48 protein-coding genes, 1 pseudogene and 1 riboswitch (1 of these 50 running past the window's edge) are annotated in these 57671 nt (G+C 70.6%); of the genes and pseudogenes, 26 read left to right on the top strand and 23 right to left on the bottom strand.

The annotated features are described in order from the left end of the window. Positions 1-372: 372 nt before the first annotated feature. The 9 genes from AL2_RS22660 to AL2_RS22700 all read right to left on the bottom strand — a co-directional run bounded on the left by AL2_RS22660 (position 373) and on the right by AL2_RS22700 (position 11996). Complete coding sequence (locus AL2_RS22660) at positions 373-1887, bottom strand: glutamate--tRNA ligase (protein ID WP_083946800.1); 1515 nt, start codon at positions 1885-1887, stop codon at positions 373-375. 48 nt (positions 1888-1935) lie between these two features. Continuing rightward, entirely contained in the window at positions 1936-3186 is a 1251-nt protein-coding gene (locus AL2_RS22665; protein ID WP_067636662.1) for a pyridoxal phosphate-dependent aminotransferase, read from the bottom strand. Further along, the gene (locus AL2_RS22670) at positions 3183-4085 is read right to left on the bottom strand and encodes a class I SAM-dependent methyltransferase (protein WP_067636664.1); all 903 of its coding nucleotides are present in this window, start codon (positions 4083-4085) and stop codon (positions 3183-3185) included. Before AL2_RS22670 ends, AL2_RS22665 begins: the two co-directional genes overlap by 4 nt. Positions 4086-4115: 30 nt before the next feature. Further along, on the bottom strand, positions 4116-5183 hold the full coding sequence (locus tag AL2_RS22675) for an adenine nucleotide alpha hydrolase family protein (protein WP_067636666.1): 1068 nt from the start codon (positions 5181-5183) through the stop codon (positions 4116-4118). After that, positions 5180-6235 (bottom strand): S66 peptidase family protein, encoded by a 1056-nt coding sequence (locus AL2_RS22680; protein ID WP_067636667.1) that lies wholly within the window; start codon positions 6233-6235, stop codon positions 5180-5182. The genes AL2_RS22675 and AL2_RS22680 overlap by 4 nt, the downstream gene beginning before the upstream one ends. Beyond that, on the bottom strand, positions 6232-7749 hold the full coding sequence (gene gltX / locus AL2_RS22685) for a glutamate--tRNA ligase (protein ID WP_067636669.1): 1518 nt from the start codon (positions 7747-7749) through the stop codon (positions 6232-6234). Before gltX ends, AL2_RS22680 begins: the two co-directional genes overlap by 4 nt. 20 nt (positions 7750-7769) lie before the next feature. Beyond that, the gene (locus AL2_RS22690) at positions 7770-9674 is read right to left on the bottom strand and encodes a radical SAM protein (protein ID WP_067636671.1); all 1905 of its coding nucleotides are present in this window, start codon (positions 9672-9674) and stop codon (positions 7770-7772) included. Between the two features lie 112 nt (positions 9675-9786). Beyond that, positions 9787-10995 (bottom strand): cytochrome P450, encoded by a 1209-nt coding sequence (locus AL2_RS22695; protein ID WP_067636673.1) that lies wholly within the window; start codon positions 10993-10995, stop codon positions 9787-9789. Continuing rightward, positions 10992-11996, bottom strand: coding sequence for an amino acid--tRNA ligase-related protein (locus AL2_RS22700; protein WP_083946801.1), 1005 nt, complete (start codon positions 11994-11996; stop codon positions 10992-10994). Before AL2_RS22700 ends, AL2_RS22695 begins: the two co-directional genes overlap by 4 nt. A 149-nt stretch (positions 11997-12145) precedes the next feature. On the opposite strand from AL2_RS22700, the gene AL2_RS22705 reads away from it, so the two are divergent. Beyond that, positions 12146-17095 carry a non-ribosomal peptide synthetase gene (locus AL2_RS22705; protein WP_067636675.1) on the top strand — a complete coding sequence of 1650 codons (4950 nt, stop codon included), beginning with the start codon at positions 12146-12148 and terminating at the stop codon, positions 17093-17095. After that, the gene (locus AL2_RS22710) at positions 17092-21198 is read left to right on the top strand and encodes a type I polyketide synthase (protein WP_083946802.1); all 4107 of its coding nucleotides are present in this window, start codon (positions 17092-17094) and stop codon (positions 21196-21198) included. The genes AL2_RS22705 and AL2_RS22710 overlap by 4 nt, the downstream gene beginning before the upstream one ends. A gap of 140 nt (positions 21199-21338) precedes the next feature. Here AL2_RS22710 and AL2_RS22715 read toward each other — a convergent pair whose 3' ends face one another. Genes AL2_RS22715 through AL2_RS22730 form a run of 4 tightly spaced genes read right to left on the bottom strand, consistent with a single transcriptional unit; the run spans position 21339 to position 22320 of the window. After that, the gene (locus AL2_RS22715; RefSeq protein ID WP_157438306.1) at positions 21339-21581 is read right to left on the bottom strand and encodes a hypothetical protein; all 243 of its coding nucleotides are present in this window, start codon (positions 21579-21581) and stop codon (positions 21339-21341) included. 30 nt (positions 21582-21611) lie between these two features. Then, complete coding sequence (locus AL2_RS22720; protein ID WP_067636681.1) at positions 21612-21839, bottom strand: hypothetical protein; 228 nt, start codon at positions 21837-21839, stop codon at positions 21612-21614. Further along, positions 21836-22045, bottom strand: a complete 210-nt coding sequence (locus AL2_RS22725) for a hypothetical protein (protein ID WP_067636682.1) — start codon at positions 22043-22045, stop codon at positions 21836-21838. Before AL2_RS22725 ends, AL2_RS22720 begins: the two co-directional genes overlap by 4 nt. Beyond that, positions 22042-22320 (bottom strand): hypothetical protein, encoded by a 279-nt coding sequence (locus tag AL2_RS22730; RefSeq protein ID WP_067636684.1) that lies wholly within the window; start codon positions 22318-22320, stop codon positions 22042-22044. The genes AL2_RS22725 and AL2_RS22730 overlap by 4 nt, the downstream gene beginning before the upstream one ends. Before the next feature lie 127 nt (positions 22321-22447). On the opposite strand from AL2_RS22730, the gene AL2_RS22735 reads away from it, so the two are divergent. The 3 genes from AL2_RS22735 to AL2_RS36650 all read left to right on the top strand — a co-directional run bounded on the left by AL2_RS22735 (position 22448) and on the right by AL2_RS36650 (position 25976). Next, on the top strand, positions 22448-23545 hold the full coding sequence (locus tag AL2_RS22735) for a hypothetical protein (RefSeq protein ID WP_157438307.1): 1098 nt from the start codon (positions 22448-22450) through the stop codon (positions 23543-23545). Beyond that, positions 23532-24695, top strand: coding sequence for a hypothetical protein (locus tag AL2_RS22740; protein WP_067636688.1), 1164 nt, complete (start codon positions 23532-23534; stop codon positions 24693-24695). The genes AL2_RS22735 and AL2_RS22740 overlap by 14 nt, the downstream gene beginning before the upstream one ends. 735 nt (positions 24696-25430) lie before the next feature. Beyond that, positions 25431-25976 (top strand): tetratricopeptide repeat protein, encoded by a 546-nt coding sequence (locus AL2_RS36650; protein ID WP_169806473.1) that lies wholly within the window; start codon positions 25431-25433, stop codon positions 25974-25976. A gap of 325 nt (positions 25977-26301) precedes the next feature. On the opposite strand, the gene AL2_RS22745 is transcribed toward AL2_RS36650, so the two are convergent. The 3 genes and pseudogenes from AL2_RS22745 to AL2_RS40270 form a co-directional block, all read right to left on the bottom strand. Beyond that, complete coding sequence (locus AL2_RS22745) at positions 26302-27033, bottom strand: DUF1889 family protein (RefSeq protein WP_067636690.1); 732 nt, start codon at positions 27031-27033, stop codon at positions 26302-26304. 412 nt (positions 27034-27445) lie between these two features. Further along, positions 27446-27718 carry a LuxR C-terminal-related transcriptional regulator gene (locus AL2_RS39815; protein ID WP_376741306.1) on the bottom strand — a complete coding sequence of 91 codons (273 nt, stop codon included), beginning with the start codon at positions 27716-27718 and terminating at the stop codon, positions 27446-27448. Positions 27719-28932: 1214 nt separating this feature from the next. Further along, positions 28933-29445, bottom strand: a pseudogene (locus tag AL2_RS40270) (tyrosine-type recombinase/integrase); the annotation flags it as partial. A 1397-nt stretch (positions 29446-30842) separates the two neighbouring features. Continuing rightward, positions 30843-31029, top strand: a riboswitch (cyclic di-AMP (ydaO/yuaA leader). A 5-nt stretch (positions 31030-31034) separates the two neighbouring features. On the opposite strand from AL2_RS40270, the gene AL2_RS22755 reads away from it, so the two are divergent. Beyond that, on the top strand, positions 31035-31703 hold the full coding sequence (locus AL2_RS22755; protein ID WP_067636696.1) for a M15 family metallopeptidase: 669 nt from the start codon (positions 31035-31037) through the stop codon (positions 31701-31703). Between the two features lie 97 nt (positions 31704-31800). On the opposite strand, the gene AL2_RS22760 is transcribed toward AL2_RS22755, so the two are convergent. The 4 genes from AL2_RS22760 to AL2_RS22775 form a co-directional block, all read right to left on the bottom strand. After that, positions 31801-32844, bottom strand: coding sequence for a C40 family peptidase (locus tag AL2_RS22760; protein ID WP_067636699.1), 1044 nt, complete (start codon positions 32842-32844; stop codon positions 31801-31803). 179 nt (positions 32845-33023) lie between these two features. Beyond that, on the bottom strand, positions 33024-33959 hold the full coding sequence (locus AL2_RS22765) for a M56 family metallopeptidase (RefSeq protein ID WP_067636700.1): 936 nt from the start codon (positions 33957-33959) through the stop codon (positions 33024-33026). 4 nt (positions 33960-33963) lie between these two features. Beyond that, positions 33964-34368: a BlaI/MecI/CopY family transcriptional regulator gene (locus AL2_RS22770; RefSeq protein ID WP_083946806.1), complete on the bottom strand. Its 405-nt coding sequence runs from the start codon at positions 34366-34368 to the stop codon at positions 33964-33966. Positions 34369-34551: 183 nt separating this feature from the next. Next, the gene (locus AL2_RS22775) at positions 34552-34935 is read right to left on the bottom strand and encodes an ArsR/SmtB family transcription factor (protein WP_067636702.1); all 384 of its coding nucleotides are present in this window, start codon (positions 34933-34935) and stop codon (positions 34552-34554) included. A gap of 74 nt (positions 34936-35009) precedes the next feature. Between AL2_RS22775 and AL2_RS22780 the strand changes: the two genes are divergently transcribed. The 17 genes from AL2_RS22780 to AL2_RS22860 all read left to right on the top strand — a co-directional run bounded on the left by AL2_RS22780 (position 35010) and on the right by AL2_RS22860 (position 51254). After that, positions 35010-35657 (top strand): HAD-IC family P-type ATPase, encoded by a 648-nt coding sequence (locus AL2_RS22780; protein ID WP_067636704.1) that lies wholly within the window; start codon positions 35010-35012, stop codon positions 35655-35657. A 405-nt stretch (positions 35658-36062) separates the two neighbouring features. Continuing rightward, the gene (locus AL2_RS22785; RefSeq protein ID WP_067637096.1) at positions 36063-36902 is read left to right on the top strand and encodes a sigma-70 family RNA polymerase sigma factor; all 840 of its coding nucleotides are present in this window, start codon (positions 36063-36065) and stop codon (positions 36900-36902) included. Position 36903: 1 nt separating this feature from the next. Beyond that, positions 36904-37254, top strand: coding sequence for a DoxX family protein (locus tag AL2_RS22790; RefSeq protein ID WP_067636706.1), 351 nt, complete (start codon positions 36904-36906; stop codon positions 37252-37254). Between the two features lie 309 nt (positions 37255-37563). Continuing rightward, a complete protein-coding gene (locus AL2_RS22795; RefSeq protein WP_168444561.1) occupies positions 37564-38319 on the top strand; it encodes a FadR/GntR family transcriptional regulator in 756 nt (251 codons plus the stop codon). A gap of 284 nt (positions 38320-38603) precedes the next feature. Further along, positions 38604-39164, top strand: a complete 561-nt coding sequence (locus tag AL2_RS22800; RefSeq protein ID WP_067636708.1) for a MaoC family dehydratase — start codon at positions 38604-38606, stop codon at positions 39162-39164. Beyond that, positions 39161-40195: an LLM class flavin-dependent oxidoreductase gene (locus AL2_RS22805; RefSeq protein ID WP_067636710.1), complete on the top strand. Its 1035-nt coding sequence runs from the start codon at positions 39161-39163 to the stop codon at positions 40193-40195. The genes AL2_RS22800 and AL2_RS22805 overlap by 4 nt, the downstream gene beginning before the upstream one ends. Beyond that, positions 40192-41454: a CaiB/BaiF CoA transferase family protein gene (locus tag AL2_RS22810; RefSeq protein WP_067636712.1), complete on the top strand. Its 1263-nt coding sequence runs from the start codon at positions 40192-40194 to the stop codon at positions 41452-41454. Before AL2_RS22805 ends, AL2_RS22810 begins: the two co-directional genes overlap by 4 nt. Next, on the top strand, positions 41451-42833 hold the full coding sequence (locus tag AL2_RS22815; protein ID WP_067636714.1) for an MmgE/PrpD family protein: 1383 nt from the start codon (positions 41451-41453) through the stop codon (positions 42831-42833). The genes AL2_RS22810 and AL2_RS22815 overlap by 4 nt, the downstream gene beginning before the upstream one ends. Further along, on the top strand, positions 42830-44062 hold the full coding sequence (locus AL2_RS22820; RefSeq protein WP_083946810.1) for a RidA family protein: 1233 nt from the start codon (positions 42830-42832) through the stop codon (positions 44060-44062). Before AL2_RS22815 ends, AL2_RS22820 begins: the two co-directional genes overlap by 4 nt. Then, a complete protein-coding gene (locus tag AL2_RS22825) occupies positions 44059-44559 on the top strand; it encodes an FAS1-like dehydratase domain-containing protein (protein WP_067636715.1) in 501 nt (166 codons plus the stop codon). Before AL2_RS22820 ends, AL2_RS22825 begins: the two co-directional genes overlap by 4 nt. Beyond that, positions 44556-45011: a MaoC family dehydratase gene (locus AL2_RS22830; protein WP_067636717.1), complete on the top strand. Its 456-nt coding sequence runs from the start codon at positions 44556-44558 to the stop codon at positions 45009-45011. The genes AL2_RS22825 and AL2_RS22830 overlap by 4 nt, the downstream gene beginning before the upstream one ends. After that, the gene (locus AL2_RS22835; RefSeq protein WP_067636719.1) at positions 45008-46156 is read left to right on the top strand and encodes an acetyl-CoA acetyltransferase; all 1149 of its coding nucleotides are present in this window, start codon (positions 45008-45010) and stop codon (positions 46154-46156) included. The genes AL2_RS22830 and AL2_RS22835 overlap by 4 nt, the downstream gene beginning before the upstream one ends. Next, the gene (locus AL2_RS22840; RefSeq protein WP_067636721.1) at positions 46153-46578 is read left to right on the top strand and encodes a Zn-ribbon domain-containing OB-fold protein; all 426 of its coding nucleotides are present in this window, start codon (positions 46153-46155) and stop codon (positions 46576-46578) included. Before AL2_RS22835 ends, AL2_RS22840 begins: the two co-directional genes overlap by 4 nt. Positions 46579-46594: 16 nt before the next feature. Continuing rightward, on the top strand, positions 46595-47755 hold the full coding sequence (locus tag AL2_RS22845) for an acyl-CoA dehydrogenase family protein (protein ID WP_067636723.1): 1161 nt from the start codon (positions 46595-46597) through the stop codon (positions 47753-47755). Next, a complete protein-coding gene (locus tag AL2_RS22850) occupies positions 47752-48636 on the top strand; it encodes an HpcH/HpaI aldolase/citrate lyase family protein (protein WP_067636725.1) in 885 nt (294 codons plus the stop codon). The genes AL2_RS22845 and AL2_RS22850 overlap by 4 nt, the downstream gene beginning before the upstream one ends. Positions 48637-48736: 100 nt before the next feature. Continuing rightward, positions 48737-50254, top strand: coding sequence for a class I adenylate-forming enzyme family protein (locus tag AL2_RS22855; RefSeq protein WP_245666854.1), 1518 nt, complete (start codon positions 48737-48739; stop codon positions 50252-50254). Between the two features lie 76 nt (positions 50255-50330). Next, positions 50331-51254, top strand: coding sequence for a Rieske (2Fe-2S) protein (locus AL2_RS22860; RefSeq protein ID WP_083946833.1), 924 nt, complete (start codon positions 50331-50333; stop codon positions 51252-51254). On the opposite strand, the gene AL2_RS22865 is transcribed toward AL2_RS22860, so the two are convergent. Then, positions 51255-51797, bottom strand: coding sequence for a YciI family protein (locus AL2_RS22865; protein WP_067636731.1), 543 nt, complete (start codon positions 51795-51797; stop codon positions 51255-51257). Between AL2_RS22865 and AL2_RS22870 the strand changes: the two genes are divergently transcribed. After that, the gene (locus tag AL2_RS22870) at positions 51796-52050 is read left to right on the top strand and encodes a tetratricopeptide repeat protein (RefSeq protein ID WP_067636733.1); all 255 of its coding nucleotides are present in this window, start codon (positions 51796-51798) and stop codon (positions 52048-52050) included. The genes AL2_RS22865 and AL2_RS22870 overlap by 2 nt on opposite strands. Before the next feature lie 26 nt (positions 52051-52076). Here AL2_RS22870 and AL2_RS22875 read toward each other — a convergent pair whose 3' ends face one another. Next, positions 52077-54785, bottom strand: coding sequence for a helix-turn-helix transcriptional regulator (locus AL2_RS22875; RefSeq protein ID WP_067636735.1), 2709 nt, complete (start codon positions 54783-54785; stop codon positions 52077-52079). Positions 54786-54909: 124 nt separating this feature from the next. On the opposite strand from AL2_RS22875, the gene AL2_RS22880 reads away from it, so the two are divergent. After that, positions 54910-56160, top strand: coding sequence for a M24 family metallopeptidase (locus AL2_RS22880; RefSeq protein WP_067636736.1), 1251 nt, complete (start codon positions 54910-54912; stop codon positions 56158-56160). Positions 56161-56240: 80 nt separating this feature from the next. On the opposite strand, the gene AL2_RS22885 is transcribed toward AL2_RS22880, so the two are convergent. Further along, positions 56241-56894: a TetR/AcrR family transcriptional regulator gene (locus AL2_RS22885; protein WP_168444562.1), complete on the bottom strand. Its 654-nt coding sequence runs from the start codon at positions 56892-56894 to the stop codon at positions 56241-56243. A 114-nt stretch (positions 56895-57008) separates the two neighbouring features. Between AL2_RS22885 and AL2_RS22890 the strand changes: the two genes are divergently transcribed. Beyond that, positions 57009-57671: the 5' end (the start) of a cytochrome P450 gene (locus AL2_RS22890; protein WP_067636739.1), read on the top strand. The gene runs 669 nt beyond the window's last position; 663 of the gene's 1332 nt are visible here — the first part of the coding sequence; its start codon is at positions 57009-57011; its stop codon lies off the right edge, out of view.

Below are 57671 nucleotides of genomic sequence, written 5' to 3' on the forward strand. Positions count from 1 at the left end.
CCCGCGGCGCCACCCTGCGCCGCCACCTGATCAGCGTTCCGGCCCGGCTCGCCCGGCACGGCCCGGCAGGACCAGCAGGGCACATCACCGTGCACCTGCCCGAGCACTGGCGCTGGCAGGCCGAGTGGATGAACACCTTCCGGGCCGTCCACGACCCACCACCAGCGACAGCGGCCTGACCCGCCCCGACCCTGTCACCGCTCCCGACGACCATCACAGTCACCGCGCCCGCCGGCGCATCCCACCCCCGATCCGCACCCCCGGACAGGCCACGGACCTGCGCGTGGCAGACCCCGCACGCCCCCGAAATGCCGCTCTGCCAAGCAGACCGGCTCTCATGACGAGATCGGAACCAACATGGATCACCGGAAATCACGCCGTGGATCCAGGCTCAGGTGCCGCCTTCAACTCCGCCCGCGTCCGGGCGAATCCATGCCGATGAGCGGCCTCACGAATCTGGTCGAACCACCGGTCGCCCTCCGGCAGGTGCTGGTACTCCTTGCAGAATTCCGTAACGAACGCCCGGATGACGGCAGGGTCGACTCCGCCGTAAGCATCGTTGGCGAGCCCGGTCACAGGCGTGAAGAACTGCGGGAAGAAGTAGCCGTACACGTCCCGGAAGTCCGACCACTTGCGCAGGTCCTTACGCGGGTTGGGAACTCCGTCGCGCTCGACCTTGAGCGCACGGACCGCGAGATCACGCTCCGCGGCCATCACTCCGGCCAGTTCCTCGTCGTGGCCGGACGCCCAGTCGTGCACCGCCGAGAAGATCGCCGCCGCCGGAAGGTCTGCGATGTGGTCGGCGCTGATGCTCTCCAGCTTCGCCATGTCCACCAACGCGCCCGAGACGTTGCACTCGGCGAGATCGATCCGCGCGCCTAGCGCCTGGTCCAGCGGAACTTCGGCCAGCCGGCCGTTGACCAGCCCGCGCAGGTAGTAGGCGACCGCCGCCGGCGGATAGCCGCGCTGCAGATAGAAGTCGACCGACGCCTCGGGATCCTTGCGCTTGGACAGCTTCCGCTTGCTGGAGCCTTCCTGCTTCAGCAGGGGCGCCACATGGGCGTAGTCGATCCGGTCCAGTCCCAGGGCGTCGAAGAGCTGGAGGTGCACCGGCGTGGAAGACAACCATTCGTCACCGCGAATCACCAGGCTGACCCGCATCAGATGGTCATCGACCACATGAGCGAAATGGTAGGTCGGCAGCGGTGGCTCGGCGTCGGACCTCTTGAGGATGACGACATCGTTCTGGTTGGCGGCGAACTCGAGGTCGCCGCGGATCCGGTCCGTGAACGAGATCCGGTCCTCCGGACCTGCCGTACTGCGGTAGCGGACCACGTAGGGCAGGCCACGGCCGAGCGCTTCCCTGACCGCCTCCACCGGCGCACCCCGCCACTTCGCCCACGTGCCGTAGTAGCCGGTCGGAATCTTCGCGCTGCGCTGCTGCCGCGCCATCTCGGACAGCTCCTCGGGAGTGGCGAAGCAGAGGTATGCCTTGTCTTGGCGGAGCAGTTCGCGGACATGGCTCAGATAGATCTGCGACCGCGCGGACTGGGTGTAGGGCCCGTACGGCCCGCCGGCCGGCTCCGTGGGGGCGACCCCGAAGTACTCGAAGGCGCGGTCGAACTGGTCCACGGCACCCGGCACCTCGCGCGCCTTGTCGGTGTCCTCAATCCGCACAAAATAAACACCTCCGGAGTTCTCCGCGATATCGCGGCCAATGATCGCCGTGTATATCCCGCCGATGTGCATCGGCCCGGTCGGGCTGGGACAGAATCGCGTCACGAAGGCGCCTTCCGGCAGGGCACGGCGCGGGTATCGGCTCTCCCAATGGTCCACCGCCGGAAGGTCCGCCGGGAAGAGTCCATCAATTTCCGTGCGCTCGAGCACCGATTCTCCTAAGGAATATCGCAATTCCGGTTCCAGGCCGGTAATATATCACGCCACAGATAGCAGTTCGGCGTTCTCCAGTCGATCGCATGCCTCGTTGAGTGCCGCCAATGGCGCACCCAAGTACATCCGGACATAACCGTTGTCGCCGGTAATGCCAGGCCGGGCCATCGGCCAGGCGTCGGCGAGCAGGACGCCTGCCTCGGTCGCGCACCGGCACAGGAATCCCCGAGTGCTTGCCGCCGCCCCGGTGCGCGGCACCGGGAACAGGAGGTAAGGGGCCGCCGGTCCCGCGATGAGCCGCCCGGCGGGCAGGCTCCCGCTCAGCCGCCGCGCCACCGCACGCCGATGCGACCCGATGCGTTCCTGCTCGGACCGCAGGTACGCGCGGACGGCGTTCCCGTCCTCCAGCCAGTCCGCCATGGCGTGCTGAAGGTTGGCGGAGTAGTTGTACGTGTGGCGGGTCCGTATCTCGTTCACGAAGAGTTCGAGGAAGCCCGGCTCCGCGACGACGGCCCCCAGCCCCCAGCCGTTGCAGCGGAACTGCTTTCCCAGGGAGCGGACCCCCAGCCAGGGAATCTGGTCCATCCGGTTGCCCAGCCGTTCCAGGAGGATCGCCAGGGCGGAGGTCGGCTCGGGACAAAGACCGAAGTAGGCGTCGTCCACGAGGACGGCCGCCCCTTGGTCCAGGGCCGCGTCCACGAGCGCACCGATCAGTTCGGAATCCCAGTTCGCGCCGGTCGGGTTGTGCTGCGCGTTGATCACGACCAGGCCGAGACCGGGCGCGGCGGCCGCGGCCCGCACCAGGTCCGGGTCCGGGACCAGCCCGGTCGCGGGCCCGGCCGTCACGTAGCGCATGCGGAACCCGAGTGGCTCCAGCATGCCCGCGTAGTCCCAGGACGGCGCCACGACGAGGGCGTCGGGTCCGCGGCCGGCCCAGCCGGCGCGAACGCGGTCGCAGAAGTCGAACATCGCGCTGCGCGTGCCGGTCCACCCGACGGCCACCTCCCATCCCGCCGGCGGCAGCGGCCCCTGTGTGGCGTCCACGTACTCGCGCAGTACCCGCCGCAGCCTCGGGTAGCCGTACATCGAGAGCTGGTACCCGTGCAGGGTGTCCGGCGCCCTCCGCAGGGCGGCGAGCAGCTCTGGCGGGGTCCCCGACCAGGTCTCGCCCAAACTCAGCATGAGCGGTTCGCCGGCGGGCGATCCTGCCGCCGTATAGGCGTTCAACCACTCCGTGTCCGGGAGGCGGTTGGGCCGGATCCGGCGCTCGATCAGCGGACCCGGGATGCGGCTCATCCCGCGCCTCCCGCCGCCGCGAGCCCCACCGTCACCGCGGCGGCCGGTCTGGTCCGGTGCAGGACGGGTTCCGGGTTCGGATGGCCCTTCCGGAAGACCATGATCGAGAAACCGGCGTAGGTGAGGTTCTCATCGAAGAGCTCGTAGAAGTAGCGGAGCTGTTCTCGCAACGCTCCGGCCTTCTCCTCGGGCAGACCGGCCAGATGCTCGGCGGAGACCACGCGGTCGACGTACGCGGAGATCCGGTCCCGGGTCTGGCGCTCGTACACGTACGGCTCATCGGCGATGAGAGTGGCCTCCGGCCGAGCGAAGACGTCCTCCCAGTACTCCCTCGTGGTCACCGGCAGCGGAGCACCGATCGCCTCCTCGACCGAGCGTCGCAGCGTCTCCGGCGGAGCGGTGCGGTAGTAGATCGGGACCACGACCAGGGCGCCGCGGTTCGCGAGGACGCGGTAGTACTCGTCCCGGGCCCGGCGGTGATCCGCCATGAACGACGTGACATTGCTGCAGAAGACCAGGTCGAACGACGCGTCGGGGAAGGGCAGCCGGAGACCGTCGCCGAGGACGAAGCTGACATTGTCCACCCCCGCCGCGGCGGCCTTCCGGCGCGCGAACTCGTTCGACACGGGGTTGATATCCACTCCCGTCACCGGGGCGTCCACCCAGCTCGCGAACTCGATGCTGCTGTAGCCGGTGTTGCTGCCGACCTCCAGGATCGGCCGTCCGGTCTTGGGCGCGGCCAGTTCGATCACGCGGCGCACCGTGGCGCCTCCGCCGGACGGCATGTTCGGCTCGTTCACGAGCGCGACAACGCGGGAGAAATCGAGGCCGCGGATCTCCACGGCGGTCAGCCGGGCGAGTTCGGCGGCGACGCTCGCCACCGGTTCTGTCAGGGCCACGCGGGACTCCTTGCGGTTGGCGTGAGGTGATCAGGCGGACGGGACCGGTGCGGGGACGTCCAGCTCGACGGCGACGGCGCCGACCGCCGCCGGCCGCACTCGCAGGCGGCTGAGCTTGTGCAGCGCCTCCTCGCGGGTGAGACCGCCGAGCCGCACATGGTGGGCGATCTCGTAGACGTAGGGGTGGTAGCCATGGCGCCGCAGGTGGTCCAGGATCAGCAGGCCGTTCAGTCGGCAGTTCGTGGAGCAGGAGTCGGTGTCCTCCGGGGCCCGCCAGCCGTGCCGCTCCAGTTCCGCCAGGACCTGCTCCTCCACGTACTCCTCTCCGTAGAGGGGATTCACCAGGCCGGACGGAGAGCCGGTCTCCGATGCCCGCCAGCCGTCCAGTCCCGTCTCGAGATCGGGCGAGGCCAGGGTGATCGGATCCAGGTTCCGCCGCGCGACGTCGCGCAGGAAGGGGGCGGGCACGAACGCGGAGGTCGTGAACTGGCCGGGCGTCCAGCCGCCGGCGAGCAGCGGGATCCCGTAGCCCTCGGCGGTCCGCAGGCCGGCCGAGAGGACGAGCCCGATGCAGGAACCGCAGGCCGCGGTCGAGTACTTGGTCGTCTCGGCGCCCAGGTCCGCCGACAGCGCCGTGCGGTAGACACCGTGCATCAGCTTCCGGCTCGGCCGCAGCATCACGTGGTCCGCGCCGGTGGCGTCGAGGACGCGCCTCATGTTCTCGCCCGTCCGGCCGGCGAGGAAACCGTTGTCCACGGTGAAGGCGAGCACGCGCAGCCCGTGCTCGCGCACGAGCCGGATGAGCGCGAGGGAACTGTCCTTGCCGCCACTGAAGAGCAGCAGGCAGTCGTGGGACCGCTCGGAGCGGCCGGGCGTGACCCACCGGTCGAAGGCGGCTTGAACCGCCTCGCGATCGTATTCCAAGGTCTCGTCCTCGTCCTCGCAGTAGGAGCACACGCCGTTCGCACCGAAGCCGATGCCGGGAAAGCTCTCGGGTAGGACGCACCGGGTACAGACGCGGTAGTCGTGCTCGATGACGACTAGGTCGTTTTCGGTCGTGAAGCGCAGACGTTCGGTCGCGGAGTTCTGACGGCTCATGAGGTTCTCCTGGACGGGACGGAGTCGTGGTGAGGGTCGGCGTGAAGCGTGATGAGCTGTGCGTCGGCGTCGATCACGGCCCGGCCCCCCACGGGAAGGGTGAGGCGCGGCTCGGTGTGGCCGAAGTCGACGTCGGCCAGGACGGGTATCGCGCGGCCGTCCAGCGCCTCAAGGATCACCGCGTCGAAATCGGTGCTCCCGGCCGCCGCGGGCACCGGTCTGTAGTGCCGCCCGATGACCAGCCCGGCGATCCGGTCGAGCACCCCCGCGGCCGCCCACTGTGCGAGGAGCCCTTTCAGCTGGTCCGGGCCCATTTCCAGCGTCTCCAGGCACAGGATCGCGCCGTCGCTCGCCGGCATGTAGGGGGTGCCGAAAAGCCGGGCGGCGGTCGGCGCGCACCCGGGCAGCAGCCATCCCTCCGCCCTGCCGGGGACGAGCGTCCGCCAACGGGCCGGCCGGGATCGCCGCGGCCGGTCGTCCTCCTTGTCCCACCACAGCAGTTCGTCGGTCCAGGCGGGCGGCGGCCGCAGCGCGACGTCCGCGGACCGCGCCCGTTTCCCGAGGGCCTGCCGGAAGTGGTGCAGCGTATAGGGCCAGGGACCGCCGTGCTCGCCCCACTCCGAGACGACCATCGGGCCGTGGAACGTGACGAGCCTCGCCCGCGCCAGCGCGCCCCACAGCAGTGAGGTGATGTCGCTGTACCCGACGACCGGTTTGGCCGCGGTCCGCAGCAGGGCCCAGTCGACGTACTCCAGGACGGGCAACATCGTGAAGCCGCCGCTGGTACAGACCACCGCGTCGACCCTCGGGTCGTCCAGGAGCAGGTGCAGGTCATCGGCGAGAGCGCGGGGGGCGGCGGCGGCCGTGCCGTCGCTGCGCCGGCAGGTGCCGCTGAGGACGCAGCCGTATCCGCTGCGGCGCAGCGCCTTCAGGGCGCGCTCGAATCGTGCGGGGAACAGCGCGGGCGCCGGAGACGACGGGGTCCACAGGCCCAGTGTCGCCTCCGCGGGCAGCGGCCTCGGCAGAACGAGCGGAGGGGCTCCGGTGGTCATGGCGCGGCCGTCACTTCCCGCAGGGCCCTCAGCAGCCGGGCGCGGGTCTCCTCAACACCGAGCACCGCGGCCAGGTCGTCGGGGCTCAGCCTGCTCGGCCCACCGGCCAGGATGCCGACGACCGGCCTGATGGCCTCGCCCCGGTCCAGCCCATGCCGCTCCGCGGCGCGCGCGAGGACCGGGCCCAGCCCGGTGCCGTCGGCCACTGCGGCGGCGCAGTCGAGCAGCGCCGTCCGCAGCGCCGCCGTCTGCACGCCGGTCAGTCCCCCGGGCAGGGCGGGACCGTCCGGGGGCGTGAACGCGAACCCCAGCAGTGCCGCGGCGTCGTCGGCGCAGGCCATCCGGACGCGGATGACGTCGAGTGAACGCTCGACGACGGGCCGGGCCTGCGCCGGGGAGGCCAGCCCCGCGCGCACGACGGCGTCCGTGCAGACGGCCACGGTGTCCACCCGGGAGGCGTGGCGCTGCAGGTACTGCCTGTTCACCCACCCCAGCTTCTGCGTCGACTGCTCCACAACGGCCTTGCGGCTGATCCGCCGGTAGTCGAAGGCGTCGACGAGTTCGTCCCGGCTTTGGATCTCCGTTCTCCCGCGGTATCCGTAGCCCAGGTGGGCGTAGTAGTTGACGATCGCTTCAGGGAACCATCCGGCGGCACGCAGGTCGTCGATGTAGAGGGCCTGCCCGGACGGCAGGAAGCGGTCTCCGAGGCGGAAGTCCTCGATGCGCACCAGCGGAAAGTGGAGATAGAGCGGCTCGGGCAGACCGAGGGCCTTGTGCACGACGGCCTGCGGGGCGATGTTGGCCAGTCCCTCCGAGCCCCGGATGACGTGGCTGATCCGCATCAGGCTGTCGTCGACCACGACGGTCAGGTGATAGGTGGGCCAGCCGTCCGGACGGCAGATCACGAAGTCCGACAGCTCGTCCGCCGGCGTGCCGACCTCGCCGCGCAGCAGGTCGGCCGAGCGGATCATCCCGGTGTCGGGGACGCGCAGCCGCACGGCCGGGACGATCCCCGCCGCGCGGGCGGCACGCCGGCGCGCCGCGGTGAGGTCGCGGCACCGGCCGTCGTAGGCGCGTGCACGGCCCTGGCGGGACCGGGCCGACAGTTCCGCCAGGCGTTCCCGGTCGCAGTAGCACTGATAGGCCTTCCCCTCCGCGAGCAGCCGCTCGATCGCGTCCCGGTACAGGTCCAGTCGCCCGGATTGGCTGTAGGGACCGTAGTCGCCGCCCACCTCCGGCCCTTCGTCCCAGTCGAGCCCGAGCCATCGCATGCCGCGCGGATAGCTCTGAAGCGCTCCGGGGATCTGCCGGTCCAGGTCGGTGTCGTCGAAGCGGAGGATGAAGGCGCCACTGTAGCGGCGGGCGAACAGCCAGCTGTAGAGGATCGTCCGGGTGAAGAAGGCCGCGTAGGCGATCTCGCCGTTGGGCGCGAAACGTACCCGAACGTCGGACAGACCCGGAGGCATCGGCAGGTCGCCGCTGCGCTGCTCGGACGCGGTGTCGACAGTGCTCATGGCTCGGTCCTCACCATCCCTCAGGCCACAGCCACGGCCGGTTGAAGCGACCGGGGCACATGAACGCTGCCGTGGTAGACGGCGAGCAGCAGCGCGTCCGCCGGCATCCGCGCGGTCTCCGCACCGTCCAGGTCGACGTGGGCCGTACCGTTCGCGACGGTGACCGGCCGAACCTGTCCCGCTTCCACCAGCACCTCGTGCAGGCCGGCCGGCAGCGCCACCCGCCCTGTCGCGGCAACGCCGCGTACCGACGCCGCCAGCACCGCGGCGATCGCCTGCTGGTACTCGACGACGGTCCGGTACTCGTCCGCCGGCGGGCGCGTCTCGGGCCGCAGGGCGTTCCACAGGTACGCGGCGGCGGCGGCCACGAACTCCCCGGTCCCCTCGCTCGCGGCCAGATGCCGGATGATCGACTGGTAGTGCGGATGTTCGGGAATGCAGTCCGCCGGCAGGTAGCGGCCGAGCAGGCCGGTGTCCAGCGCTTCCGGATCGAGCAGGGACTCGAAGTGGTCGGCGGCCAGCCGCCGCACGACGGGCTCGGGGCAGCCGTCGCCGAGGAAGCCCACCAGCAGATCCAGCATGTCGACGACGCGGACTCCCATCCGGGCGTGCAGGTAGCGGAGCAGGCTTCGCAGCAGGCACCCGTGGAACACCGCCAGCGCGAGACGGATCGCCATGCCCCGCCGCCAGTCCGCGAGTGGCATCGCCCGGTGCTGGACGACGAACTCGGCCTCCATCTCGGGATTGCTCACCTGATAGGGCAGGACCCTGGTGACCAGTTCCTGCTCGTCGCGGACGCTCGCGGTCGTGTACTCGGTGTTGTTGAGGAGCAGCAGCGGATAGACGACGGGGTGGCCGCCGGAGGTGATGGCCTCTTCGACGCTGCCGAGGTGGGTGGCCAGCGTCTCCCCCGGCAGTCCCCAGATGAGCTCGGTGTACGTCGGCACGCCCATCGCTTGGAAGTCGCTCTGCAACTGCCGGTAGTAGGACGTGCGGATGTTGGAGCGGCGGGCGATCTGCAGGACCTCGGGCGTGAACGACTGGGCGGACAGGGTCACCGCGGAGATCAACTGGTTGGAGTAGAGGATGCGTGCCGCCTCCAGCACCCGCTTGTTGGTGTTCTTCGCCCAGTTCGTGAAGAGGAACATCCGCTTGCCCTGCCGTTTCAGCTCGGTGACGAGCCATTCGGCGATCTCCGGGTCGCGCGGCAGGATCCCGAAGTTGGCGTCGGCCAGGAAGATCGTGGCGTGCGGCGGGGCATGGGTGACGATGTGGGTGATCTCCTGCTTCACCCGCGCGAGGGGGAAGGGCCGGACCTTGGACTTGGTGGCCCCGCCCCAGTAGCAGAACGAGCAGGAGTAGGGGCAGCCGCGGTTGGTCTCCAGGATGATGGTGCGCGAGGCGGCGATGTCCTCATCGGAGTAGACGCCGCTGAGCAGCGGTGAGGGCAGGCAGGACAGGTCGGTGATGCGTTCGGCGGCCGCCGTGGTCACCACGCGGCCGGACCGCCGGTAGCTGATCCCGGGGATCTCGTCCAGCGCGCCGGTCGCCGGCCCCGAGGCGAGCAGCCTCCGGAACGTGATCTCCCCTTCGCCGTGGACGAGCACGTCGACGGCCTCCTCGGCGAAGACCCGCTCCGTCTGGTGGCTCACGTCGTTGCCGCCCAGGACCACCGTGCAGTCCGGCCATCGCCGTTTCACCTCACGCGCGATGAGCATGACCGGTGCGCGGTTCCAGAAGTAGACCGGCAGGGCGACCACGTCTGGGCGTTCCAGCCCGGCGACCCAGTCCGGCAGGCGCGCCATGAGACCGGGATCCTGGAAGATCATGTGCTTGTGGAACCGGTAGGTCCCGGCAACCACGGGATCGTCCTGGGCCGACGCCTGGAGAGAGCCGAGGATCACGCTGTACCGCACATCGGGCATCGCCGTCACCTCGATGAGGTGGCACGTCCTGCGTCCGGTAGGAGTCCCTTCGGAGCGTGGCTGCTCTGTCTTCACTCTCTTCGCTCCCATCGGGCGGACTGGAGGGGCGGGCTCAGATGAAGGCCGGGGCCGAGCGCAGCACCGTGGCGCCGAACGCGGGCGCCCGGACCGCGGGGGCGGCGGGTCTCAGCCGCGGCAGGCGCTCGTGCAGGCACTGCAGGAGCGTTCGTATCTCGGCACGGGCGAGTGCGGCGCCGGCGCAGTAGTGCCCGCCCCGGCCGAACGCGAGGTGCCCGCCGGCGCCGCGGACCGGATCGAACGTCTGCGGTGCGGCGAAGCGACGCTCGTCCCGGTTCGCGGACGCCAGGACGAGGGCGACACGTTGCCCGTGGCGCAGCGGACGGCCGCGGAAGGTGAAACCCTCCAGCACGCGGCGCGGCGCGAAGTGGAACGGCGAGTCGTAGCGGAGCGCCTCCTCCACCACCGCCGCCCAGGGGATCTCTCCCGACCGGACGAGCGAGAGCGTCCGCGGCTCGGCGTGCAGCGTCAGCACGCACACGGCGATGGCCACGCTCACCGGTTCCACGCCGCCGGTCAGCAGCTGGGTGAAGGTCGCGGCCGCCTCCTCCACCGTCATCGCACGCCGCCGGACCGCTCCGGCGAGGCGCCCGCCCACCGGTCCCTCGGCGCGGGGCAGGACCGTGTCCGCGACGTAGCGGACCAGCGCGTCGACGGCCGCGGCGGCGCGCTCGGCCACGGCTGCGTCCGCCCTTGACGACAGGTAGTCCATGACGGCCCGCGCCTGGACGTCGAGGTCGCCGAGTTCCGTGGACGTCGCGCCGAGCACATCGCCGATGACGGCGAGCGCGTACGGCTTGCTCAGGTCGGCGATCAGGTCGCCGCCGTCCGGGAACCGGCCGGCGGCCGCCAGCGCCCGCTCGCGGAGCGGCCGATCCAGCCCGGCCACCGCGGCAGGGCCGAAGGCCGGCGCGATGACTTCTCGTACCCGCGCCTGGTAGGGGGCGTCAGAGAAGACCATCCATTTGCCCAGAAACCGTTCGACGGCTTCGGCACGCGCCCGCGCCCGCGGCGGCAGCGACGCCACGGAACCGCCGGTGGCGCGTGCGCCCAAGCGGCGATCGACGAGCAGCTCGTGCACGTCCGCGTAGCGGGTGATGAACCAGGCCTGGACCGCCTCATCCCAGTACACCGGTTCCGCGTCCCGCAGTCTCGCGTACATCGGGTACGGGTCCAGGGCGGTGGCGGGATCCTGGAACCCGAGCGGGCAGGTGGTGTCCGCAACCGGGGACGTCTCGCTCAAGGCTCGATCCGCGTTCCGTGATGCCGCTCCACCAGCTGCATGGCACGGATGTCGGGATTGCTCAGCACCCACATGAAGAAGCGCTCCACCCCCATGCCGAAGCCACCGGTGCGCATGGGACGGGCGTCCTTTAGCGTGCTGTACCAGGCGTAGTCGGCTTCCGGGACCTCGTGCGCGGCCAGGGCCTTGCGGACGTCCTCACCCGTGGTGTGGCGCTCCCCGCAGCCGATCAGCTCGCCCGGGCCCAGCAGCAGGTCCGCGCACAGCGCCCGCTCTCCGGACTCATCGTAGGCCTGGTAGAAGGGGACCGAGAGGTGATCGAAGTGCGTGACCCAGACCCCGGGTCCGGCCTGCGCCATCAGGCGCCGTTCGCCCTCCCGGGTGAGGGTCCGCCACCCGTCGTGGACGTGGACGGAGGCGGGGTCGCCGTCGAGGGCCTCGACGGCCTCGTCGAAGTCCATCCGGGTCGTGCCGCCATCGAGGAACGCCTCGATGTGACTCAGGTCGATCCTCAGCGACTCCAGCGACGAGCGCAGGTTCCCGAGCACGGCGCCGGCCAGATGCCGGACATAGGAGTCGGCGACTGTGATCACGTCGTCGAGGCCGCCGGGAATCTCCGCCTCACTGTGGAAGAACTCGTTGAGATGCATGGAGTCGGCCTGCTCCGCGCGGAAGCTCGGCATCACGTAGTAACAGCCCCCGGCCGACAGCCTGCAGCCGTACTCCAGCATGAACTGCATCGAGTCGGCCAGGTACGTGGGCACGCCGGCGAGCTCCACCTGGACCGGCAGTGAGTCGCTGCCGAGGCCCATCGGGGACGACACCGAAGCCGTGGTTATCGGCAGATACACGCACCGGACGTTCCGTTCCCGCCAGAAGACGGCGGTCTCGTGGCCGACCAGGTCCTGAAGCTCGACGACCCGGGCATAGAGCGGATCGTCCAGGACCCGTAGAAAACGAGGCTTCACCTCACCGCCGGGCAGCTCGTCGAGCAACGCCATCTCGCCTCCTACGGACCGCTCGCGGACGGGACCAAAATGTGACCCCTGTTTGGGAATTTCCATTACTGTCCAGAAAATCCGGGAGGAATGTCATGTCCCGAAAATCCGGGACATGAAGAACATGCCGACCGCCTGCTTCAATCGCCGGCATGGCGCCGCAGTTCACGCACGCACGGTTCGAAGGGATCGCCGCCCTTCACCGTGATCGCACCGCCCTCACGTGTATTCAGGGCGAGCTGAGCTATGCGCAGCTGAATGCAGCGGCCAATCGCCTCGCCCACGCGCTGGTCCGGTTCGATTGCGGCACCGGATCGCCCGTTGCCGTCCTGGTGGACGAGGAGCGGGCGGACTGGGTGATCGCGGTCCTGGGCATCTGGAAGGCGGGCGCGTGCTATCTGCCGGTCGACCCCGCGCTGCCGGAACGGCGGATCCGGCGGATGCTCTCGGCGGCCGGCGTACGGATCCTGGTCGGTGCGGCCGCGACCGCCCGGCCGTTCGCGGACGTGGTCGAGACGACGCTCGCGCCGCCCGACTGCGCCGGCGAGCCCGCCACCGATCCCGGCGTCCCTGTCCCACCGGACGGCATCGCCTACATCGTGCACACGTCGGGGTCGACGGGAGAGCCCAAGCCCGTCGCGGTCGGCCATCGGGCACTGATGACGGTCTTCCAGGGCTGGTCGGAACTCTACGAGCTCGCGGCGGCGCCCCGGGTCGTCCTCCAAGCGGCCGGCCCTGCCTACGACGTGCACGTCGGAGACCTCGTCAGGGCGCTGTGGTCCGGTGGGCGACTGGTCCTCTGCCCGCGGCGCGTCCTGCTCGACCCGGCCGAACTCAGTCGGCTGATCATCGCCGAGTCCGTCGACACCGTCGAGCTCACCCCCGCGGTCCTGGACGTGTGGACGTCCTGGCTCACGGTCGGCGGCGGCCGCCCCTCCTGCCTGCGCCTGGTCGTCTCCGGCGGGGAGGGCTGGACCACGGCCGGCTGCCGCGCCCTGCGTGAGGTCCTCGGCCCGGGCACGCGCATCGCCAACACCTACGGTGTGGCGGAGGCCGCCATCGACAGCACCTGGTGCGAAGTGGACGACGAGCTGCTGGGACGGCTGGGCCCCGCCGACGGACTCCCGATCGGCACACCGCTCCCCGGCGTCCAGCTCCTCGTCCGCGACGCGGCGGGCGCAGACGTCCCCGACGGCCGGGCCGGTGAGCTGTGGATCGCCGGCCCGACGGTCGCCGCCGGTTACCACCGACAGCCGGACGCGACCGCACGCAGGTTCGGGCGGCTCGACGACGCCGGGACACCGCTGTATCGGACCGGTGATCTGGTGCGCCGGGCCGGCGGCCTGCTCTTCCACCTCGGGCGGATCGATGACGAGGTCAAGATCCGGGGGGTGCGGGTCCGGCTCGACGCGGTGGAGGCGACGCTCCGGCGGCACCCCGACGTGCTGAACGCCGCAGTCGTCAGGCACCGGCGGGACGGCGACGCCGTCCTGGTGGCCCATGTCGAGGCGAGGAGCGCCGAGGGACTCGCCGAGCAGCTTCGCCGGCACGTGGCCGCGGAGCTTCCCGCGGCGATGGTCCCCGCGCAGGTCGTCGTCCATGACCGCCTGCCGCTCAGCGGGTCGGGCAAGGTCGACCGGTCGCGGCTGGCCGGGCCAGCGGCGCCGGAACCGGCCGCTCCGCGGGGCCGCACCGCAGCCGAGGAGCGCATCGTCGCACACTGGATCGAGCTGCTCGGACGTCCCCCCGCCGACCTCGGCGAGAACCTGTTCGCCGCCGGCGGCTCCTCGCTCACCGCGGCGTTGCTCTCGGTGTTCCTGCGCCGGGAGTTCGGTGCCGAGGTGTCGGTTGCGGAGATCTTCGCTGAGCCGACGGTCGCCGGGCTGGCGCGCCTGGCCGGCTCCCCCGCGCCCGCGGACGCGTCCATCCCGGCGACGGAGCACGACAGCGGCCCCCTCGCACCGAACCAGCGCCGGTTGTGGTTCCTGCACAGGCTCGCCCCGGACGACCCGTCCTACAACCTGCCCGCCGTGCTGATGCTGCGCGGTCCCGTCCGGCAGGACGTCCTGCGCTGTTCGCTGGACCGCCTGGTTCAGCGACACGAGGCGCTGCGCACGAGCTTCGAGGTGGGTCCCGACGGCCCGGTCGCGCGGGTCAGGACGCGGGCGCGCATCCCCTGGGAGCTGATCGACGCGCCCTTGGACGGCCATCAGACCGCCATCGACGAGTTCGCGCGGCGGCCGTTCATGCTGGGCACGGGGCGCCCGATCAGGGCCGCTCTCGTCCGCGACGGCACCGGTCGGCACGCGCTCGTCGTGGTCGTGCACCACATCGTCTTCGACGGGTGGTCCGAGCGCGTGTTCTTCGCCGAGCTCGGCGTCATCTACAACGCGCTCGCCGCTGGCGCCGAACCCGTCCTGCCCCCGCTGCCGGTCCGCCCCCTCGACCTTGCACGCTGGGAATCGGAACGGCCGGCGGTCGACCTGGAGCGGCAGCGCGCGCACTGGCGGGCGCGCTTCGCGGACCCGGTGCGCGAGCTGCCGCTGCCGGAGGGCCGCCGGCGCCCCCCGGCCGGACGGACGACACCGCCGGGAGTGGTCCGCCGCGCTCTTCCGCCGGCGACGGCGCAGGCCGTCAGGGCCACCGCCACCCGCCACCAGACCACGCCCTATCTCGTGCTGCTGGCTTCGTTCGCGGCTCTCCTCGGCCGCTGGTCGGGACAGCACGATCTGGTGGTGGGCGTGCCGTTCGGCGCACGCTGGATGCCGGAGACGCAGGCCCTCATCGGGTTCGGGGTCGCGACGCTGCCGCTGCGGCTCACCGTCGGCCGGGACGCTGACTTCCGTTCCGTGCTGGCGGGAGCGCACCGAGAGTTCGCCGCGGCGACGGCCGCCGCGCAGGTGCCCTACGACGAGATCGTGGCGGCCGCGCGATCGGCGGGCGGGGCGGACGGCCCCCTGTTCCGCACCTGGTTCAACTGGCTCGGCGAGGACACGCAGGCTCCCGCCATGGACGGTCTGGAGACCGAGATGGCTTCCGCCCCGGTCCCGGGGGCCCTCTTCGACCTGAGCGTCTACGTGACCGATACGGGCTCCGGTTACGGGCTGAGCCTCGTCCACGACGCCGATCTCTTCAGCGGCGCCCTGATGGAGCACTTCGCAGATCAGTTCGCGACTCTCACGGCGTACCTGTGCGCCGAACCGGACGCGCCCGTGGCGGCGCACCGGCTCGGGCCCGCCGATCGGGGCTGGCCGGACCTTTCCGCGGAGAGCCCGGCCGTCCTGCCCACGATCGCCGATGTGCTGGCACGGTCACCCGGCGAGCCGCTGATCCGCGGGCCAGAGACGGACATGACCCGCGGCCGGGTCCGTGCCGCGGCCGCATCGATGACCGCCGCGCTGCTCGACGCCGGCCTGGCCGCCGGCGACACCGTGGGAATCCTCGCCCGGCGCACCCCCGGCCTGGTGCCGGCGCTCCTCGGCGTCCTCGGCGCGGGCGGCAGGTTCGTCGTGCTCGACGCGGACTACCCGCCCGCCCGCCTGGCGGCCCAGCTGGCCGGGGCCGGGGCCGGCCTGGCGGTCTCGCTGGACGCCGAGGTCCCCGGGGAGCTGCGCGACGGGCGGGTCTGGGTCGAACCCACCGGCGAGGGTGCGGACGCGTGGCCGCTCGCCGACCCCGGCGACGACGCCCCCGCCTACGTCGCGGTCACCTCGGGCACCACCGGGGAGCCGAAGGCGATCGTTGGCGCGCTGCGGCCGATCGGCCGGTTCCTCGACTGGTACTGCTCGCGGCACCGGATCGGCGCGGCCGACCGGGTCGCCATGCTGTCCGGTCTGTCCCACGACCCGCTGCTCCGGGACATCTTCGTACCGCTCTGGACGGGGGCACGGCTCTGCGTTCCGCCGGCCGCCTACATCCGGGCCCCGCGCGAGTTGCGTTCCTGGCTCGCCGCGGAGGGTGTGACGATCCTGCACCTCACGCCCGCGCTGGCAAGGCTGATCGGGCTCGCGCGAGGCGCGGCACCGCTCACCGCGGCGCGGCTGGTGGTCTGCTCGGGGGATGCCGTCTCGGCCGCTGAACTGGCGGCGATCGGCGCGTGGGCGCCGAACGCGGAGGTCGTGCACGGCTACGGGACCACCGAGACGCCGCAGCTGGCCAGTGCCCGGTCGCTGTCGCCCGCACGGCTCCCGTCCGCGGGCGCGGAGGCGATCAGCGCTCTGTCGCCAGGCGCCGAAGTCGTGGTGCTCGACGACCGCGGACGGCGGGCCGCGATCGGCGAGCTCGGCGCCGTCGTGGTCCGCGGCCCCAACCTGGCGCTCGAAGTCAAGGGCGGGAACGGGTTCGAGCCCGACCCCGTCGCGGGCCACCGCAGGTACCGGACCGGCGACCTCGGTAGGTACTGGACCGATGAGCTGATACTGCTCGCCGGCCGCTCGGACGACCAGGTGAAGGTCGCGGGAGTGCGGATCGAGCCGGCGGAGATCGACCAGCGGTTGCGGGCGCACCCCGGAGTCCAGGACGCGGCCGCCTCCGCCCGGCCCGGAGCGGACGGACGGGATCAGATCGTCGCCTGCGTCGTGCCGCGCGAAGGCGCCGAGCCGCCCTCCCTGGACGCGCTGCGCGGATTCCTCGGCACCGCGCTGCCGAGGTTCATGCTGCCGACCGGCATGGCCGTCCTGGACTCGATTCCGCTCACCGCCAACGGCAAGGTCAACCGCGGCGCGCTGCCGGCGCCCCCGGCCGCGGACCCGCCCCGGACGCCGCGCGACGCGCCGGCCGGCGACCTCGAACAGCTCGTCGCCGACGTGTGGGCCGGGGAACTGGGCGTCGGCCGCCCGCCGCGGGACCGGAACTTCTTCGACCTGGGCGCCAATTCGATGCGCATTGTCCGGGTGCACCATGCGATCGAGGACGCGCTGGGCCAGAGAATTCCGATCACCGCCTTCTTCGAACACCCGAACATCAGGGATCTCGCACGGTACCTCCACCGCGGTGCCCAGGAGCCCGCTTCGGTCCCCAGAACCGCGTCCAACGTCCACGATCTGCGAGCGCGGCGGTTCGCTGCGCGGGAAACAGCGATGCAAGGGGAGATGAATACATGAGCTCCTATCCTTCGGAGAGCATTGCCATTATCGGCATGGCGGCGAGGTTTCCGGGCGCCCAGGACCTCGATGAGTTCTGGAGCAATCTGCGGAAGGGCAAGGAGTGCATCGTCTTCCCCTCCGACGCCGAACTGCTCGCCGCCGGAGTGCCGCCCGAGTTGCTCGCCGACTCCTCCTACGTGAAGGCCCACGCCGAGACGCCGGACATCGAATCGTTCGACGCGGAGTTCTTTGGCTTCACCCCGCGCGACGCGGCGATCCTGGACCCGCAGATCAGGATGTTCATGGAGGTGTGCCACGACGCCGTCGAGCAGGCCGGCTATGACCCCGCGAAGATCGGTGACGGGGTCGGCGTCTTCGGCGCGACCGGTGTCAACAACTACCTCGATCTGCACATCCGGTCCGGCTCGGGCTACCAGATGCTATCCGCGACGGGGGTCGCCGCCAGCGCCCTGAGCTACCCGGACTACGTCGCGACCCACGTCGCCTACCGGTTCGGGTTCCGCGGCCCGGCGCTGACGGTGTCCACGGCCTGCTCCAGCTCCGCCGTCGCAGTCCATCTGGCCTGCCAGGCGCTGCGGCTGGGCGAGTGCGACCACGCGATCGCGGGCGGCTCGGAGGTCGAGATGCCCGCCCGGCAGGGCTACCAGTGGGACGCGGGTGGGCCGCTGTCCGCCGACGGCCACTGCCGCCCCTTCGACAGGCTCGCCGGCGGCACCGTCTTCAGCAGCGGCGCGGGGGCGGTCCTCCTCAAGCGCCTTGAGGACGCCATCGCCGACGGCGACCACGTCTGGGCGGTGATCCGGTCCTCGGCGGTCAACAACGACGGCGCGACCAAGGCCGGCTTCGCCGCGCCCGGAATCCCCGGGCAGGCCGCGGCGGTCACCGAGGCGATCTCGCTGGCCGGCCTCACGGCGCGCGACCTCGATTTCGTCGAGGCGCACGGCACCGGGACCGCGCTCGGAGACCCGGTCGAGGTGGCGGCGCTGGCCACGGCGTTCCGCAACTGCGGTGGCGGCGAACGTCCGGGATCGGCCGGGCTCTCCTCGGTCAAGGGCAACATCGGTCATCTGGGCCATGCCTCCGGCATCGCCTCGATCGTGAAGACGGCACTCTGCCTGCGGCACGAGGAGAGGGTGCCGACGGTCAACTTCGTCGAGCCCAACCCGCGCCTGGAGATCGGCAAGACGCCGTTCCGCGTCGACGCGGCGACCATCGCGTGGCCGAGATCCGACCGGCCGCGCATCGCGGGCGTGAACTCTCTCGGTTTCGGCGGCACCAACGCGCATCTCATTCTCGCCGAGGGGCCGGTCGACCACCGGACTCCCGGCAGCGGTCGTCCCGAGGTCGTCATCTGGTCCGCGCGTGCGGAACGGGCGGCCGCCGATTACCGGCAGGCGCTGACGGAGCACCTGTCCGAGGCCGATGACGACGCCTTCTGCGACATCGTGGGCGTCCTCCAGGAAGGACGCACCGAGCACCCCGTCCGCCGAGCCATCGTGGCGGGCGACGCCGCCGAGGCGGTCGAATGCCTGAAGGCGGGCGAGATCTTGGCGCACGACGCCGACGGCGGCACCGGTGAGACACCGCGCCAGATCGTCTTCGCCTTCCCGGGGCAGGGCTCGCAGCACTCCCGGATGGCGTCCGGGCTGTACGGGCGGGAACCGGTCTTCACGAAGGTCTTCGACGAGTGTCTGGAAGGTTTCGAGCGGGCGGGAACGGCGGCGGAGCCGCTGCGCGACACCTGGCTCGGCGGGGACGAGACAGCCGTGAATTCGACGCTGACCGCGCAACCCCTGCTGTTCGCCGTCGAGATGGCGCTGACCGCCATGTGGTCGTCCTGGGGCATCGAGCCGGACGTCGTCGTCGGGCACAGCCTGGGAGAGATCACGGCCGGTGCCGTCGCAGGGGTGTTCACCCTGGACGAGGCGATCAGGCTGGTGCATGCGCGGGCCCGGGCGATGGCCGCGCTGCCCGGCGGCGCCATGGCCGCCGTCACCGCGCCCCCGGACCGCGTCGCGGACGTCCTCGGCGGAACGCCGGCCATCGCCGTCGTGAACGCGCCGGACCAGACGGTGATCGCCGGCACGGCGGAGGAGATCGACGCCGCGCTCACGGCGTTGTCCGCTGCAAACCTGCGGGGGCGCCGGATCGCGACCTCGCACGCCTTCCACTCCCCGTCGATGTCCCCGGCCGTCGCGGAATTCGCGGCGGCGTTCGCGGAGGTGGACCCGCGACCACCGGCCATCCCGATAATCTCCGCGTCGACCGGTGCCGCGGTCGGGGACGAGGCACGGGATCCGATGTTCTGGGCCGCCCAGATCGCCGAACCGGTCCGCTTCGACCTGGCGCTGGCGGCCCTTCCCGATCAGCACGGCACGCTGGTGCTGGAGGCCGGCCCGGGACAGGTGCTCACGGCGCTCGTGCGGGCGGGGCTCCGGGAGGCCGCCACCGTGCCCACGCTGCCCCACCGGGACGGGCCGGAGACGGACCTGCGGTCAGCGCTGTCCGCCGTCGCCACGGTCTGGGTCAATGGACACCGCGTCGACTGGGCGAACGTGCGGCTGGGCAGGCCCGTCCGGCGGGTACCGGTGCCCGGGTACAGATACCAGCGCAAGCGGCACTGGATCGAGCCGTCGCCCCGGACGTCGGGGCCGGGCGCCGAGGCCGGTTCGTCCGCGTCGGCATCGGCCCTGCGGGCAGGCACCGCGCCCGGCTCCGGCTCCGCGGAGGTCGGCGACGACCGGCCGTTCAGCGTGCTGACCTGGACCGCCGACCCGAATCCGGGCTCGCGGCGGACAGTCGGCGACCGCGGGCTCGCCCTCGTCCTGCTGCCCGCGGACGAGGCTGCCGGCATGACGGCCGTGCTCGCGCTTCAGCGGGCGGGCCACCGCATCGCGGTCGTACGCCCGGGTGCCCGTTTCGAGGAGACGGACGGTGAGTTCCGTGTCCGGCTGGACGACGCCGCCGACATCGACCGGGTCTTCCGGCGACTGGCCGATCGCGGGCAGCCCGTGAGCACGCTGGTGCACGCGCTGGCGCTGACCGACTGGCCCCGGCCCACCCCGGACAACATCGACGAACTGCTGACCCTCGGCCACCACGGTCTGAGCCTTCTCGTCCAGCGGGGTGCACGCCACATCACCGCCCCCGAAGTCCTCGTCCTCGCGGACAGCTCCGCCGACATCACCGGAGCCGAACCCGCCCACCCGGTCAAGGCGGCCCTGCACGGTGCCGTGCGCAGCCTCGCCCAGGAGGCGCCGGAGATGCGCTGCCGCCTGCTGGACCTGGCGGCGGTCACCGCGGAGGGCCTCGCCGCGGAGCTCGCCGCGGCCGGCGGGCCGACCGTCATCGCGCTGCGCGGTCCGCGCCGCTGGATCCGCACCGAACGGTCCTACCTTCCCGGCGAGCCGGACCGGCCAGCGATCCGGCACCGCGGCGTCTACCTCATCACCGGCGGGTTCGGGGGGCTCGGCACGGAGGTGGCACGGAGCATCGCGGCCACCGGAATGGCGCCGCGTCTGATCCTCGTCGGGCGCTCCCTGCCACCGGACCGGCGGCTGGCGGAACTGACCCGCTGCATCGAGCGGCTCGGCGGCACCGTGCAGGCCGAGGCATGTAACGTCGGAGACCAGCGGGCCATGCGGAGGATCTTCGATACCGCGCGCGCACGACACGGCGCCGTCCACGGAGTGCTGCACCTCGCCGGCGTGCCCGGCGACACTATGCTGCTGCGCCGCGAACGGCAGGACGCCGCGGCCGTCCTGTGGCCCAAGGTGCGGGGCGCCCTGGTGCTGGAGAAGGTCCTCCAGAAGCAGCCGCCGCTCGACTTCCTGGTCATGTTCTCCAGCCGCGCGGCCGTCTCCGGCCTCGTCGGCGGCGCCGACTACGCGGCCGCGAACTGCTTCGGCGAGGGCCGCCCCGGCGTCCATCAGGACCCGTCCTCAAGCTCCAGTTGCCGCTTACGTCCCCGTCGCCCCAACTCCACACCCCTTCACATACCAGGAGTGTTGCGACAAGTACTGGAACCCGCCCGTCTCGCCTGGGGGTCAGTATTCACGCGTCGTCGACAGCAGTGCCCGCGCGAGCCGGTTGAGCAGTAGCCGGGCGGTGAGTGGCCGAGGCGGCGCGGTTAGTGCATCCGGGGGGATAAGCACCCGCCGCGCCGCCTCAGCCTCCCCCGAGGCCACCCCACCCAGCGCGGGGACGGCCCCATCCGGTGATGGCGGGGTCCAAGCCACCATCACCAGGCCCTTTTCATTACCGGACGCCCCGCGCGCTGCCGCTCCTGCGTCAGCGCCTCACGCAGCGTCGCCGAGTCCGACCGGATCACCGTCGCGTCGACGCCGGCGGCCGGGTCGTGCAGGGTCGCGACCCAGTCGCCGGGAGCCCCGTCCCAGCGCCGAGCCCGCCAGATGCGGTGTCCGGTGAACTCTTCCCGGAGCTGGCGGAGCGCCGGGTCTTCGGTCTGCGTACGTGTTTCCATCGCGGGGTTCCTCACTCGGAGTCCTTCATCTCAGGCCGCCCCGCTCTCACGGGCCGGACAGGTCGATTCCGCCCCGTGAACCCGAGCCGTGATCTGCCGCGTCCGAGCGTGGAGTTCATCGAGTTCCGCAGTGATCTCGGCGAGTTCCGCGAGCAGGAGCTGACGCTCTTCCTCGGTCAGTCCGACCGCCTTCTTCCTGGTCATCGATTGCCGTGCGGGGGAGATGCGGACGACGGCCGTCCGCCGGTCGCCGGTCATCGCGCGTCCCCCGATCCGGTGAACCGGTCGAGCCGGTTGCGCAGTTCGCTTGCGCTCTGCCCGTACAAGGCGCCCCACCCCGGCCGCTTGGCGACCCACCGGCCCGAGCACTCACGCGCGATCAGCCAGCCGGGAAAGTCGGCTTGCAAACTGTTCTCCAGCCGCTTGATCAGCGCCGACGTCCCGCTACCGGTGAGGCCGTTCACGACGTCACCGCCTCAGCGCCGCCCGGACGAACCTGCTCGGCGATCCGGCGAGCCGCCCCTGCAATGTCGTTGACCGGGTGCTGACGCCCGTCCTGGTCCCAGGAGAAGTACCGCCCGGAGTAGCCGACGAAGACCCAGACGAACACGCCGCGCATGTCGGTGAAGACGGCCAGGCCGGCGACGTTCTCACGGACCTCGGATCGCACCTCGTATTCGGTCAACTCGGCCCGCAGCTCCGTCAGCAACTCGATCTCAGGAGTGGTGTCGGTGTTCACGCTTCTAAGGTGGCCGGGAGACACGTCACGTCGCATTACCGCCTGTATCGCATCCAGGACGGATCGTTCTCGTCTTGTCTCGTCTGATACTCGTCTGTGTTACGTTCCTGCCGTCGAGAGGTTGGTGATGGCGAATCCCCCCGTACGGCTGAAGGTGCTACTTCGAGAGAAGCACTGGCAGACGCACCAGGCATTTTGTGGCGAATACGACAAAGCGGCAAAGGGCATTGACCCTGGACTTGTCGGCACCTGGCCAAGCCGGGCGCAGTTCCACCGCTGGCTCAGTGGCGAACTCAAAGGGCTCCCGTACCCGCATCACTGCCGCGTGCTGGAGAGGATGCTCCCCGGCTGGACGGCGGAACAGCTCTTCGAGCCGTGCCCGCCGAAGGAGTCCAACCAGCCGCAGAGCGACCCTGACGAGCCCATGGCCCCCGATGTTGCCGAGCTGCTCACGACCCTTGAACACCACATCGACACCCCCGAGACCGGCGAGATCAGTTGGGGTGCCACTGCCCGAACCATCCCCGCCGCCAAGGCCCGACTCGCAGGCACCAGAACAGCCACCAGCGACCACGCCCAGGACCTCGGCCGCAGACTCCTCCAACTCCAGCGCGAACGCCGCCTGAACGACGCCGACATCACCGAACTGGCCGGCCTCACCGGCCACGTCGTCGAACTGGCGAAGACCATCGACCTGGAGATTGCCGCCGACGGTGCCGCGCGACTGGAATACCGCTTCGACCTGCTGAACCTCAGCGACAAGCCACAGGCCCGCATGTCCCGCGAAGTGTGGTTCGAGCACACCACCGGTCCCCTGGTCATCAAGCCCGTCCCCGACATTGACCGGCGTATCGCCATCCAGCGCATCCACGACACGACCAACCTCGCCAAATTCGCCTTTCAGATCTCACCCCCGCTACGGCCAGGGGAGTGGGCGCGCGTCGGCTACGTCTGCGAGGGCGGAAAGTTCGACCTGAACCACTACTGGCGCGAGGCGATGCCCCGCTACTGCCGCCGCTACGAGATCAATGTCCGCCAACGCCGCGTGGACCTCGGCGGATGCACCGCGAGCGAGGAACACCCGGACGGTTCGGAGAACTCCGCCACAGATAGCCTCGTTTGGGATATCGACGGCCAGGACGCCGTCATGTCATTGACCCGTGACCACCTACGCCCGAACCAGTTCGTGACGCTGCGCTGGGAGCCGATCCGTGAACCTGCGTGACGAGATCGAATCGACCCTACGAGCCTGGCACGCCTACGAGACCGGCCGCGGATCAGTCGCCGTCATCGACTTCGATTGCGCCCCCACCACCACACCCCCAGAACCGGCCACCAGCCGCCTAGCCGTCTACCAGCGGCTCGCCGATCTCCACACCCGCGCCACCGAGACCGGAGCCACCCGCCTCACCGCCCGCCTCACCGCCGACCTGGCATACCTAGGCGCCCTACTCGGCGAACACCCACCCCTCAGCGCCTACGTCCAGGCGACCCAGGGATGCCCGGCCGCCGGATGGCAGGACGGCTACATCACCCACCGAGGCGACCAGGCCCGCCAAGCACTCGCCGCCCTGGGCATCCAGTGGGGACCCGACACCGCACGCGACCTCAACGCCATCGAAGGCCCCATAGAGACCGATGAGGCCCCCGACGCGATCCGCCAGGCCGCCGCCGACTACGAGCAGGCCGTCCGCCAGGCCACCGGCAGCCAGGCCCCGTTCAACCTCACCATCGAGACCACCGAGGTAGACGCCTACTGGGCATATTGGCTCGACGGCGCCGGCGACAAGGTTCGCCTACGCCTCAACCTGCCCCGCGCCAGCTTCACCAAGGTCGCCGCCCGCCAGTTCGCCCTACACGAAGTCCTAGGCCATGGCCTACAAGGCGCGAGCTGGTCAGCGCGAGCCGCTGCCGAAGACGTTCCGTGGGTACGCCTGATGTCGGTACACGCACCGCAACAAGTCCTCCTCGAAGGACTCGCTCAGGCCCTACCCCTCTTCATCGCCCCGGACGACGAGCTACTCGTCACCCGCACCAAGTTCGACCACTACAACCAACTTGTACGCGCCGAGCTGCACATAGCTCTCAACCAGGGTGCCAGCATCGCCGAACTGGCCGACCATGCCCGCTTTCGCATGCCGTGGACGAGTGACGCCGCAATCGCCGACGCCCTCACCGACAGGGGAGCCAACCCTCAACTCCGCTCCTACCTCTGGGCCTACCCGGCCGGACTCGACTGGTTCGCCAACCTCGCCGAAGCCGACAAGCCCACAAGGACCACCGTCCTACAGGCTGCCTACCGCGACCCGCTAGCCCCAAGCGACCTAGAGTCCCTCTGGCCAGCAGGCCCGACCATCGGCGGCCAAGGCACCTAGAACCTAGGATCACCAGGCAGCCCGCCCGCCGGATGAGACCTTTCTTTACGTTTTCAAGGGCGCCCGCTCTGCGGCCGCCGCCGGGCGGTCCGGGCCGGGCATGCGGCCTCTCCGGGCCGACCCGCCCCGGCCGCCCGGCCACCTCCATCACCGGGATAAATGAACGTTTCGGTTCCTGGACATATCCGACCTGGAGACGACCGACAAGCTAAGATACGTTGCTGGCGTGGAGGTGTTCGTGAGCGAGCATAGTAGTGATTCACCCGATCCTCCCGAAACAGGCATTGGGTCCCACGGCAGCCCGGTAATGGAAAGACTGAATCTTTGGCTTTGGTTTGGCCTAGTATTTGGAGTCCTCCCGGTCATAATCGATTTTATTCGTGCAGCAATGTCGGCAAAAGGGGTAAGTGTTGACGGCATTCTAGGTGACGGGGAGATTCTAATATCCGGGGCAGCTATTTCGGGGGCAGCCACCGGGGAGCTCTTGTTTGCTCAGAGTGAAAGCTCCGGAAGAATTAGAAGACTCAATATAGGTTCGGCTACTCTGCTGATCTGTCTATGCAATTCTGCGGCCTATACGCAAGTCGATCCCTCGCGGCCGGAAGTAACTGTCATCACCAGCCTTATATTGTTTCCCCTGACAGTGATTACGAGTGCTTTCTGTGTAGGAATGGCGGCCCGCTCATGAGTTGGGTGAACATAGCTACCATAGTCATTGCTTTTAGTGCGACTGGCGTGGCCGCATGGCAGGCGGCCAAGACCTTCCTGCTCAGGAGGAAGACCGGAAACGTCGATGTATCGATCACATCTGGCGATATGCGCTTCAATATGTCTGGGAACATGGACTCAGAAGAGGTTCGGCGCATCGTCGAGCTTCTCCTAGCGCGTGACCAATCTACTGCCGTTGCCAGAGAAGAGGGTATTCTCACTGCTTTTAAAGGCGCAAAGGGGGAAGATCATCCCGACACTTTGGCGAGCGCCTCGAAACTCGCTAGCGCGTACCAAGATGCGGGCCGCATACAAGAGGCGATCAACCTTTATGAAAGCACGCTCGACAGTATGCGACGGGTCCTAGGCGAGGATCATGCCGACACTTTGGCGAGCGCCTCGAAACTCGCTAGCGCGTACCAAGATGCGGGCCGCATACAAGAGGCGATCAACCTTTATGAAAGCACGCTCGACAGTATGCGACGGGTCCTAGGCGAGGATCATGCCGACACTTTGGCGAGCGCATCGAAACTCGCTAGCGCGTACAGAGACATGGAAAGTAGAGATAACTGATCACAGATCCTCGATATCCCTCCACTGATGGGGTGCTACCGCCAAACCTGGGGCAACAGACCCAGTGGTTTGCATGGGGGTGGTATCACGTGGCCAGGTTCTCGTCGGCTGGGCGAGCGCGAAGCGGGGGTCTCGCGACCCCCACCCCCCGGCGGGCCGGAGGGTACGCCCGCGCGAAGCTGTCTGTCACACCGTCTCGCCGTTCGCGCGGGCGCACCCTCCGGGACGGATGCGGGTGCCGACGAGCCTGATAGTTGCAGGTCGGATGATCTTGGTGCGGCAACTTCAACAGGCAAATGGCTTTCGCTGCGGGCACTGAAAGGGATCACTCACCGCTCTGGTCGCTGACGACCTGGCGCCGCAAATCCTGGATGTAAGTCGCCCGAAGTACACGCCTAGCGCGCGGGCGCTGGCCAGCATTGATCTTCTCAACATACTTCGCCAGATGCTGCGGGTTCTTCCCCGACCATCCGTTGGCGAGCGCCCAGCCCTGCATGGCCGGGCCGTCCAACCGGATACGGGCGTCGTGGAGTGCGAGCAGGCTGCTCACGACCATGTCCTTCTCGAAGCCAGCCGTGATGGTGTTGTTGTGGTTAATCGTCTGTGTTAGGCCCTTCATCGCCTCGGCAACGATCGGGTCAAGTTCGGGAGTGGGGTTGTTCCAGGCAGAGCCATCTCCAAGGATCGTCGGTTGTACCGCTGTCACCCAGGGCCTGATTCGGTCTTCGGCCCACGTGATGATGCACAAAGCTCGAATCTTGTTGCTGCCGTACTGCACCAGCGTGCCGATGTCGTCCATGTCAGCCCATGCCATCAGCACCGGGCCGCGAGCGCGTACGACACCGCCACCCCTGCCTGTGACGTGCTCGACGTTGGAGTGCCGCTTGACGAATTGCTCCAGTTCCGAGCAGTTAGACAGGTTGGACTTCTGGCTTGTCCACACCGTCAGAGTGTCCCCGTCTTCCATATGCTCACGACACCAGTCGATGGCGGTACGCACACCCTCGTCGTCATAGCTTGCGACAGCCTTCGGATAGTCCGCGTTGCGATCGAACATGGCTGCTCCCCCCTGCTCTCGGCCTTACTGGACACACTACGTGGAAGTGTTGACGCCACGGCCGTGCTGTAGAGATCTCTAATGTTATGTCGACGAGAGTGGCGTATGGGGCCTGTGTGACCTTCTGTCTTATTCGTTTCGATGTGGGCGTGTCCACGTGATATGCCGGCGCACCATCCGGGACGGGGCAGGTGCTAACGCACGTGCTAACAACGTGGTCGGATGACCTTGGACGGGTGTGGACGGGCGGGAGGCTGCCGCGCTGGTGAGGAGACGTGTGCGGACATGCCTGGACGTCCTGGATCTTCCTACGGATCAGACGGTCAAACCAGCTTACTCCGAAATACTCGGCATCAAGTCACCAACTCTTGTTGCGGTGGACGCAGTCAATGGGCTCGCTATTGGTAGCAACTCATATAAGGTTTTGTCGAGCTGCCCATGTGACCGCCTCGATAGGAGTGTTTACTTCTAATTGGTCGCAGACATTGCGCAGGCGTCGGCGAAGCGTCCGCGCACTCAAATCAAGGCGATGTGCAACCTGATCTGCGGTGCGTCCCGTAGCGATCTCGCGCAATAGGGTCACATCCGCTTCGCTAAGGCGAGGCTCCTGATGACTCCGGCTTTCAGGTGGGGGCGATGCATCGGCATCCTCGTTGCGAACACTATTCTTGGCATGGTTGATAATCTGTTCGGCTCGCAGTTCTGCTTCCCAGATGATTTCACTGGCACGCCGTTCTGCGATGCTTATGATTTCTCGATCTGGACTAGCGGCTGGAGTCGCGGGTGTTCGCATGCTCTCGAAGTGAGCGGTCAACTGACCATTCATCTCCGACTCGGCTGCTCTTTCCCAGGCGCGGCGCCAAGGCGGTATGCGGTCAACGCGGACGCCACAGGATTGCACAAAGGCGAGACATACGGCTCTACGAGGAAACCGTTTGCCGGCAAGCATGTCAGACACTGTTGAGCGGTAGAGCACTTGCTTGCTGTGCTTCGATGCTAGTTCGAGTTCACGCAGAGAAGGGCGATCCGCTCGCGCGTACAAGCGGCGCAGGTAACTGGCCAACTCCAATCGCGTGGTCACTGTCTCCAGTTCGAAGTCGTCTGTGGTGGGTTCCTCGTCCATGTGCGCCTCTCAGAGTGTCCGAGCATGTCCGATGCTGTCCGTGAGTGTACGCGAATCGGCTCCTTGCTGGAGCGGGTTTGGCCGCGACCGAGCGGATTCACTTCCCATGATTGGCCGGATACGGTCTCCTGGGCTTGTCCGTATCCGGCCATCTCCTCGAAGGAAGCCACCATGTGGGAACAGGCGATCCCGATGCTCGCGAACCTCCTGGAGGCGATCGCGTCCGGAGTGGTACTTGCAGGCGCGGTCACGGAAGTGGTGCGTCACCGGCGTCGGCGCCGGCGCCGGTCGGAATCGACCTCGGACAACGCGGATACATGACTCGGGGAGCCAATATCGAGTGGTGCCGAGCCCAGGCGAGAGCACGGGGGTGCTGCTGTACAGCACGGAAGTACAGCAACGGCCCCTCACAACTGCTTACGTGAGCTTACGGCGGCACACGCCACGACCTGGGTGACGCGGTGACGGGCCAGGGGTGCCGGTGGTTCGCATCGAGAGGGTGTCGCACGATCGCTGGGAGCCCACCGGTTCGGTGCAGGTCAGCGGGGGCACGAGGCGTGCAATTAGCGTGCAATTAGGCAGGGTGATCAAGGGGCAGTCACGGTCACTGGCGGTGTGAGCGGAGGCCAGGTCAGAAGCCGTGACGGCCGGGATCGGTTTGATTCCCAAGCTGACAGCGCGGGTTCGATTCCCGTCACCCGCTCCCAAGCCGAAGGCCCAGGCCAGTGACTTATCACTGACTCTGGGCCTCTTCGGTTCATCGGCCACCGTGCCCGCTACGTGCCCGATCCCTTGGGCTTGCGCCGCTTCTTGCCCTTCTTGAGTTCCCGCGTGGCCATCTTGCCGAGCGACGAGGCGATCTCCCGGTCCCGCTCTTTCCGCGCGTGCAGGTAGACCTGTGCGGCTCGGGTGGACGAGTGCCCCATCCGGTTCATCAGCTCGGCCAGCGATGCCCCCGACTCGGCCGCGTAGGTGTTGCCCGTGTGGCGGAGGTCATGGACGTGGATCGCACCGACCTCCAGCTCTGCCTTCTCCAGCGCCCGAGCCCAGACCTTGGAGAAGTTGCTCCGCCGGAGCTGCCCACCGCGGACGCCGACGCACATGAACCCCTCGGGGCCGGGTTGGGCGTACTCGTCCAGGTGCTTGCGCAGGTCAAGAATGATCAGGTCGGGGAGGACGACCGTGCGCCGGCTGGCCTCCGACTTGGGCGTTCCCTTCACCAGCGGCCCCAGCTCATAGACGGTTTCGTCCACCCGGACCGTCCCGGCGTCGAGGTCAAGGGGTGGCCGCGCATCGGTGCCCGGCCGCGCTTGTCCGCTGGCTACCCGTCCGCTCTGGGGCGCGCCGCCGCCTGGACGAGGCATGGTTGTAGGCCGCAGGGCACTCGTCAACGAGCACCAGGCCGTGGGCGCGGTTGGCGTCTGTGCAGCTCGTGACGGCCGGCACGGAGCAAGTTCGGTTGATCGAGCTCGAACAAGGGGGCTTCGCAGCCCCCTTGGCCCTCGCGAGCCGGGGCGCCCGTTCGCGCGAAACCGTCTGTCACACCTTGCGCGCCGTTCGCGCGAACGAGCACCCCGGAGCGTCATGCACCGGTGCGGCGGGGTGGAAGCGGCGGGCGAGGTGATTCCCGTTTACCAGCTCACCTCGACTTGCGGCCTCGAACCCGGTTGAGCCAAGCGGAGAAGGCGCGGGAGATCCTGAGCGCGAGGGAAGGGTCCCCACCGCCGGACAGCGATTGTGTGCCGATGAACTCTGCGTTGGGGTTCTGGCGGTGCTCGTACTCCGCATTGCTCTGACCAGGAAGACGTTTCTCGGGCGCGGCCATCGCTGCTCCAACGGTCGTTGAGGATCTTGCCTCACTCTAGAGGTCTCGGCTGAGTGTGGCGATGCCCAGGCGTCCCCGTAGCTCGCTCCTCGGGCACCCGCGACCAACCTCTGGCTCTGACCTGCTGCTCTGAAGAGCAGCCGCCCCCCTCACGGATCCCGAGGGGAGCGGCGGCGGTGGTCGGGAGGCTCGGTATTGCGTTGCTCGCGGATGGAGGCGGGCTTGCCGAGCCAGTCGGCGTAACCGGATCGGGAACCGTCCAACACTCGGCAGGCCATGTCGTTCTCGGCGAACTCAGCTTGCGGAGCAAGCTCGCCGAGACGCGTGCGCCCTCACTCGCGCAGAATCCCTTCGCGGGTGACTACGGCCTCGAACAACGCCTCAAGGCGAGCGCCGCCGGATGTCTCGTGGGCTCCATAGGCACGTGCCCCGTTGCGGCGGCGGCCTGGCCTACGTCGACCACACGGTGTTCGCCATCGCCGTGGCGGTCGCCGACGGCCGTCCCTCTGGCTGGTTCCGCCGGGCAAGCCGCAGGTGACGGGCGTCCCACACGCCCCATTAGCGCCTGCCGCGCGCCGGGACGTCCGGCCGGGACGGGTTTGCCGCGAGCCCCTGCGCTTCTCGTGGGTGGCGACATCCCTGAGTGGGGAAGGGCCCAGCTGCTTTCACCCGGATGACGATCACGCCGGTGAGCTGGTCGTCCTGTTTGCGTGGTGTTTGCGTTACTTTGCACCTTTGGTATGGTCCGTCCCTATTCGGTGCTTGCCAGGCGCCGAAACCACATGTCAGCGTCCGCTTCACCGCTGAGCCGAACGGCGGCTCAAGGTCCGGCTCGTCAATCATGCGACCCGGTGCTCAGGTGAGGCGGCGACGCCGAGTCCGCTTCTGTGCGGAGCCGGGGAACCAGCGCGAGGACGATCCAGGCCAACGGAGCTTGGCGCCTCGCAGGGGTGAATCGGCCTCTCCTCGCCATGATCGAGGGAGGTCGTAGGGCGACTTCCATGCCCGAATCCGTCAGCTAACCCGGTAGGCGGTATGGAAGGAGAGAATGCCGTGAGACCTCGGCATGCCAAGAAGACGAACAAGTTCGCCGCTCCGGTGTCCGGGATGGTTCTGGCCGGCGTGTTCGCCGGTTCCCTCGGCCTGATGCCCGGTGGCGACTCCGAGAACCCCGCGCCCCGTACGACGCGGCCCGCGATCCTCGCCGCCGACCGAGGGGAAGGACCGCCTGAGCAGGGGGCAGCGCACCAGGCCGACAAGAGCAAGGCCGAGCCGGCCAAGCCGCCGGCCACCTGTAAGCCTTCGGAGGCCAAGAAGCGAGAGTACGCGAACGGACGGATCCCGACTCGAGAGCTCTGTCCGCTGCCCCAGCGGGGAGAGTTCCTGCGAGCGGACGCGGCCGTGGCCTTCTACAAGCTCAACGCGGCCTACAAGAAGCGCTTCGGCAAGGACGTGTGCCTGAGGAGTTCCTACCGCACCCTGGCGAAGCAGAAGGAACTCTACGAGCGCATGCCGGCGGGTATGGCCGCACGGCCCGGCCGCAGCAAGCATGGAGACGCCATCGCCGCCGACTTCTGCGGTGGCGTGCAGAACGATGAGTCGCCGCAGTTCAAGTGGATGCTCGCCAATTCGAAGAGGTTCGACTGGGTGCACCCGGAATGGGCCTTCGGCAGCCCGTTCGAACCGTGGCACTGGGAGTTCGACATCGGTCAGGAGGCATAGCGCGGCCCGGCCTGCGTGACTGATCGCGCAGCAGTGCGGGCGGGCCCGGGGCCCGCCCGCACCCTCCGCATTTCGAGAGTGATCGGCGCGGCGGTGATCAGGCCACGCGGACGCCGCCGGCGAACGGGCGGCCGGAGATCGAGCTGATCTTGACGACGTCACCGGTCTGCGGGGCGTGGACCATCTTGCCGCCGCCGATGTACAAGCCCATGTGGTGCAGGTCGCTGTAGAAGAAGACCAGGTCACCGGGCTTCAGCTGGCTCTGTGAGACGCGGGTGCCCGCGTTGTACTGGGCGCCGGTGTAGTGGGGGAGGCTGATGCCGACCTGGGCGTAGGCGTACAGCGTCAGTCCCGAGCAGTCGAATCCCTTGATGTTGGCGCCCTGGGCGGTGCCGTAAGACGGGCCGTACGCGTTGCCGCCGCCCCACGAGTACGGAACGCCGCGCTGGCTCAGGGCCGCGTTGACCGCTTGCATGGCCTTGGCCGAGGCACCCCCGGGATCCACGTTCGGGGCGGGGCCCGCGTTGGCGCGGGCCCCCGGCCCGACGCCGAGTTTGGCTTCGACCTTCTTCAGCTTGGTCTGGAGTTCCTTGCGCTTCTTCTTCGCCTCGTCGGTGAGCTCGCGAACCTGCTTCGCGCGCGCTTCGGCCGATTTGCGGGCGCGCTCGGCCCCCTGCATCGTCTGCAGCAGGTGGGCGACGCGGCTGCTGTCCTGGCGGGCGAAATAGTGGAGCGTGGCCGACTTGTCCAGCACGGCTTGAGGGTCGTCCGCTGACGCGAAGGCGACCGCGGGGTCTGCCGGACCGTTCTTGTAGCTGTCGGCGGCGAGCTTGACGATCCGGTCCCGGGCCTCGTCCAGCGCCTTCTTCTGGCGGACGGCGTTGCCCTCGGCGACCTTGGCGGCGCGCTGCGCCTGCTGCAGGCGCACGCGCAACCCGTTGTACTGCTCGCTGAGCTTCTCCGCCTCGTTGGCGAGCTTCTTCTGCTGGGAGGTCAGCTCTTTGCGGGTCGGTCCGGGCTCTGCCCAGGCGGTTGGGGGAGACACGAGCGTCGCGGAAAGGGCGAGCGATGCCGTCCACACCGTGCTCGTGACGAGCCGGCGGTGGACCGGCCTTCCTTCTCCGGCAGCTCGTCGCCGCATGCGCCGTCCTCTCCAGTACGCCTACCGGGTAGCTGCCGGGCTCGGGCCGGCCCGCGGGAATCGGCGTGGCCGTCGCCGTCCCCGGTGGGGACACCGCACGATGGCTCCTACGGAGCGTAGGAGATAGCGGTCGCATTCGCCACCCAAGTGGCCGAATGCGACAAACCGCCTCTGTGGTCTCAGCAGATCCCGGACAGTTGCACGATGGTCGCGGCGGCGACCAGGAGGGGCGTGGCGACGGCGATGGCGACGAAGGTGGAGGCGGCCGCCCGGACGGCCCGGCGGGGCTGCGCCGCCTCGGTGGACTCCAGCCGCAGCACGCGTTCCGTCAGCGCCCCCGGAGAGGGACCCGCGGCACCGAGGGCGCCCGTCACACCGGGCGTCGCCGCGAGCCGGCACAGCGCGTCCGCGAGCGTCCGCTTCCCGTACTCCCGGGCCGCGGCGTCGTCCGCGGCCATCTCCAGCAGCAGCGGGACGGTCGTCTTCGCCCGGCGGACGGTGGGCAACCACGGCAGGAGCGCGTAGGCGAAGTCCAGCAGGAGCAGCATGGCGTGGTGCCGCTGGCGCAGGTGCGTCCGTTCGTGGGCCAGGACCGCGCCGAACTCCTGGGGAGTCAAGGTCTCCTGCGTGCCGGTGCTGACCACTATCGCGCGGTCCCGAGCGGGCAGCGAGTACGCCACGGGGACGGGGTGGTCGAGGACGAGTACGTCGTCGTACCGTCCATGCTCCTTGGCGACGAGCCGGAGCATCTCCCGGTGCCGGCGCCGGTGCCGCACGGCTCGGCCGAGCCGGGGCAGGCCGCGGGCGAGTCGGGAACCGCAGGCCGTCAGCAGCACCAGGCTCGCGGCGGCCGCCATGATGATCGCCTCGTCGCCGTGGTGCGGCAGGCAGTTGCGCAGCCACTCCAGCAGACCGTGGCCGGGTGCCGGCGGCGACAGCAGCGCCACCGCGACGATCCCGACGTCGGCGATGAAGGTACCGGCCAGGACCGCGAACCAGCAGGCGATGGCGACCCCCGGCTGCACGGCGGGGCTGCGCAGCCGATCGAGGACGGGTCCCGCCAGGCATCCCAGCAGGACCGCCGTGGACACCAGGCCGACCACGAGGTAGATCACGCCGTCATGCCCCTTGGCCGCCGGACGTCCGCCGGCGCAGGGCGTCCAGCAGGTGGCGGGCGTCCTCGGGCGGGACGGCTTCGGCGAACCTCGCCAGGATGCTCCCGTGATCGCCGGACTCGGTGAGCGCGTCGAGCATCAACTCGACCGCGTACTCCTCCCGCGCACGGGTGGGGGCGTAGCGGAAGGCCGTCCCGTCCGGGGTGCGCCGCAGCAGCCCCTTCTGCGCCAGCCTCTCGGCCACGGTCTGGACGGTGTTGTAGGCCAGGGCCTTGTCGGCGTCCTCGTTCAGCTTCGCGAGCAGTTCACGCACCCGCAGCGGGCCGGGCGCGTTCCAGAGCACGTCCATGATGGAACGTTCGAGTGCTCCACCCAATCCGGCCACGCGCCACCTCCGTTCTGCGCACATTGTGCCGGAGATCCTGGCCCGTGCTCGAACGTGGAGCGGCTAGGTATGCCGCGCTCGTGACTGACGCAGGTGTATGGCGCGGTACAGCGCCATCCTCCGCGTCGCCGCTCTGGTCTCAATATCGCGAGCCGACCTGGCCGCGATGACCGCCTGACTTGGGGCGGCCCGTGTCCGGGCGAGGGATCAGCCTGCGGCGCCGGTGCCGCGATCCTGGCCCGGAGCCGGGTCGCGGACCCCCAGGCGCAGATGCTCGCTGTGGTAGACGGCCTCGTCCAGCAGCATGGCGACGTGGTCGTCGTGCAGCCGGTAGACGATGCGCTGGCCGGACCGCTCACCCACGACCAAGCCGAGGTTGCGCAGCAGCCGGAGCTGGTGGGAGACGGCCGACTGCTCCATGTTCACCGCCTCCGCCAGTTCGGTGACCGAGCTGGGGGCGTGGCGGAGCCGCCCGAGGATCAGCAGGCGGGACGGGGCGGCCAGTGCCTGCAACGTGGCGGCCACACGGAGGGCGGTGCCGGCGTCCAGCGTCGCCGGCGGGGTGTCGCGTCCCTCCACTCCATGGCCCATGACCCGATGCTAGCAATGCCGTATAGATGAACATATCTTCATATACTCCTGACGCCCGCGATGCCGGTCTGCCCGTGCCCGGGGCTGAGGACTTCGTCTCCGTCCCAGGCCAGGGCATCACGGCCCAGGTCGACGGCCACCAGGTGCGGATCGGCAGCCCCGGGCGCGTCCTCGATGGCCGCGCCCGGTCGCCCGTCATCGAGTCGCTGGAAGACGATGGGCGGACCGCCGTGGTCATGGCCGTCGATGGGGAACCGGTCGCCGTCCTGGGCCTGGCCGACCAGGTACGTCCGGACGCCCCGGAGGCCGTCGCCGCACTGGAGGCCCTGACCGGCGCGACCCCGGCCCTGCTCACCGGCGACAATCCGCGCGCGGCCAGCGCCCTCGCCCGGGAATGCGCCATCACGGACGTCCGCGCGGGTCTTCTGCCCCAGGACAAAGTGCGGGCCGTGCGCGACCTTGAGGACGGCGGGCACCGCGTCCTGCTGGTGGGCGACGGCGTCAATGATGCGCCGGCCCTGGCCGCCGCCGATACCGGCATCGCCATGGGCGAGGCCGGATCCGATCTCGCCCTGGACACCGCCGACGCCGTCATCATCCGCGACGACCTCACCGCTGTTCCCGCCGTCATCGTCGGCCTCAACGGCCTGCGGCTCCTCCGCACCGCGGCCTGGCGTCAGGCCGCCCGCCGACCCGTCGGGCGGGACGGTCAGTACAGGTAGACGTCCACCAGAAGTGCCGCCACCTGCGCCAGGGTGGATTTGCCGGCGCCGCCGCGTCGCAGAACCACTTCATGACGCACGTCCCTATCATTGCCGAGCGCACCGCCGATGACATCATGGCGATGGGCCGGACGGATTACTGCGCGTGAGGTGTTCTGTCATGCTTTGTGTGCCGTTTACGTGAATGGGCACCGTGAATTAGTCGGCGTGAAGTAAGGGGGATTGGGCTCCAGTGTGCTGGAAGTGGTGGTTGCCGAGGTCGCGTGGCTTATGGCGCTACCTCTGGTGCGCTGCAGGGCCCGGCTCCTTCTGCGGACGGGATCCCGGTGGCCGGGGGGTGGGTCACCTTTGGAGGGTTGCGGGCGTCTGGAGTGTGGATAACTACCGAAGGTGGGAGGCGGTGTGATGGCGGAGGGTGCCGCGGTGTTCGATCGGGAGCGGTCGCATCTGCTGGCGGTGGCGTTCCGCATTCTCGGGTCGGACGCCGACGCGCAGGACGTGGTGCAAGAGGCGTGGACCAGGTACGCCCGCGCCGATGTCGGTGAGATCCGCAATGCGCAGGCGTGGCTGACGACCGTGGTGACCCGGTTGTGCCTGGATGTCCTGCGGCGGTCCCGTGAGTCTCCCCGGCGCCCCGAGGATCTGCCCGAAGTCGCCGGTGGGGAGGATCCGGAGGAGGTGGCGCTGCTGGCCAGTGAGCTGACCGCGGCCTTCACGGTGGTGGTCGAGGAGTTGACGCCTCCGCAGCGGGTCGCGCTCATCCTGCACGACGTGTTCGGCTCGCCCTTCGAGGAGATCGCCCACATTCTGGGCACGACCGTGGGGTCGGCCAAGAAGCTGGCCAGCCGCGCCCGAGGACGCGTCCGCCATTCCGAATGGCCGGACGTGGAGTCCAGCGACGCCCAGCGAGTGGTGAACGCCTTCATGAAGGCCGCGCAGCAGGGCGATATCGACGGTCTTGTTGAGGTTTTGCATCCGGATGTGACCGCCACGGCCGATCCGCAGGCGCTTCGGCCCGGTGCGGCGCAGCGAGTGAACGGGCGCACGGCCGTGATTGAGGAAACCCGTGTGATGCGTGCCGCCGCACAGCAGGCTCGTCTTGTCGTCATTGATGGGCGGCCCGGTATCGCGGTGGGGCCGGGGCCGCTTGCCGCTCTGGTCTTTCATATTGCCGGCGGCCTCATCGTCCATTACGACGTCATCGCCGATCCGCGGCGGCTGGCGCTACTCCATATCGAGGATTGACATGTTCATCACGTACGTTGTCGTCACCCTCGTCACGGTCGCGGTCAATGTCGCGATCGTCGTCGCTGACGTGGCCAAGGCCGAATTCGTTGTCGCCAACTCGGCCGAAGTGGGCCTGCCGCGCTCCTCCCTGCCGCTGCTGGCCGCGTTGAAGGGCGCCGGCGCGGCCGGGCTCGTCCTCGGACTGCTGGGGCTCGATGTGATCGGCATCGCCGCCGCGGCCGGCCTTGTGGGCTTCTTCGTCATCGCGGTGGCCGCTCACGTGCGGGCCCGGGTCTTCTACAACATCGCCTTCCCTGGCGCCTATCTCGCCCTGGCCGTCGCCTCGCTGATCCTCGCGGCCACCAACTGACGGAGGTCGCGAGCCGGTCAGGACATGCGTGCGAGAGTGACGATCTCGTCCACGGTCGTGAGCGGGAGCACATCGGCACTGGAGTGGCTTCTACGTCCAACGTCACGTGCACCATCTGGGGATGCTGGCATACGACTGCCATCTGAGGTCGGCTTGCCGGTCGGAAAGGGTTGGTTCGGCTTCGTAGGCGGGGTGGCTGACCTTGATGTAAAAGCCTGATGTATGCTCAACGGTGCTGTGAGTCCCGGTGGCGCGGAGTTCCCGACTCAAGAGATCAGCACTACGAAGGCCCTACCAGGGGGACGCGACGTGCCCAGCACCAAAGGCAACACCTCCGGCCGCTCCGGCAAGGGCACGGCGAGCGCGCTGCCGGTCAGTCGGCTGCGTCCGGCCTACCAGCAGGTCGCCGACCAGCTGCGGGAGCTGATCCTGGACGGGTCCCTCGCCCCGGGCGACCGCCTCCCGCCGGAGGGCGAGATCGGCGGCAACTTCGGGGTCAGCCGCAGCACGATCCGCGAGGCGCTGCGCGTGCTGGCCTCCCAGGGCCTCGTCAAGACGGTGCGCGGCACCACGGGCGGCACGTTCGTCTCGCACATCGAGCCCGACCAGATCAGCGACTTCCTGGAGGCAGGGCTCGGGCTCATGTCCGGCTCGGACGCCCTGCCCCTCGCGGCCATCCTCGAAGCCCGCGAGATGCTGGAGGTGCCCGCCACCGCCATCGCGGCGGAGCGGCGCGAGCAGCGGCACCTCGACGCGCTGCACGCGGCCATGGAGCGCGAGAAGCGCTCCCGGGGCCGCAGCATGAAGTTCCAGGAGCACCGCCACTTCCACGGGATCATCATGGAGGCGACCGGCAACGGGCTGCTCACGATGATGACGCGGCCGGTCTTCCACGTCCTGCGGAGCCGGTTCCTGAACACCGAGTCGCCCGCCGAGTTCTGGACGCAGGTCGACGACCAGCACGGGCAGATCATCGAGCTGCTCGAAGCGGGCGACGGCGAGGCCGCGAGCGCCGCCATGCGCGACCATCTGCACCACATCCGCGGCGCGTACCGCGAAGCCTGACCGTCGAGTCCGAGAGCGGGGCCGGTCCGCCGGGTGGGCTGAGCCGCTGCACCGCCTCGGCCGGCCGGTGCTCCAGGCAGTCCGGGAGCACGATACCTCTGATGTTTTGGATCAGGCTGGGCCCGGCTACCTTTTCCGGCTCGCCTGAAATGCGATATGCGCGGGCATGACCTGCAGTGCAGGTCGATACATGACGTCCTCGGGCTTGGACAGGGCGCCGACACCTATCCTAGAATCGAAATGTCTGACATTAGCTAGATCGGTGCTATGTGAGAGGGACGGCAATGGCGCTCAAGGACGGGTGGGCCGGACGGTTCTTCGAGGACTTCCAGGTGGGCGACGTCTACCGGCATCCGCTCGGGCGCACGGTCACCGAGAGCGACAACACCTGGTTCGCACTGCTGACGATGAACACGAACCAGATGCACTTCAACAGTGAGTACGCCGCGAAGTCCGAGTTCGGCCGGCCGCTGGTCGTGTCCACGCTGACCGTGGCGATCGCGGTCGGGCAGAGCGTCATCGACACCACGCAGAACGCGTTCGCCAACCTCGGCTGGGAGGACATCAGGCTGCCCCGCCCGGTTTTCGCCGGTGACACGCTGTTCAGCGAGTCGATCGTGCTGGACAAGCGCGAGTCCGCGAGCCGTCCGCACGCCGGGATCGTCACGATCCGAACCCACACCCTGAACCAGGACGGCGACGAGGTCTGCACGTTCCGCCGCACCTTCTACGTCTACAAGCGGGGCGCCGAGCCGCTGGACGACCTGTTTCCGGAGCCGAAGACGCCGCTGACCCTCGACGCCGACGCCGACGCCGACGCCGATGCCGACGCCGAGCGCGCATGAGGATCACGTTCGCGCCGTGGGGGGAGACGCTGGCGGAGCTGGCGGACGTGGCCCGCCGCGCGGAGGCGGCCGGCGCGGAAGTCATCTGGGTCCCCGAACTGCACCGCAGCGCCACGGTCGCCGCCGCCGCGCTCGCCACCGCGACCGAGCGGGCCCGCATCGGCACCGGCATCGCGCTCGCGTTCACCCGCAGCCCGATGACCACCGCGCTGGAGGCGCTCGATTTGGACGAGCTGTCCGGCGGCCGGTTCGTTCTCGGCCTCGGCACGGGCGTGCAGCGGCTCAACGAGGACTGGCACAACGTGCCGTTCGGCAAGCCCGTGACGCACATGCGGGAGACCGTCCGCAACGTCCGCCGGTTCTGGGAGACGTGCACCACCGGTGAGCCGATCGACCTGCCTGGCGAGGAGGAGCCGATGCGGATCCGCGGCTACCGGCGGCCGTTCGCCGTCCGCCGCACCGGCATCCCCGTGCACATCGCCGCGATGGGCCCGGCCATGACCCGGCTGGCCGGTGAGATCGGCGACGGCTGGATCGGCCACGAGCTGTGCTCGCCGCGCTACCTCGCCGAGCGGGTCCTGCCGGAGTTGGAGACCGGGATCTCCCGCGCCGAGGGCAAGAAGCGCGCGGACGTGGACGTCGTCGTGTCCGCGTGCTGCTCGGTGTCGGACGACCGGGCGACCGCGCTGCGCCGCGTGTCCGGGCTGGTCGGCTTCTACGCCAGCGTCCGCACCTACGCCGACTTCTTCGCCTTCCACGGGCTGGCCGAGCAGCAGCAGCGGGTCGTCGGCGCGTTCCGCAACGGCACGGGCGCCGAGCATCTCGCCGAGGCGGTCTCCACCGAGATGATCGACGCGCTCACGATGGCAGGCGGGCGGGACGAGGTCGCCGAGCGCGTCGCCGGCTACGAGGGCCTCGCTGATTCGGTGAAGCTCAGCTCGCCCACCCACGGCCTCAATGCGGCCGAGATCCGCGCGGCCCAGGACGACCTCCTCGCGCTGCTGCCCGATCTGACCGGGAGTGCCTCGTGAAACCGCTGGAAGACGTCCGCATCATCGCCGTCGAGCAGTACGGGGCCGGCCCGTTCGGCAGCGTGCACCTGGCCGACCTCGGCGCCGAGGTGATCAAGATCGAGGAGCCGCGGTCGGGCGGCGACGTCGGCCGCTACGTCCCCCCGTACGGCGAGGGCGAGGACTCGCTGTTCTTCGAGACGTTCAACCGCAACAAGCGCAGCCTGTCCCTCGACCTGTCGACGGACGCGGGCCGCCGGGTCTTCGAGGACCTGGTGAAGGTGTCGGACGTCGTCTACTCCAACCTGCGCGGCGACGTCCCCAAGAAGATCGGCATCACCTACGACGACCTCAAGCACCTGAACCCGGCGATCGTGTGCTGCTCGCTCACCGGATTCGGCATGACGGGGCCGCGCAGCAGAGAGCCGGGCTACGACTACGTGCTGCAGGGCCTCGCCGGATGGATGGACCTGACCGGCGAGCCGGACGGCCCGCCCACCAAGTCGGGGCTGTCGCTGGTCGACTACTCCGGCGGGTTCGTCGCCGCGATCTCGCTGCTGGCCGGGCTGCACGCGGCACGCCGCGACGGCGTCGGCATGGACTGCGACGTCAGCCTGTACGACACGGCGATCGGGCTGCTGACCTACCCGGCGACCTGGCATCTCAACGCCGGGTTCGAGCCCGCCCGCACCCGGCATTCGGCGCATCCGTCGCTGGTGCCGTTCCAGGCGTTCGAGGCGAGCGACGGCTGGTTCATCGTCGGCTGCGCGAAGGAGAAGTTCTGGACGCGGCTGGCCGCCGTCGTGGGCCGTCCCGAGTGGTCCGAGCCGGAGTCGGGGTTCGGCTCGTTCGCCGACCGGCGGCGCAACAAGGAGACCTTGATCCCCCTCCTGGCGGGTATCTTCCGGCGGCGCACCGTGGACGAGTGGCTGGCCGTCCTTTACGAGGCGTCCATCCCGTGCGGCCCCATCAACAATGTGGAGCAGGCCATGGAGGAGGAGCACACCAAGGCGCGCGGGCTGCGGGTGACGACCGAGCATCCGCGTTTCGGGACGGTCGAGCAGCTCGCCTCACCCGTGCGGGTGGGGAGCGAGCCGCCGGAGTACCGCCGGGCGCCGTTCCGCAACGAGGACTTCGACCTGGTCGTCCGGCAGATCGCCGGGTACGACGACGCGGCGGTGGAGGAGTTGCGCGCCGGGGGAGCGTTCGGCCCCGCCGCCGGCCCCGCTGCCGGGCCCGCGACCGGGCAGGACGACCAGGCGGGGGCGGCATCGCGATGATCGCACGGGAGCTGGCCGGCTGGGCGCTCGGCCTGGCCGAGGTGCCGGAGCCGGTCGCCGCCGCCGCGTCCCGGCACCTGCTGGACGGGTTCGGCACCGCGCTCGGCGCCCTGCGGACCGGCGCGGCGGGCCCCGCGATCGAGGTGGCGCGGGGGCTCGGCGGCCCGCCGGAGGCGGCGGTGCTGGGCACCGGCGACCTGCTGTCCGCGCCCGCCGCCGCGCTCGCCAACGGCACGCTCGTGCACGCCCTCGACTTCGACGACACCCACGCGGGCGGGCTGGTGCACGCGACGGCGGTCGTGCTGCCCGCCGCGTTCGCCGTCGGGCAGCAGACCGGCGCGTCCGGGCGGGAGATCCTGACGGCGGCCGTCGCCGGTTACGAGACGGCCTGCCGGGTCGCGGCCGCCGCGCCGCACGGGTTCCACGCCCGCGGGCTGCACGCGACCATGGTCGCCGGGGTCTTCTCCTCCGCCCTGGTCGCCGCGCGGCTTCTCGGCCTGGACGCCGGGCGGGTGGCGAACGCGCTCGGCATCGCGGGCAGCCAGGCGGGCGGCCTGCTCGCCTTCCTCGGCACCGGGGCGTCCACCAAGCAGTTGCACCCGGGGTTCGCGTCGCAGTCCGGGATCATCGCGGCGCGGCTCGCGGCGGCGGGCGCGACCGGACCGGAGACCGTCTTCGACGGCCCGCACGGCGTGTTCGACGCCCTCTCCGCCAACCCCGCGGACCCGGCGTCCATCGTGGACGGGCTCGGTGAACGGTGGGAGACCACCCGGATCGGGATCAAGCCGTACGCGGCGTGCCAGCTCTCGCACGCCACGATCGACGCGGTCCTGGACGCGATGGCGCGCGAACGGTTCGGCCCGGAGGAGATCGCGGGCATCCACGCCCAAGTCCACCAGGACTCGGCGCCGACCGTCTGCGACACCTCCCGCGACCTGACTCGTCCCGCGACCCCCTACGCGGCGAAGTTCTCGCTGCCCTGGACGGTCGCGGCACTGATCACCGACCGTGGGCTGACCCTGGAGACCTTCGCGCCCGACTCGATCGCCCGGCCCGAGGTGACCCGGCTGGCGGCCCGCGTCCGCTGGGACGCCACCCCCGCGCCCGGAGTTGCCGCCGACGCCCCCGGCCGCGTCACGATCACGCTCACCGACGGCCGCGAGGTGACCGGTTCGGTACCGCGCAGCGAGGGCGGCGGCGACCGCCCGCTCGGCCGCGCGGCACTGCTCGCCAAGTTCGCGGGCAACGCCGGCGTCCCGGCGGCGGACGCGGAGGAGTTCGCCCGGGCCGTCGAGACGCTCGCCGACCAGCCGGACGCCGCCGCCGTCATGCGGGCCGCCGCCAGGCTCGCCCACCGCACCCAGCAGGAGAACGGATGACACTGCAAGCGATCAGGCCCGCCGAGTTCCCGTGGTTCCCCTACGAGGGGTTCACGTTCTGCCTCGGGCTGTCGGAGGACGGGGGCGCGTGGTCGTCCGGGCACACCGCCGCCGCGCAGGACGCGTCCATCGGGAAGATGACCGTCTCCGGGACGATGACCGAGCAGGCGCGCACCGCCTACACGAAGACCATGACGATCATCGAGGCCGCCGGATACGGGCCCGGTGACGTCGTGCACGTGACGGAGAACGTCACGCTCGCCGGGCTGGCCGACTACGAGGCCGCCGCCGCGATCCGCAAGGAGGTCTTCGGCGCGCACGCCCCCACGGTCACGACGGTCGTCGTGGAGCGGCTCGTCCGCTCGGCGGCGCTGCTGGAGATCGAGCTGCACGCCGTCCGCGGGGGCGGCGCCGAGTTGCTCGCGGCCAGCGAGCGGCGCGAGGCCGGAGCCTGGGTGCCCTCGCCGGTCCGGGAAGGCCACGACGGCACCGTGCACCTGCCGACGATGGTCCCGGTGGACGAGACGGGCGGCATCGTCAGCCCCGGCGACTTCGTCGGCCAGTACGCCTACTGCCTGGACCGGGCGGACGCGCTGCTGCGCAAGGCGGGCCTGTCGCTCGACAACGCGGTGACGACCTACGACTACTCGACGCCCGCCAGCCGTGACGTCTACCGCAAGAGCCACCGCGTCCGGAAGGAACGGCTCGGCGGCGCGGGCGTGTACCCGGGCGCGGGCGGCATCCTGATGAGCCGGCTGCACCACCCCGAGGCGCTCGTCGCGATCGACGTGACCGCGTCGCGGCACCCCCTCGAACTGGTCAACCCCGGCTGGTCCCGGTACGACACGCTGACCTACGCGCCCGGTGTCCGCGCCGGACGGACTCTGTTCATGTCGGGGTTCGCCGCGCTCGACATGCAGACGCAGGAGGCGCTGCACCCCGGCGACATCGGGGCGCAGGCCGAGGTCACCTACGGGGCCGTCCTGCATCTGCTGGAGTACGCGGGCCTCGGCCCGGCGGACCTGCTGTCGACCATCGAGTTCTGCGTCGAGTCCGCGCTGCGCGACTACCGCGCGGTCGCGCCCGTCCGGGAGCGGCTCCTGTCACCGCCCTGGCCCGCGTCGACCGGGGCGATCTGCAAGACACTGCTGCGCCCCGAGTTCCTCCTCGAAGTGTTCCCGACCGCCCTCTACCCGGCGGGCGCACCGACCGTGAAGGACGCGCCATGACGCTGCTCACCGACGAGATCCGCGCGCTGGTCGGCCGGACGAAGGTCTACACCGCACCCGAGCCGCTCGGAGCCGCCGCCGGCCGGTACTTCGGCCTGGCGATCGGTGACCACAACCCGCTGTACTCCGATCCCGAGTACGCGCGGGCGCAGGGCCTCGCCGACGTGACCGCGCCGCCGACGCTGATCTGCGAGACCAACCAGTACGCCAACCTGCCGATCGGGCCGGACGGAGACGCGGGCCACAACTGGGGCATCGAGATCCCCGGCACGCGGAAGGTGCGCGGCGGCAACCGCTACGTGTTCCACCGCCGGATCCTGCCGTCCGACATCGTCACCGCCACCTGGGAGATCGCGGACATCACCGCCAAGACCAACCGGGCGGGCGCGGAGATGCTGATCGTCACGTCGCGGGCGACCTACACGCGGCAGGACGGCGCGACGCTCGCGGAGAACGAGGAGACCATCATCTTCGTATCGCTGGAGGCTGGAGCATGACCGCTCTACACGAGACAGGGGAGGTCGTGCCTCCGCTGGAGCGCCGGATCGGGCTCCCGGACATGATCGCCTACGCCGGGGCCACCTGGGACTGGTACCGGCTGCACTACGACACCGAGTTCGTCAAGGCGTCCAAGCTTCCCGGCCCGGTCGTGGACGGCCAGGTGTTCGGCGCCCTCCTGGTCGAGCAGATCCAGGACTGGCTCGGCCCCAAGTGCTTCGTCCGCGAGCTGGAGTTCAGCTTCAAGGCGCTGGTGTTCGCGGAGGAGACCGTCCGCTGCGAGGGCACGGTCACCGAGGCCGGCGACGGCTACCTCGACCTCGACCTGCGGGTCGTCGTGGTCGACGGCGGCGGCGACGGCGGCGAGGCGGACCGGGTCGCCGTGGCGCCCGCCCGCGCCCGCGTCCTGCTCGGCCGCGCCGACGGCCCCGGCGCGGAGGTGGCGCAGTGAGCACGGGTGTCGCGATCGTGGGCGCCGCCGAGTGCGACCTCGGCGTGACGAACCGGTCGATCCTCGGGCTCCAGGCGCAGGCGGTCAAGCGGGCACTGGACGACGCCGGCCTCGCCCTGCGCGACGTCGACGGTGTCGCCACGACCGGGGTGTCGCGGTTCTCGGCGACCCAGCTCGCCGACTACTTCGGCATCGAGCCCCGCTGGACGGACTCGACCTACGCGGGCGGCTCGGCGTTCGAGATGTTCGTCGCCCGCGCCACACAGGCCATCCAGGCAGGCCAGGCCAAGACGGTCGTGATCAGCTTCGCGTCCAACCAGCGGTCGGCGCGGTCCCGCTCGCTCGGCGGCGTCATCGAGGACCATACGCCCGAGGCGCAGTTCGAGACCCCGTACGGGCCGCTGTACCCGCTGTCGTACTACGCGATGGCCGCGCAGCGGTACCTGCACACCTACGGCAAGTCACGCGAGCAGCTCGCCGAGATCGCGGTGGCGGCACGGGAATGGGCGCTGCTGAACCCGGCCGCGTTCCGCTACGGCAAGGGCCCTCTCACCGCGGCCGACGTGCTCGGCGCAGCGATGATCTCCAGCCCGCTCACCGCGCTGGACTGCTGCCTGGTCACCGACGGCGGCGGCGCGATCGTCCTGACGTCCCTCGAACGGGCCCGTGACCTGCGGCGCACGCCCGTCGAGGTGCTCGGGTACGGCGAGCGGACGACCAACACCTCGATGACCGCCGTCCCCGACCTGACCGTCACGGGCGCGGCCGGTGCCGGAGCCGACGCGTTCGCCCGCGCCGGCGTCACCCCGGCCGACATCGACGTCGTGCAGGTCTACGACTCGTTCACGATCACGGTCGCGCTGACGCTGGAGGCGCTCGGCTTCTGCGGGCGCGGCGAGGCCCTCGACTGGATCGCGGACGGACGGATCCGCCCCGGCGGCGGCTTCCCGCTCAACACCTCGGGCGGCGGCCTGTCCTACTGCCATCCCGGCCAGTTCGGGATCCTCCTGCTGATCGAGGCGGTGCGGCAGCTCCGCGGGGAATGCGGGGACCGGCAGGTCGACGGCGCGCGCCTCGCGGTCGCGCACGGCACGGGCGGGATCCTTTCGACGCACGCCACGGTGGTCCTGGGGGTGGACGCATGACCGGCCTCGACGGTTTCAAGCCCGACGTCCCGGCGCCGGACGAGATCACGGCCCCCTGGTGGGAAGCCACCAAGGAACACAGGCTCATGCTCCAGACGTGCCCGAGCTGTGCCCGGGTCCAGCATCCGCCGCGCGCGCTCTGCACCCACTGCGGATCGGACGAACTCGACTGGGTCACGTCCGGGGGCCTGGGGGTTGTCGACTCCTTCACGGTCGTGCACCGGGCGCCGCGTCCCGACCTCACCGTCCCCTATGTCATCGCCCGCGTCCGCTTGGCCGAGGAGGTCGTCCTCCTGACCCGCCTCCAGGAGCGGGAACCGGACGAGTGGCGCATCGGCGAACCGGTGCGGGTCGCCTGGGTCGACCTCGATGACGGGCGCGCCCTCCCCGTGTTCGTCCCGGACGTCCCGTCATCGCACTGAGAAAGGCGGCAGCCACGTGGATTTCCAGCTCAATGAGGACCAGCGCGAGTTCCGCGCCGTCCTGCGCGACTTCGTGGACAACGAGATCATCCCGGTGGCGCGGGACTGGGAGCACTCCGGCCGCTACCCCACCGAGATCGTCAAGGGCATGCGGGACATGGGGCTGTTCGGGATCACCGTCCCCGAGGAGTACGGCGGCCTCGACCTCGACCCCGTCTCGTTCGCGCTGGTCTTCGAGGAGATCGCGCGCGGCTGGATGGGCATCGCGGGCATCCTCGGCAGCCACTCGCTCGCCTGCCGCATGATCGCCATGCGCGGCACCGAGGAGCAGAAGAGCAAGTACCTGCCCGGCCTCGCGTCCGGTGAGCGCCGCACCGGCATCGGCCTCACCGAGCCGGACGCCGGCACCGACCTGCAGGGCATCCGCACCACCGCCCGGCTGGACGGCGACCACTACGTCGTCAACGGCACCAAGATGTGGATCACCAACGCCCGCCACGCCGACCCGCTGCCCGTGCTGGTGAAGACCGACCCGTCCGCGTCCCCCGCGCACAAGGGCATGAGCATCCTGCTCGTGGACGCCGGCACCACCGGCTACCAGATCACCAAGGACATCCCGAAGCTCGGCTACAAAGGCACCGAGTCCTGCGAGATCGTCCTGGACGACGTCCGGGTGCCGAAGGAGAACCTGCTCGGCGGCGTCGAGGGCAAAGGCATGCAGCACGCGCTGTCCGCGCTGGAGTGGGGACGGGTCAACATCGCCGCCCGCTCGGTCGGCATCGCCCAGCGCGCCCACGACGAGGCGCTCGCCTACGCGGGGCAGCGCAGGGCGTTCGGGCAGACCATCGGCGAGTTCCAGGCCGTCCAGCTCCAGCTCGCGACCGTCGCCACGCAGCTGCAGGCCGCGCGGCTGATGGCCTACTTCGCGGCGGACGCGGTCCGGCGCGGCCGCGCCGACGGGCAGACCGGCATGGCCAAGATCTTCTGCTCGGAGGTCGCGCTGCAGGCGTCGATCGAGGCGATGAAGATCCACGGCGGCTACGGCTACTCCACCGAGTACGAGGTCGAGCGGCTCTACCGCGACGCCATCCTGATGAGCATCGGCGAGGGCACCAACGACGTCCTGCGGACGGTCGTGGCCAAGTCCCTGCTGCGCGGCGAGACGGTCGTGCGGTGACCGCCCCGGAGCGGCTCCCGCGCAGCTACCTGTACGTGCCGGGCAACGCCCCGGACAAGCTCGGCAAAGCACTCACCCGCGGCGCCGACGCGCTGATCGTCGACCTGGAGGACGCGGTCCCGCCGGACGGCAAGGACGCGGCCCGCCGCACGGTCAGCGACTGGCTCCGCTCGGGCCCGGACACCGGCGGCACCGAGCTGTGGGTCCGCGTCAACGCCGGTCCGGTGGGGGACGAGGACGTACGGGCGCTCGCCGGGCTGGCCGCGCTGACCGGGCTCGTCCTCGCCAAGGCCGAGGACGCCGCGCACGTCGCGGCGGTCGCCGCGCTGCTCGCCGGCCTCGGGGACGTGACGACGCTGCTGATGCCGCTGCTGGAGACCGCGGGCGCGATCCTGGACGTCCGGGACATCGCCCGCGCGCCCCGCGTCCACCGTCTCCAGATCGGCGAGGTCGACCTCGCCGCCGACACCGGGCTCGACCCCGGACCGGACGGGGCGGAACTCGCGTTCGCCCGCAGCATGACCGTGTTCGCCAGCGCCGCCGCCGGCATCCGCCCGCCGGTCGGCCCGGTGTCGACGATCAGCGCCGACCCGGAGGCGCTCGCGGCGTCCACCGACCGGGTCCGGCGGCAGGGCTTCGTGGGACGGGCGTGCATTCATCCCGCGCAAATCCCGGTCGTCCATGCGGCGTTCACGCCGTCGGCCCGCGACGTGGCGCGGGCCGAGGACGTCCTGGCGAGGTTCGAGTCGGCGGCCGCCGCGGGATCGGGCGTCGTGCTGGACGCCGACGGCCGGCTGATCGACGCGGCCGTGATCCGGCTCGCGCGGCGCACTCTGGCCACCACCGGCCGCCGACCTGAACGAAATAAATCTGACATATAGAGGACCTAGCCCTGCGAGGCCGATGCAACGCAAGATGAACCCAGTCGGAGCCCGATAGCCAAATAGATCAGACGACGGCCTGAGAAAGAGGCGGGCAGCCATGGCACAGATGAACATCGCCAGCGGGATCCGCGAGTTCGCGCGCAGCACGCCGGGCGCCACCGCGCTGATCGACGGGGACCGGCGGCTCACCTTCGCCGAACTGGACGACCGCAGCAACCGCGTCGCGGGCCTGCTCATGGACGCCGGGTTCAAGGCCGCCGACCGCGTCGCCGTCCTGCTCGGGAACCAGCTGGAGTACGTGGAGGTGGCGGCGGGCGCCGCGAAGGCGGGCGTCGCGATGGTCCCGCTCAACCCGCGCGGCACCGCCGCCGAGCACGCCTCGCTGATCGAGCGGTCCGGCGCGTCCGGCCTGGTGGCCGACGCGGCGTTCGCGGCGAACGTCCCCGGCCGGGTCGAGGACCTGCCGCTCGTGCTCGGCGTCGGCTCGGGGGACTGGGGGCACCCCTACGAGAAGGCGCTCGCCGCGGCGCGGCCGGCCGACCCCCGCGTCCAGGTCAGCGAGCTGGACCCGTTCTGCGTGCAGTACACGTCCGGCACCACGGGACGGCCGAAGGGCGCGCTGCTCACCCACCGGTCCCGGGTGCTCACCATGTTCGGCTGCGCGGTCGACTACGGGCTCGGCCCCGGCAAGCGCACCGCCGCGGTCGCGCCGATGGCGCTCGGCGCCGGGTTCTGCTTCGCCTACGCGGGCCCGTTCATGGGCGGGCAGACGTCCATGCTGTCCCGCTGGGACCCCGAGCGGCTGCTCGACATGATCGAACGTGACCGGCTGCAGACGATCTTCCTGGTGCCGACGCACGCGCTGACGCTGCGGGAGCTCATGGAGCAGTCGCCGCGCAGGTGGGACCTGTCGAGCCTGGAGACGTTCTACTTCAACGCCGCCGCGCTGCCCGTCCCGCTGAAGGAGTGGGTCGTCGAGACGTTCCCGCACGTCGGCGTGCACGAGCTGTACGGGTCCACGGAGGCGGGCATCGTGACGGACCTGCGTCCCGCCGACGCCCTGCGCAAGGCCGGATCGGTCGGGCACCCGTGGTGGATGACCGACGTGAAGCTGCTCGACGAGGACGGCCGGGAGGTCGGGCCGGGCGAGCCCGGCGAACTGTTCGGCCACTCGCCGTTCAACATGACCGGCTACCTGGACGACCCCGAGGCCACCGCCGCTGCGATCAGGCCGGACGGCTACCTGTCGTCCGGGGACGTCGCCGTCCGGGACGAGGCGGGCTTCATCACCATCGTCGACCGCAAGAAGGACATGATCATCTCCGGGGCGGCGAACATCTACCCCCGCGAGATCGAGAACGTCCTGGCCGGCTGCGACGGCGTCGCCGAGGTCGCCGTCGTCGGCCTTCCCGACGACAGGTGGGGCGAGGCGGTCGGCGCGTTCGTCGTCCCGCGCCCCGGCCGCGTCCTCGACTTCGCCGCCCTGGAGGCCGCCGTCCGCGAGCGCCTCGCCGGCTACAAGGCCCCGAAGGTGTGGGAGCAGGTGGACGAACTGCCGAAGAACGCCAACGGCAAGATCCTCAAGCGCGTCATCCGCGACACCTACGCGAACTGAACCGCGCCGGGTTTTGGGGGGTGGTGGGGGGTAAGGGTGGTGCCGACTAGTGATGTCGTGCCTGGGGGAGGCCGGGATGAGCATGCCGCAGAGGATGGTACGTCGGCTGGAGCGGGCGGAGGCGCTCGACAAAGCCGCCAAGCCGCTGAGCAAGGTGGTACAGCGGGCGGTACGGCCGCGTTTCGTCCGCAACGCGCTCAGCGGGACGAACATCGGGCATCCGCTGCACCCGGCTCTCACGGACGTGACGATCGGCGCGTGGAGCATGGCCACGCTGCTGGACGCCATCGGCGGACGCGAGGTCGAGAAGGCGTCCGACATGCTGGTGGCCACCGGCGTGTTCGCGGCGGTGCCCACCGCCCTCACCGGGCTGAACGACTGGTCCGACACCCTCGGCGGGGACAGGCGGGTCGGCCTGGTCCACGCCACCTCCAACACCGCCGCGCTGTCGCTGTACGTGGCGTCGCTCGTGTCGCGCGCCCGCGGCAACCGGGGCGTGGGCAAGGCGCTGGGCTTCGCCGGGTTCGGAGTGCTGTCGGTGAGCGCCTACCTCGGCGGGCACCTTTCGTTCGTGAAGGGCGTCAACGTCAACCGCACCGCCTGGCAGGAGGGGCCGGACGAGTGGACGCCGACCGTCACGGCGGACGCGCTGGCCGAGGGCGATCACCGCACGGTCGACGCGGGCGGAGTCGAGGTCCTGCTCCACAAGATGGACGGCGAGGTCTACGCGCTCGCCGCGACCTGCAGCCACATGGGCGGCCCGCTCGGTGACGGGACGTTCGAACGCGGCTGCGTCACGTGCCCGTGGCACGGCAGCACCTTCCGGTTCGCCGACGGCGGCGTCGTGCGCGGCCCGGCCAGTTCGCCGCAGCCCCTCTACGAGACGCGGATCCAGGACGGCCGCATCGAGGTGCGCATCGCCCCGGCGGGCCTCCCGAAGGGATCGCGCGAGGGGCGCCCCCGCCGGGCGAACCGCCGAGTGCTCGCACGCATGCCCTGATCAGCGGCGCCCGCCGGGCTCCCATGGGTGGACTTCGACGGCGGCATACCGATCACGGGTGAGGACGGCGCGCGCCGCGTCCGGGCCGGGCGCCTGGACCAGCGCCGCCGTCCCGAGCCAGGCGCCGCCGTCGTCGGACAGCAGCGGCCCGTACGCGATGAGGTCGTCCCGTCCGGACGGCACGTCGAGGTCGGCGGCGGGGCCCGCCCCGAAGCCCAGCACCAGGAACCGGTCTCCGGGGCCGCCCGGGAAGTCCCACATCGTGCGGCCGAGCAGGTTGCGCCAGCGGCGCAGCAGCACGTCCCGGTAGGCGCCGGCCTGGTAGTTGGGCTCGTCGAAGGCGAACGCGCGGGCGGCGGCCGGGTCGGGCAGGTCGACGATGTGGACGCTGCCGCTGAGCGTCTCGCCGTCGCCGGCGAACGTCGGCCCCCGCGCGATCAACTCCTCGGCGAACCGGTCCATGTACGACCAGTGGGCCTCCGCCAGCTCGTGGCGCAACGCCAGCGAATCGGGCCGATCACGGTGATAACAGAAGAACTCCATGCCCGGCCACGGTAGCTCGTGGGCCATCGCCGTAGCCGAACTGGCCGGCCCCGACGCAGCCCTGACGATCCTCGACCGGCTGGACCTCGACCACTACCGCTACTACCACTCCACCCGCGCCGACCTGCTCCGCCGCACCGGCCGCACCACCGAAGCCAGACGGGCCTACGAACGCGCCCTGGCCCTGACCCGAACGACACCCGAACGCCACTACCTCGAAGCCCGCCTGACCGAACTGGACTCCCCCGGCTGATCCTCGGGTTCGGCGTCCGGCGGCCGTCAGAGCGTGAGGTGTGCCAGCTCGCCCCGCGAGGACACGCCCAGCTTCGGGAACGCCCGGTACAGGTGGTGGCCGACGGTGCGCGGGCTCAGGAACAGCTGCGCCGCGATGTCGCGGTTGGACATGCCCTGGGCGGCGAGCCGGACTACCTGGAGTTCCTGCGGTGTGAGGCGGTCGAGGGCCGAGCCGCCGGGTGCGGCGGCGCCCGCGTCGCCGGTCGCGCGCAGTTCCGCGCGGGCGCGCTCTGCCCACGGCGCCGCGCCCATCCCTTCGAAGACCTCCAGTGCGGGCCGCAGCAGGGCCCGCGCCTCCGCCTTGCGCCGGCCGCGCCGGAGCCATTCGCCGTACAGCAGCTCCGTCCGGGCCCGTTCGAACGGACGGCCGCCCTTGGCGTGGACGCGGGCCGCGCCGGCGAAGTGCCGTCCGGCCTCGTCGCCCGTGCTGACGAGGCCCCGGCAGCGCAGCAGGACACCCTCCGCCCACGGCTGCCGCGTGGCGAGGCTCCACTGCTCGAACCGGGCGAGTGCCGCGTCCGCCCGTTCCGGCAGGCCCGCGCGGACGGCGGCCTCGACCTGGTCCCCGGCGAAGTGGATCAGGTTCATCAGTCCGACGGAGCCGTCTGCGGCGCCGCGCGCGGCCGTCTCCAGCCGGTCGAGGGCGCGGTCGGGCCGGCCGTGGCCGAGGTCCAGAAGGGCCAGCGCCATCGACCCCCACGCGGCGGTGCGGGCGATCCCGGCGATCCGCGCCCGGGCGACGGCCGGCTCGGCGAGCGACCGGCAGGCGTCCTCGTCGCCCGCGAGCGCCGCCGCCCAGGCCAGCACGCAGCGCAGATGGTCGATGCGGTGCAGCTGTCCGGTGCTCTCGGCGAGCCGCAGGCCCTCCTCGGCGTGCACGACCGCGTCCCGGCGGCGGCCGAGGAACAGCTCCGTCACCGCCTGGTGCTCCAGCACGTTCGGCAGCCAGCCGATCTGCCCGGTGTCGCGCGCGTCGGCGACCAGCGGCTCGTAGATCTCCCGCGCGGCCTCGTCGTCGCCGGTCAGCATGCCCATCGCCCCCGCGATGAGCCGCTCCCCGGTACCGGGGACGGCGCCGCGCCGCGCCGCGTCGAGCAGGACCCGCATCCGCGGCATCGCGTCGGCGTGCTCGCCCGCCATGAGCCGGGCGAGGCCGCCGAGCGCCACCGCGCCGGGCGTCCGCCCGGCCACCTCGGCGAGCCGGTCGGCGGCACGGCGGGCCAGTTCGGGATCCCCGCCGAAGTAGCTGTCGCGGACGGCCTCCGCGAGCATCCGCGCGGCGGTGTCGGGCGCCGACGCGGCGATCGGCTCGGCGCCCGAGAGCAGGGTCGCCGCCGCGGCCAGCGGCGACCCGCGCTCGAACTCGACGCCGGCCAGGACGTGGGCCAGCCGCGCGGTGAGCGCGGGTTCCGCGGTGGCCCGGCCCGCCCTGCGCGCGAGCTTCGCCGCCCGCGCGAGATCGCCGGCCGGCAGTGCGGCCTCGGCCGCCGCGACGAGCCGCTCGCCCTGCCGCGCCGGGTCGGGGGTGAGTTCGGCCGCGCGTTCCAGCGCGGCGGCCTGCGCCGAGTACCCGGCCCGCGCGCCCGCCTGCTCGGCGGCACCGGCCAGCCCGGCGGCGACCCGCTCGTCCGGCCCGGTCGCGGCCGCGGCCAGATGCCAGGCGCGGCGGGCCGGGTCCCCGGTCTCGGCGAGCGCCCGGTGCGCGGCCAGCCGGCTCACCAGCGGCGCGTCCTCGACGACCGCCGCCCGCACGAGCGGATGCCGGAAGGTGACGGCCATCCCCGAGAACGACAGCAGGCCCGAGCGTTCCGCCCGCTCCAGCGCGCACGGTCCCGCGCCGAGCGTCCGGGCCGCGCGCAGCACCACGTCCAGGTCGCCGGTCTCCTCGACGGCCGCGACCAGCAGCAGCGTGCGGGTGTCCGCGTCCAGCCGGGCGGCCTGCGCGCCGAAAGTGCGGCGGACGCGGTCGGTGAGCGGCAGCGCGCCGATGTTGTACGACAGCGGCAGCACCGTCCCGCCGCGCTGCTCCGGGGTGAGCGCGGCGTGCATCTCGATCAGCGCCAGCGGGTTGCCCTCGGACTCGGCGAGGACGCGCTCCCGGACGGCCGGCGCGAGGCCCTGGGCATGCGCGGCGAGCAGCGCGGACGACGCCTCCCGGTCCAGCCCCCACAGGTTCAGTTCGCGGATGCCGTCCAGCCGGGCGGGGCCGCCGCTCCGGACGGCGAACAGCACGACGACGCCCTCGCGGTGCAGGCGTCGCGCGGCGAAGGTGAGGGCCTCGGCGGAGGCCCTGTCGAGCCACTGCGCGTCGTCCACGACGCACAGCAGCGGGCCGAGGCCGGCGAGGAGCGACAGCACGGCGAGCCCGACCAGCAGCGGGCCGTCCTGCCCGGCGGGGCCGAGCCCGAACGCGCTGCGCAGCGCGGCGGCCTGCCGCTCGGGGACGGCGTCGATCCGGTCGAGGACGGGCCCGAGCAGCAGGTGCAGACCCGCGAACGGCAGCTCGGCCTCAGACTCGACACCGGCGGTCCGGATGACGCGCAGGCCGTCCGCCCGCGCGACGGCGTACTCCAGCAGCGCGGACTTGCCGATGCCCGGCTGGCCGCGCAGGACGAGGGCGCCGCTGCGTCCCGCGCGGGCCTCCTCGAGAAGCCCGTCGAGGACGGCCTGCTCCGCATCCCGACCGATGATCACCAAGAGAACGTACCTAAGTAGCGCTTACCTGCTTCATCCGGACGCCAGTCATCCGACCGATTCCTCCGCATCGCGCGCTCCCTAGCGTTCTGACCACTAGCAGGAACGACGCAAGGAGAACGCGATGACCGCACAGGTTCCCGTCTACTCGACGGCGGAGCGGGACCGGCGCTGGGCGCTGGCGCGCGAGCTGATGGACGCCGAGGGCGTCGAGGCGCTCGTGGTGTACGGCGAGCACGAGTCGAGCGGACCCGCGCCGTTCGCGCCGGACGTCTACTTCACCAACGAGCGGCCCGGCGCGATCGTCGTGTTCCCGCGGGACGCCGACCCGATCTCGCTGGTGTGGTCGCCGATGCACATCGCCGACCACATCGAGGCGCGCCGCCGCGGCGAGGCGTGCTGGACCGAGCCGCGCAACATGCGCGTGGCCAAGCACGCGCCCGGCCTGGTCGAGGTGCTCAAGGAGCACGGCCTGGAGCGGGCGGCGATCGGGGTGATCGGGCTGGAGCCGTACCCGCCGTTCCACTTCAACCCGATCATGCCGCACGGGTTGTGGTCGGCCGTCCTGGAGCAGCTTCCGGACGCGACGTTCAAACCGGTGTGGCTGAGCTTCCTGTTCCGCACCCTCGCCCAGTCGGAGGAGGAGCTGGCCGTGCTGCGCCACTCCGCGGACATCGGCGAGGCGATGGCGCAGGCCATGCTGGACGCGACCCGGCCGGGGGTGAGCGAGGCCGACGTGTACGCCGCCGGCATGGCCGCCGGGTTCCGGCTGGGCGCGGCCGCGCCGGGCATGCTGATCCAGTCCGGTCCCGGCTACGCGTGCTGGGGGCCGCCGGTGTGGTCCTACCGGCCGCAGGCGCCGCGGACCATCGAGGACGGCGACATGATCCTCGCCGAGGTCTTCTGCTCGTACGGGATGCGCGAGTCCCAGCACCAGGTCGCGATCGCGGTCGGCGAGGTGCACCCGGACATCGAGGCCGCCGCCAAGGTCGCCCGCGCCTCCTACGACGCGGGCGTCGCGGCGCTGCGGCCCGGCGCCACCTTCGGCCAGGTCGTCACGGCCATGAAGCAGCCCATGGAGGACGCGGGCGGCTGGAACGTCCATCCGCTGGTGCACGGGCTCGACCCCTACGGCACGGTCTGCGGCTTCGGCGCCGGGCTGCGGGAACTGCCGGAGGCGGCCGACTACGGCCTGATCACCGAGGTGCCCACCATCGGGAGCGACCTGCCGCTGGCCCCGGGCATGGCGTTCGCGTTCGAACCCAACTGCGTCCTGAACGGCCGGCTCGCCAACCTCGGCGGCACCGTCGTCGTCGGCGAGGACCGCGCGGTCGAACTCAACGCCCTCACCACCGACATCCTGCGCGCCTGCTAGAACCACGATCGGGGGCCCTGGCCTCGCCGCACCCACGGCGAGGCCAGGACGTGTGGCGACAGATGCCGGGCCGCGGCCGCCTAGTGGAGGCGGTGGTGGAGGGGGGCGGCCAGCTCGGCGGTGCTGAGGACCAGGGCGACCGTGTAGTCGATCAGATGGTCGCGGTCGATGCCGAGGTCTCCGCGGAACCAGGTGGTGAACAGCTCCCAGAGGCCGGCGGTGAGGGTCAGGCCGGTCAGCTCCACGTCGATGTCGGGGAGGAGGACCTGGTCCAGGGTCTCGTGGGTCTGGACGGCGAAGATCGCGGCCATGGTCCGGATGATCTCGACGCGGCGCCGCTGGAGCAGGGGTGAGGCGGGGAACGCGTGCGTGAGGATGTGGGCGCGGCGCGGATCGCCGGTCAGGAAGTCGAGTATGGCGGTCACCACGGCGCGGGTGCGGGCCTGCGGTTCGCGCGGGGCGCGGCGGGCGGCGGACAGGATCACCTCGGTGCCCTGGACGACCTGGTCATCGACGATCGCCAGGAGCAGCGCGTCCCGGTCCGGGAAGTTCTCGTAGAAGTAGCGGTCGTTGAGCCCGGCTTCCGCGCACACCTTCCGGACGGTCGTGGCGGCCCACCCCTGGGTGCCGAGGAGCTCCAGCCCGGCCGCCAGCAGCGCGGCGCGGCGGCGGGCCCGGCGCTGGTCGGCGGGCACGCCGCGGTAGGGGCGTGCCCGGGAGGGCTCGGACGTCACAGCCCGATTGTGCCGCATCCCTTGACTTCGCCCGGAGATCTGAGGACGCTGAACACCAGATATTTCTGGTGTGACGCTTCACCAGAAAGCGACGGAACGGGAGTGTGAGGTCCGGTGGCCACGGAGAACCCCCCTCAGCTGACGCGGGCGGACATCGACCTCAGCGATCTGCGGTTCTGGACCCGCCCCCTGACGGAGCGGGCGCAGGCGTTCGCGGTGCTGCGCGCCCAGCCGGGGCCGATGTTCAACACCCTGCCCAAGCTGCCGTTCCTCCCGCAGAGCCCGGGGTCGTGGGCGCTGACCCACCACGCCGAGGTGACGGAGGCCAGCCGCAACCCCGAGGTGTTCAGCAGCGAGCCCAGCGCCACCAGCCCGGCCGACATGCCGCGCTGGATGGACAAGTACTTCAACTCGATGATCGACATGGACGATCCGCGGCACGCCAAGATCCGCCGGATCGTGTCCCGGGCGTTCACCCCGAAGATGCTCGCCGGCGCCGAGGACGACATCGCGCGGCGGGCCGCCCGGATCGTGGACGAGCTGATCGAGGCCGGCGGCGGCGACTTCGTGTCCCAGGCCGCCGCCCGGCTCCCGGTCGAGGTCATCTGCAACATGCTGGGCATCCCCGTCCAGCACCACCGCCGCGTGGTGGAGTGGACCAACATCATCGTCGGCTACAGCGACCCCGAATACGTGGGCGCCACCGTCGAGTACGGCAGCGGCGGCACCGTGAAGCTGGGCCGGCTCGCCACGATCCGCATGCTGGGCACGGTCGCG

This window comes from Actinomadura latina NBRC 106108, from assembly GCF_001552195.1.
In the GTDB taxonomy this organism is placed as follows: Bacteria; Actinomycetota; Actinomycetes; order Streptosporangiales; family Streptosporangiaceae; genus Spirillospora; species Spirillospora latina.

Coding starts and splice junctions, on each gene's coding strand:
- AL2_RS22665 (WP_067636662.1), bottom strand. CDS start 3,186: ATGAGCCGCATCCCGGGTCCGCTGATCGAGCGCCGGATCCGGCCCAAC.
- AL2_RS22675 (WP_067636666.1), bottom strand. CDS start 5,183: ATGAGCCGTCAGAACTCCGCGACCGAACGTCTGCGCTTCACGACCGAA.
- AL2_RS22680 (WP_067636667.1), bottom strand. CDS start 6,235: ATGACCACCGGAGCCCCTCCGCTCGTTCTGCCGAGGCCGCTGCCCGCG.
- gltX (WP_067636669.1), bottom strand. CDS start 7,749: ATGAGCACTGTCGACACCGCGTCCGAGCAGCGCAGCGGCGACCTGCCG.
- AL2_RS22690 (WP_067636671.1), bottom strand. CDS start 9,674: ATGCCCGATGTGCGGTACAGCGTGATCCTCGGCTCTCTCCAGGCGTCG.
- AL2_RS22700 (WP_083946801.1), bottom strand. CDS start 11,996: ATGGCGTTGCTCGACGAGCTGCCCGGCGGTGAGGTGAAGCCTCGTTTT.
- AL2_RS22705 (WP_067636675.1), top strand. CDS start 12,146: ATGGCGCCGCAGTTCACGCACGCACGGTTCGAAGGGATCGCCGCCCTT.
- AL2_RS22710 (WP_083946802.1), top strand. CDS start 17,092: ATGAGCTCCTATCCTTCGGAGAGCATTGCCATTATCGGCATGGCGGCG.
- AL2_RS22715 (WP_157438306.1), bottom strand. CDS start 21,581: ATGGAAACACGTACGCAGACCGAAGACCCGGCGCTCCGCCAGCTCCGG.
- AL2_RS22720 (WP_067636681.1), bottom strand. CDS start 21,839: ATGACCGGCGACCGGCGGACGGCCGTCGTCCGCATCTCCCCCGCACGG.
- AL2_RS22735 (WP_157438307.1), top strand. CDS start 22,448: ATGGCGAATCCCCCCGTACGGCTGAAGGTGCTACTTCGAGAGAAGCAC.
- AL2_RS22745 (WP_067636690.1), bottom strand. CDS start 27,033: ATGTTCGATCGCAACGCGGACTATCCGAAGGCTGTCGCAAGCTATGAC.
- AL2_RS22760 (WP_067636699.1), bottom strand. CDS start 32,844: ATGCGGCGACGAGCTGCCGGAGAAGGAAGGCCGGTCCACCGCCGGCTC.
- AL2_RS22770 (WP_083946806.1), bottom strand. CDS start 34,368: ATGTGCGCAGAACGGAGGTGGCGCGTGGCCGGATTGGGTGGAGCACTC.
- AL2_RS22775 (WP_067636702.1), bottom strand. CDS start 34,935: ATGGGCCATGGAGTGGAGGGACGCGACACCCCGCCGGCGACGCTGGAC.
- AL2_RS22785 (WP_067637096.1), top strand. CDS start 36,063: ATGGCGGAGGGTGCCGCGGTGTTCGATCGGGAGCGGTCGCATCTGCTG.
- AL2_RS22790 (WP_067636706.1), top strand. CDS start 36,904: ATGTTCATCACGTACGTTGTCGTCACCCTCGTCACGGTCGCGGTCAAT.
- AL2_RS22800 (WP_067636708.1), top strand. CDS start 38,604: ATGGCGCTCAAGGACGGGTGGGCCGGACGGTTCTTCGAGGACTTCCAG.
- AL2_RS22805 (WP_067636710.1), top strand. CDS start 39,161: ATGAGGATCACGTTCGCGCCGTGGGGGGAGACGCTGGCGGAGCTGGCG.
- AL2_RS22815 (WP_067636714.1), top strand. CDS start 41,451: ATGATCGCACGGGAGCTGGCCGGCTGGGCGCTCGGCCTGGCCGAGGTG.
- AL2_RS22820 (WP_083946810.1), top strand. CDS start 42,830: ATGACACTGCAAGCGATCAGGCCCGCCGAGTTCCCGTGGTTCCCCTAC.
- AL2_RS22825 (WP_067636715.1), top strand. CDS start 44,059: ATGACGCTGCTCACCGACGAGATCCGCGCGCTGGTCGGCCGGACGAAG.
- AL2_RS22830 (WP_067636717.1), top strand. CDS start 44,556: ATGACCGCTCTACACGAGACAGGGGAGGTCGTGCCTCCGCTGGAGCGC.
- AL2_RS22840 (WP_067636721.1), top strand. CDS start 46,153: ATGACCGGCCTCGACGGTTTCAAGCCCGACGTCCCGGCGCCGGACGAG.
- AL2_RS22855 (WP_245666854.1), top strand. CDS start 48,737: ATGGCACAGATGAACATCGCCAGCGGGATCCGCGAGTTCGCGCGCAGC.
- AL2_RS22860 (WP_083946833.1), top strand. CDS start 50,331: ATGAGCATGCCGCAGAGGATGGTACGTCGGCTGGAGCGGGCGGAGGCG.
- AL2_RS22870 (WP_067636733.1), top strand. CDS start 51,796: ATGCCCGGCCACGGTAGCTCGTGGGCCATCGCCGTAGCCGAACTGGCC.
- AL2_RS22865 (WP_067636731.1), bottom strand. CDS start 51,797: ATGGAGTTCTTCTGTTATCACCGTGATCGGCCCGATTCGCTGGCGTTG.
- AL2_RS22880 (WP_067636736.1), top strand. CDS start 54,910: ATGACCGCACAGGTTCCCGTCTACTCGACGGCGGAGCGGGACCGGCGC.